Raw genomic sequence first — 46417 nt, forward strand, 5'->3', positions numbered from 1 at the left:
GGTGTTGCGTTCGTCTCTCGCAATACCTGCGTCCACCGCATCTCACCGCAACGTTCGTGACGATCGCGACCCGCCCCTCATCCGCCGTGAGACGCGCGGAGTCATAGTGCTGATTTGCCCGACGACGAAAGCGGAATGTTTTTTACGCCAGGACTGGACGGGGCAAATCACGTTGATTGGATTAAGGAAAATCGTGCGAATGACACGACGCCGTCATGCCCGGGCTTGTCCCGGGCATCCACGTCCTTTGGCTCCGTGCGCGGAGAGAACGTGGATGGCCGGGTCAAGCCCGGCCATGACGGAGGAGAGGATTGCGCGATGCGTCCCACTGTCATTCCGGGGCGTCCGAAGGACGAGCCCGGAATGACGGAGCGGATGGAGGGCGTCCCGGAATGATGGAGCGGGCGAGTGGCGAAATAACTCGTGGCTTGTGCGCAACGATGGGTTACTGGCAAGCTCCTTAAGAAAATGAAGCTGACATGAACGAAACGGACGTCGTCATCATCGGTGCCGGGCATAATGGCCTCACCTGCGCGGCCTATCTCGCGATGGCGGGGTTGCGCGTGAAAGTGGTCGAGCGCCGCAAGGTGGTGGGCGGTGCGGCGGTGACGGAAGAATTCCATCCCGGATTCCGCAACTCGGTCGCCGCCTATACGGTGAGCCTGCTCAATCCGAAGGTCATTGCCGATCTCAGGCTCGCCGAGCACGGCCTGCGGATCGTCGAACGACGCGCGCAAAACTTTCTTCCGTCCTCCGACGGCAGCCATCTCCTCACCGGCGAAGGCCGCACCAAGGAAGCCGTCGCCAGGCTCAGCGCGCATGATGCGGAGGAGATCGGCATCTTCTCGCGCCAGCTCGAGGCAATCGCCGACGTGCTGCGCCAGTTCGTGTTGCGCGCACCGCCGAACCTCGTCGAGGGGTTTGGCGCGGACGCGCTCCGCGAGGCCTTCAACGCGCTCGGCTCCGCCAACCTCTTGCGCAAGCTTTCGCTGGAACAGCAGCGCGACCTGCTCGACCTATTCACCCGCTCGGCCGGCGAGATGCTGGACGAGCGGTTCGAGAACGACCTGGTAAAAGCGCTGTTCGGCTTCGATGCCATCGTCGGCAATTATGCGAGCCCCTATGCCGCCGGCTCGGCTTACGTGATGCTGCATCACGCCTTCGGCGAGGTGAACGGCAAGAAAGGCGTCTGGGGCCACGCGATCGGCGGCATGGGCGCGATCACGCAGGCGATGGCGGCCGCGGCACGCGCGCATGGCGCCGAGATCGAAGTGGATAGCGGCGTGCGCGAAGTGATGGTTGAGAACGGCCGCGCCGCCGGTGTCGTGCTCGACAACGGCACCACCATTCGCGCCAAGTACGTTGCCGCCAACGTCAATCCGAAACTGCTCTACACGCAGCTGCTGCCGGCGGGCGCGCTGGCGCCGGAATTCCTGCAGCGCATGTCGCGCTGGCGCAACGCCTCCGGCACCTTTCGCATGAATGTCGCGCTAGCCGCCCTGCCCTCCTTCACCGCATTGCCGGGCGCAGGCGATCACCTCACCGCCGGCATCATCATCGCGCCGAGCCTTGGCTACATGGACCGCGCATGGCTTGATGCGCGCAGCTTTGGCTGGAGCCGCGAGCCCATCGTCGAAATGCTGATCCCCTCGACGCTGGACGACAAGCTGGCGCCGGCGGGACAGCATGTCGCGAGCCTGTTCTGCCAGCACGTCGCGCCGGAACTGCCGGGCGACAAATCCTGGGACGATCATCGCGATGAGGTTGCCGACCTCATGATCGCGACGGTCGACAGATACGCGCCCGGCTTTGCGGCAAGCGTCATCGGCCGGCAGGTGCTCTCTCCGCTCGACCTGGAGCGGCAATTCGGCCTATTGGGCGGCGATATCTTCCACGGCGCGCTGACGCTGAACCAGCTCTTCTCCGCCCGCCCGATGCTCGGCCATGCCGACTACCGCGGCCCGCTCAAGGGGCTCTATCACTGCGGTTCCGGCGCTCATCCCGGCGGCGGCGTCACCGGCGCGCCCGGTCACAACGCCGCGCAGGTGATCCTGGGCGATCATCGCTCCCTGTTCGCAAGGCGTTGAAAAGCCTGTGGACAGGGTGTGGATATCAGGTGGATGCGGATGTGCATCCATCTCCCGGTCAAGCCGCCGCGGGCCGCGACACGTCGCGATCGCCGGCAAACAGCGTTTCGAGCAGCTTCACAAGCTGCTCCCGCCCCTGGCTCGGCTGGCTCAGGAATTCCGCGAGCTCGATCTCGTCGGTCTCGATGGCATACCCGGCACCGCGGAAGTCACCCCGCTTCTTTTCGTGCTCGACGAACAGCCGGCTGGCTTCGGTATCGAACGCCAGGCGCCAGCGGTCCTCGTCGGCACCTTCCGAGCGCTGATAGAGCGGCCGTCTTAACAGGGACATGGGACTCTCCTTGTTTTGTCAGCCAGCCTATCACGACTTCGCTTGCTTCACCCCGCCCGCTTGCGGGAGAGGAGCGCAGCATCCATCGCGGCGGCATTTCAACCTGATCGGATCACACTCTAGTCAGGTGGAGAACCCTGTTGAAAACCCCGGCATTCTCGGCTGGCAACTTCTCCATGACGGCCCGTGCACGCGCCGGAAGACAATCGCGTCGCGAACTACGGTGATCGATCTGGTTTAGCGCCGCTTGCGGCGGCCGGGGCGATCGATGAGAAAATCGTCCAGCTTGGAGCCGGTACCAAGTCGCTTTGCCAGCCATAGAGGCTGTTTGCCGCGACCCGACCACGTCTCGCCAGGGTTTTTCGGGTTCCGATACTTCGGGAGAACCTTTGGATAAGGGCGGCGGCTACGATCTGGTTTCGCGGCTTCGCCGGGCGACTGAAGCTTGCTCAGCCGGTCCTCGAGCGTGGCTTTCTCGGTGATTATGCGTTGCGTCAGCTCGGCCGCTACTCGTTCATGAAGCGCCCACAGTTGGTCTGTGGACATGGATCGGAAGCCGTTATTTTTCATCGAGTCGCGCCCAGGAATAAAAACAGAGCGCACTTACCAACGACGCCGGACACAAACAAGCGTCCAGATACCACTTGGCGCATCCCTCACAGGGAGAAGTTCCGCTTCCTGTCGTCAAGACATCAGACTCGCGCATTCAGGCGGCCGCGATGACGTCCTGTCCTCTCCCTTCGAGGCCGCCTGGAAGATGTTTGCCGTCGCCTGGCAAGCGCCCTCGCTTCCGCCTCCCGCACCTGTCGTCGAAGGTCGTGAAGTTCAGCAACGCGTTGGGCTATCAGCTTCACGCTCCTGCGAAGAATTCTGGCCGAGAACCTTTTACAACCACTCATTATTACTCCTAAATAAAACAACTGTAAATTTAATAAAAGCAACTGGTTACCATCATGCATTGTTCATATGAACTTTCAATTGTAGGAAAACCACCGGCTTTTGGCACGCACGCGTACCCGCTCCGAGAGCCCGATCAAAGAGTTACTCGAAGTTTCGGCTCCCTACTGCCTCGCCGGAATCCAAGATGATAATGCAATCGTGGTTAATGCTGACGTTCCGGATGAAGTCGAAACGGTTACCCTAAATGCTACCGAAACCTACCCATCGTGCCAGCCTCGCGCTTCCCGACGAGCAGACCGCCAGGCGGCTGGTCGACACGCTGACCGAGATATTCTTCGAGGGCGAGACGGCGATTGCCGCGTTCGAGCGGCCGGACGGGCGCTGGGAAGTCACCGCGCATTTTGCCGATGCGCCGGACCAGGCGCTGATGCGCGAGCTCGTCGCCAATGCGGCCGGCGGAGACCTCGCCAAGACCATTGCCTTCGACACCGTCGAGGCCAAGGACTGGGTCAAGGCCAGCCTCGAGGACCTCGTCCCCGTCCCCGCCGGGCGCTTCGTCGTGCACGGCCAGCACGACCGCACCCGCGTGCCGCCGAACAAGCTCGGCATCGAGATCGAGGCCGCGCTGGCCTTCGGCACCGGCCACCACGGCACCACGCGCGGCTGCCTCTTACTGCTCGATCACGTGCTGAAGGCGCATCATCCGCGCCGCGTGCTCGACCTCGGCACCGGCACCGGTGTGCTGGCGATCGCCGCGGTGAAGGCGCTGCACGGCACAGTGCTGGCAAGCGACATCGATCCGCCATCGGTCAACGTGGCGCGACAGAACGCCGAACTGAACGAGACCGGCCACCTCGTGACGACGATCCGCGCCACCGGCTTCTCCGCGCCGCAATTTTCCCAGCATGGCCCCTTCGACCTCGTGCTGGCCAACATCCTCGCCAATCCGCTGCGGCAATTGGCTGCTACGATGGCGCGCCATCTCGCGCCTTCCGCGCACGTGATCTTGTCGGGGCTCCTGACGCATCAGGCGCCAAGCGTAATCGCCGCGTACCGCGCGCGCGGGCTGGTGCCGTTACGGCATCTGAAAATCGAGGGATGGAGCAGCCTGCTGCTGCGCTCGGTTAAGTGAGCCCTCTGGCAAGGGAATGCGGCGATTGCACGCTTTGCTGCAAGGTCATGACGATCGAGACGCTCGCGAAGCCGGCAGGAGCGTGGTGCCCGGAATGCAAGCCTGGGCGGGGATGCCAGAGTTATGAGAACCGACCGGCTGAGTGCCGATCGTTCAATTGCCTGTGGCTGACCGATCAGCGATTTGGACCACACTGGAAGCCGAGCAAGTCGAAACTCGTGCTGACGACGTCTCAGGACGGGATCGAAATCCGGTGCGATCCTGGCTTTCCGGACGCTTGGCGACGGGAGCCGATCCGAAGCGAGATCACAAAGCTCGCTGTTTCCGGCGAGGAGCATGACGTCACCGTGCTCGTCATCATCGGAGCAAAGATGATGCTCGTAACGCCCGATCGCGAGTTCGATCTGGGTGTTGTCGGGCCCTATCAGAGGATCGTTCGGGAGCTGGAAGGAAACCGGGTGATCGGCGCAAGCGTAGTGAAGGTTTCCGATCTGGACGAACGGATGTGAAATGTACCCCGCAGGCGGTCGCAAGAAAGGCCTATTCGGCCGCCTTGTTTTTGCCGAGCGCGGTTTCGCCCTTCTCCGCCTTCAGCCGGCGCCTGACGCGCCGTTCCACAAAGCGATCCAGGATCTGGACGATGACACCGCGCTGCTTCTGTTCGATCGGAGCAATCGGGCCGCGGCGAACTGGCGGCGAAATCTTCTCAAAGCTGAAAGCAGGCATTGTGTATCCCCTCGCCGTTGAGTTGAGACACTCCTGGAAGCCTCCCCGGGCATTCGTTATCGAACGGCCTGCCTTGAAAACCGTTCTGTCTTTTCTAAACCTGCATGACGGTATTGAAGCACAACTTATGCCAAATTGTGGCGATATCCGCTGACATTGCGGACCTGTCCACGCAGCCATAAAGTGACTGGCATGTTCGAAGCCCATTTCCAGACGTTCGAAGAACCCGAAGGCGGCGTGGCGCTGACGGCGCGATTGGCCACGTTCCGCGAGGAATTGGCGCGGCGGAAGCTGACCGGATTCGTCATTCCCCGTGCCGACCAGCAGCAGAATGAATATGTTGCGCCGTCCGAGGAGCGGCTGGCGTGGCTGACCGGCTTCACCGGATCGGCGGGGCTTGCGATCGTGCTGATGCAGGAAGCCGCCTTGTTCGTGGACGGGCGCTACACGCTGCAGGCGGGCAAGCAGGTCGACCAGAAGGCCTGGCAAATCCAGCCGCTGGTCGATCCGCCGCCGGAACAGTGGCTGACGAAACATCTTTCCGCCGGCGACCGCCTAGGATTTGACCCGTGGCTGCACACTTCTGCGGCAGCCGAGCGTCTCGCGGCGGCGTGCGCCAAAGCCGGAGCCGAGTTGGTTGCGGTCGACAGCAATCCCGTCGACGCGATCTGGACCGAGCGCCCGCGCCCGCCGCTCGGGCCGGTCTCCATCCACGGGCTGCCATTTGCCGGCGAGGCGGAGGCTGCAAAGGTCGAGCGGATCAGGGACGAGATCAACAAGCTCGGCGTCGATGCGCTGGTGCTGTCGGACAGCCACGCAGTGGCCTGGACGTTCAATATCCGCGGCGCCGACGTCTCGCATACGCCGCTGCCGCTCTCCTATGCGCTGGTGCCGAGAGAGGGCCGGCCGACGGTGTTCATCGATCACCGAAAACTTTCGAATCTGACGCGCGACCATCTCGAGCAATCCGCCGATGTCGAGGAGCCGGACCGGCTGACGTTGAAGCTGACGGAACTCGCGCAGCGCGGTGGCTCGATCGCGCTCGACAATGCGACCGCCGCCGACGCACTGAACCGCCTGATCACCAGTGCCGGCGGCACGCCTGTGCGCGGCAACGATCCGGTGAGCCTGTTGAAAGCCGTGAAGAACGCCGCGGAGATCCAGGGCACGCGAACTGCGCATCAGCGCGACGCGGTGGCGCTGGCGCGATTCCTGGCCTGGATCGACCGCGAGGCGCCCGCCGGCGGGCTTACCGAGATCGACACCGTCGAGGCGCTGGAGACGTTCCGCCGCGATACCGGGGCGCTGAAGGATGTCTCATTCCCGACCATCGCCGGCACCGGGCCGAATGGCGCCATCGTGCACTACCGCGTCACCCGCAAGAGCAACCGCCGGATCGCACCCGGCGATCTGCTCTTGATCGATTCCGGCGCGCAATACGAGGACGGCACCACCGATGTCACCCGCACCATCGCGATCGGCCAGCCGACAGACGAGATGCGCGACCGCTTCACCCGGGTGCTGCGCGGCCATATCGCGATTGCGCGCGCGGTGTTCCCCGACGGCACCACGGGCGCGCAGCTCGACACGCTGGCGCGGCAATATCTCTGGCAGGCCGGCATCGATTTCGAGCACGGCACCGGCCATGGCGTCGGCAGCTATCTTTCCGTGCATGAGGGGCCGGCGCGAATCTCAAAGCTCGGCACCACGCCGCTGAAGCGCGGCATGATCCTCTCCAACGAGCCCGGCTACTACAAGACCGATGCTTACGGCATCCGGATCGAGAACCTCGAGCTCGTGATCGGCATCGACATATCAGGCGCCGAAAAGCCGATGAACGGATTCGACACGCTGACGCTGGCACCGATCGATCGCCGGCTGATCGACGTGACGATGCTCAGCGAGGCCGAGCTGAAGTGGCTCAACGACTACCATGCCCGCGTCAGGGCCGAGGTGCGCCCGCGGCTCGACGATGACGCCACGAAGCTGTGGCTCGATGAGGCGACGGCGGCGCTGAAGTAGTTGCTGTCATTCCGGGGCGCGTCGAAGACGCGAACCCGGAATCTCGAGATTCTCAGGTGCGCAAGTGCGCACCATAGTTCGATGCTTCGCATCGCCCCGGAATGACTCCGTGTTTTCTCGGCCTCCCGGAATCGGCATAGCCGCATGCCGAAACATCCGTATTCGCATCTGCGCATCTCGTTACATTCGCCGCCATGAAAGGATGCGAAGCTGAATGCATGGCGTGATGGGCAAGCCGCCCGACGCGGCAACGAAGGACATCGCGACATCGAAGCTCATGCTGCTGTTGCTCGTCGCCATGACGGGCGTGGCGCCGATCTCGCTCTATATGCTGGTGCCGGCGCTGCCGGTGCTGGCGACAACGTTCGGCCGCGACATCTCGATCGCGCAGATGACGGTGTCGCTGTTCATGGTCGGCATCGCCTGCTCGCAGCTCATCATGGGGCCGCTGTCGGACAAGTTCGGACGGCGGCCGGTGCTGCTGGCCGGCCTCGGCCTGATGGTGGTGGCTGGTATCGGCAGCATTTTTGCGGAAACCCTGCCGCAACTGATCGCGGCGCGCTTCTTCCAGGCGCTCGGCGGCGCCAGCGGCATGGTGGTGAGCCGCGCCATCATCCGCGATCTCTACAGCCGCGACCGCGTCGGCGCCATGATCAGCCTGGTGATCGCCGTGATGATGATCGCGCAGATGCTGAGCCCGCTCACCGGCGGCCTGCTCGAGACCGCGTTCGGCTGGCGCGCGATCTTCTATGCCATTACCGCCGGCTCGCTCGCGGTGGCCGTCGGCATCGCGCTGGCACTGCCGGAGACGCGCCGCGTCCGCAGCGAAGACAGCAACTTCCGCCGCGATGTCGGCAGCCTGATCAGGAGCCGCGCCTTCATCGGCTATGTGCTGTGCCAGGTGCTGGCCTCGCAGATCATCTTCACCTTCGCCGGCGGCGGACCCTACATCGTGGTCACCCAGATGGGACGCACCAGCGCCGAATATGGCGCGTGGTTCGCGACCACGGGCTTTGCCTATCTGGTCGGCAATCTGCTCTGCGTGCGCTTCGCACCGCGCCATTCGCTGGAACGGCTGATCTGGTTCGGGCTCGCGCTGCAACTCGGCGGCAGCCTGTTGAACCTCGTCTTGAGCCTCACCGGGGTCAACCAGGCCCCGCTCTGGCTGTTCGGCATCCAGATGATCGTGATGGCCGGCAACGCCTTCGTGATGGCGAACTCGGCGGCCGGCGCGATCAGCGTCCGCCCCGAAGCCGCCGGCACCGCCTCCGGCGCGATGGGATTCCTGCAGCAGGGCATCGGCTCGCTGGTGTCGCAGTTCGGCGCCTATCTCGGCGGCCATTCCACCACCACGCTGCCGCTGACGACCGCGATCCTCATCATCTCGATCGCCTGCGCCTCGAGCATGATTTTTCTCGTGCCGAAGCGGAACACGGTGGTGAGCGAGGAGATGATCGAGCAGGCGGAAGAGGACGAAGCGGGGATGATGTAGGTGCTGACCTCCAGCGCCGCAACAAACTCGTCATGCCCCGGCTTGTCCCGGGCATCCACGCAGCACAGATGCCCGAGACGAAAGACGTGGATGGCCGGGACAAGCCCGGCCATGACGGAGGAATGGGCTCACTCCCCGATCAGCTTCAGCCATTCGTCCTCGGTCAGCACCGCCACGCCGTGCTTCTGCGCTTCGGCGAGCTTCGATCCTGCACCGGGACCTGCAACCACATAGTCCGTCTTCTTCGACACCGAGCTGGCCGCCTTTGCGCCCAATCGCTCGGCGGTCGCCTTGGCCTCGTCGCGCGTCATCTTCTCCAGCGAGCCGGTGAACACGACGGTCTTGCCGGCGATCGCTGAATTGCTCTTCGGCTTTTCGGTATCGATGATCTCGTCGAGCTCCTTGACCAGACGCTCGACGATGCCGCGGTTGTGGCTCTCGCCGAAATAGGCGGCAACGCTCTTAATCACGGTGTCGCCGATCTGGTCGAGCGCATCCATCTCGGCAATCGCCTCCTCGTCACCCTTGGCGACGCGCAGGCAGGCATCGTGGAACGCCTCCCACGAGCCATAGCCGCGCGCGAGCGCCAGCGCCGTGGTCTCGCCGACATGGCGCATGCCGAGCGCGTAGATGAAGCGCTCGAGCGCGATCCGGCGCCGGTGCTCGATCGCGGCGAACAGGTTGCGCACCGAGGTCTCGCCGTAACCCTCGATCGCCTCGAGCTTGAGCTTCTGGTTGCGCTTGGGCAGCGTGAAGATATCGGCGGGCTCTCGCACCCATTCCTTCTCGAAGAAAAATTCGAGCTGCTTCTCGCCGAGGCCGTCGATGTCGAAGGCGCGGCGCGAGACGAACAGCTTCAGGTGCTCGATCTTCTGGAACGGACAGGCGAACTCTCCGGTGCAGCGGGCGCGCGCGCCCTCCTCGCCCGTCGCGGTCTCCTCGCGGACCACGTCAGTATGCAGCGGGCACGGGCACTTCTTCGGGAAATGAAACTCTTTGGCGTTCTTTGGCCGCTTGTCGATGACGACATCGACCACCTGCGGGATCACGTCCCCGGCGCGCTGGACCACGACCGTATCGCCGATCCGGATATCGCGCCCTTCGCGAAGCTGCTCGCCGTGACCGCCGATGCCCTTGATATAATCCTCGTTGTGCAGCGTGACGTTCTGCACGATGACGCCGCCGACGCCGACCGGCTCGAGCTTCCCGACCGGCGTGAACGAGCCGGTGCGCCCGACCTGGATCTCGATGTCGCGCAGCACGGTCATCGCGCGCTCGGCCGGGAATTTATGCGCGATCGCCCAGCGCGGCGTGCGTGACACGAAGCCGAGCCGCTCCTGCCAGTCGATCCGGTCGACCTTGTAGACAACGCCGTCGATATCGTAGTCGAGCTCGGCGCGCTGCTCCTCGATCTTGCGATGGAATGCGAGCAGTTCGTCGACGGAGTGGCAGAGCTTGGTCAGCGGATTGGTCTTGAAGCCGCAGCGCTCGAACCAATGGATCATGCCGCTCTGCGTGTGCTCCGGCATCGCGCTCATCTGGCCCCAGGCATAGGCGAAGAAGCCGAGCGGCCGCGAGGCGGTGATGGTCGGATCCTTCTGACGCAGCGAGCCCGCGGCCGAATTGCGCGGATTGGCGAAGACGGTGTCGCCGGCAGCCTTCTGGCGTTCGTTGAGCGCGAGGAAGGCCCTCTTGGTCATGTAGACTTCGCCGCGCACCTCGCAGATGTCAGGCACGTTGCGGCCCTTCAGCTTTTGCGGGACATCCTCGAGCGTTCGGATGTTGGCGGTGACGTCCTCGCCCTCGGCGCCATCGCCGCGGGTCGCGGCGGTGACGAGCTCGCCGCCCTCATAGCGCAGCGACATCGACAATCCGTCGATCTTCGGCTCGGCGGAGAAATCGATCTTGTCGTCACTGAGCCTGAGGAAGCGCACGATGCGGTCGACGAAGTCGCGCACGTCGCTTTCGGCAAAGGCGTTGTCGAGGGAGAGCATCGGCAACGAATGCCGCACCTTCTTGAATCGTCCCGACGGCGCAGCGCCGACCTTCTGTGACGGCGAATCAGGAGTGACGAAGTCGGGAAAGCGCTTCTCGATCGCGTTGTAGCGCTGACGCAGCGCGTCGTATTCGGCGTCGGTGACGGTCGGCGCGTCTTCCTGGTAATAGCGCCGGTCGTGCGCCTCCAGTTCGAGCGCGAGCCGCGTATGCTCGACCTTGGCCTGCGCCTTGGTGAGCTTGTCGACGTCGGGGAGCGCGCGCGCTTTTGCTGCCTTGGCCATGGCGCACGATCACGCGGTTGCCGCGCGCAACAGGCGCTCCGCCGCCGCCCTTGCTTCGGCGGTGATCTCGGCGCCGGCGAGCATGCGGGCGATTTCCTCGCGGCGGTGGTCGGCGGCAAGCGCGTTGACGCGGGTGGCGACGCGCTTGCCCTTGTCGAGCGCGTCCTTGGAAATCAGCAAGTGCTGGCTGGCGCGGGCTGCGACCTGCGGCGCATGCGTCACCGCCATCACCTGCACCTTGTCGGCGAGCCGCGACAGCCGCGCGCCGATCGCGTCCGCCACAGCGCCACCAACGCCGGTGTCGATCTCGTCGAAGACCAGCGTCGGCGCCGAGCCGCGGTCGGACAGCACGACCTTCAGCGCCAGTAAAAAGCGCGACAGCTCGCCGCCGGAAGCGACCTTCATCAGCGGTCCCGGTTTTGTCCCCGGATTGGTCTGGACCCAGAACTCGACGCGATCGATGCCTTCCGGCCCGGGCGAGGCCGCATCGGTCTCGACCTGCGTCATGAATTTCGCGCGCTCGAGCTTCAGCGGCGCCAGTTCGGCGTTGACGGCCTTATTGAGCTTTTCGGCGGATTTGGTCCGCGCCGCCGACAATCTTGTTGCCGCCGCGCCGTAGCGCTTGTCGGCTTCCGCTGCCGCGGCTTCGAGCTTCTTCAGCTGGTCGGCGCCGGCATCGATCAGCGCGACGTCGGCGGCATATTTGCTGGCGAGCGCGGCCAGTCCATCGACCGGCGTCGCATATTTGCGCGAAGCGGCGCGCAGCGCGAACAGGCGCTCCTCGATGCGCTCGAGCTCGGCCGGATCGAAATCGGCCGCCGCAAGCGCGGCGTTGAGGTGCTGATCGGCCTCTTCGAGCGCGTTGATGGCGGCATCGATCGCCTTCACCGCCGGTTCAACCAGCGCCGGCGAGCTGGCGGCGCGGCGCTCCAGGCGGCGCACGGCGGCCGACAGCGCCGCCACCGGCGAATGCGGGCCCGAGATCGCCTCCTGCGCCTCGCGCAGGTCGGTGGCGATCTTCTCGCCCTGCATCATGGTGGTGCGGCGGCCCGCCAGCTCGGTCTCCTCGCCGTCCTTTGGCGCCAGCGTCTTCAGTTCCTGCGAGGCGTGGCGCAGGTAATCGGCCTCTCGCGCGGCGCGTTCCATGCCGGCGCGATGCTCCTCCAGCGCGGCGTTGGCGCTGCGCCGCGCCTCCCACAGCAATTCCAGCGCCGCCACGTCCTTCTCGAGCCCGGCAAAGGCGTCAAGCAGCCGCCGATGGGTCGAGGCATCGACCAGGGCGCGCTCGTCATGCTGGCCGTGGATTTCGACCAGTGCGGCGCCCACTGCCCTCAGGGTCTGCACAGAGATCGCCTGGTCGTTGATGAAGGCCCGGGTGCGGCCGTCAGCGAGCTGCACGCGGCGCAGGATCATCTCGCCGTTGTCGTCGAGCCCGTTATCGGCCAGCAGCTTTGCCGCCGGGTGATTTTTGGGCACGTCGAAGGTCGCCGTCACCTGCCCCTGCTCGGCGCCGTGCCGCACCAGCCCGGCATCGCCGCGGCCGCCGAGGGCCAGCGCGAACGCATCGAGCAGGATCGATTTGCCCGCGCCGGTTTCGCCGGTCAGCACCGCAAGGCCACGGGAGAATTCGATATCGAGCCGTTCGATCAGGACGATGTCACGGATCGACAGACGCGCCAGCATGTGAGGACTATTCCAGGCCTATAATATCTTCTTGAAGGTCCTGCTGATCCAGGAACCCTGATTCTCGCTCGGCTCGAGACCGCCGGACCTTACTAGATTATAGGCGTCCTTGTACCAGCGGCTGTCAGGAAAATTGTGCCCAAGCACGGCGGCTGCGGTCTGGGCCTCGCTCGGGATGCCGATCGCCATATAGGCCTCGGTGAGCCGCGCCAGGGCCTCCTCGACATGCCGGGTGGTCTGATACTGCGTAACCACGGTCTTGAAGCGGTTGATTGCGGCGGTGAAGTCGCGCCGCTCCATGTAGTAGCGGCCGACATTCATCTCGCGGCCGGCGAGCTGGTCGCGCGCGCCTTCGAGCTTGGCCTTGGCGGAGGTCGCATATTCCGAGGTCGGATATTTGCGAATCACCTCTTCCAGAGCCGCGATCGCCTTTTCGGTGCGCGTCTGGTCGCGGGTGATGTCCGGGATCTGGTCGTAATGCGAGGCTGCGATCAGGTATTGCGCGTAGGCAGCATCCGGACTGCCGGGATGCAAGGTGACGTAACGTGTCGCCGAGCCGATGCAGGTATCGTAGTCGCCTTGCTGGTAGGAGGAATAGGCCGACATCAGGAGCGATTTGCGCGCCCAATCGGAATAGGGATGCTGCCGGTCCACCTCCTCGAACTTCTTCGAGGCCGCACGAGGATCCTTGCGCTGGTTCATCAGGTACAAGCCCTCATTGTAGAGCTTGTCCGCGGGCTCCTCGACGAAGGTGTCGTCCTTGGCCAGGAACTTGTCCCACAGCGGACCGGTACCGCAACCACCCAACGGCAGCGCCAGCACGATCAGGCCCGCGGCCAGCCGCAACAATGACGCCCATCCGGCGCGGCCGGCCGATGAGGTGCATGATTCGTGCGTGCTACGCGATAAGGGCATGAATGTGAGAACCCGGCGGCTTGGAAGTGATTGATGGCGATCTGTCCACGAACGAGGCCATGGACGGAAATTTTCCCCGCGCCTGTGCTGCCCCGTGCAACCGCAGGCCTGTCTAGCCGAAAAACGACCCTCGACCAACCGAATACGGAGCCATTTCGCCCGGATTAAGGCGGCCCCAAGACGGTCATGATCGGCTGTGGTTACTGCGGAAATTGCGGAAAAACGCTAACAGAAAGCGTGTTTAGGACACGTCCGGGCCGTAGGCCGGCGCGATCAGGCCGCCGACGGTGGCACTGCCGGCTTCGGCGACGGTGCGCGAACGACGTGCGGTCTCCGATTCGACCACCCGCCAGGCGCTGCGATCGGAAAGCAGCGCGGCCAGCGCCGCGTGGTTCAGCTTGTGACCACCGCGAACCGAGCGATAGGCGCCGAGGATCGGGAGGCCGGCCAGCGCGAGATCGCCGACCACATCCAGCACCTTGTGGCGGACGCATTCATCACGGAACCGCAGACCTTCGGTGTTGAGCAGACGAGTCTCGTCGAACACCACCGAGTTTTCGAAGGAGGCGCCAAGCGCGAAACCTGCGCTCCACAGCCGCGCCACGTCGTTCATGCAGCCGAAGGTGCGGGCACGCGAAATCTCGCGGCGGAAGCTCTCGGCGGAGAGATCGAAGCAGTAGCTCTGGCGGCCGATCAAGGGATTGGCGAAGTCAATCTCGACTTCGGCGCGGAAGCCGCCGGCAAAGGGACGGAACTCACCGAAGCAGTCGCCGATCGCGACCTGCACCGGCTTCAGGACCTGGAGAACGCGGCGGGCGGCGGATTGGGTGACGATACCAGCCTGGTCGACCGCGGCGACGAAGGCCGCGGCGCTGCCGTCCATGATCGGCACTTCCGGACCGTCGATTTCGATGGTGGCGTTGTCGACCCCCATGCCGCGCAGCGTAGCCAGCACATGTTCGGCGGTCGATACCAGCGGCCCCTCGCGGTCGCCCAGGACGGTCGCGAATTCAGTCGCGATCACGGCGTCGGCGGTAGCCTGAACTTCGCGGTCGGCCCCGTCGAGACCCGTCCGGATAAAAGTGTAGCCGGTATCAACGGGAGCAGGTCCAATGGTCAGGCTGACCGGTAAACCGGAGTGAACGCCGACGCCCGTCACGGTGGCCTGCGACCGAAGCGTTGTTTGACGGCTCAATTTCATCCGATATGCGCCCACTACCCGACGTAACCTAAGACGAGGCGGCCTTACTTCCCCAACCGACTCGCTTAGGCATCCCCAAAGTTGGACAGACCATAGTCACCGCCCGAAAGCGTACAACTCACGCTTCTTTACCGATTGTTACCCCATCTCCGCCGCAATCGCGCCAAGGCTTAACCAAATTGCGGAGCGGCCGGACACCCTTTCGGTACCATGACCAAGTCATGGAATACCTGATTAATCATTTAATTTCAGTTACTTGTTTGCCGATCTACGACTGCGGAGACGGTAAAAGAAAAGAGCCCCGGCGGGTTCCGCCGGGGCTCTTTGGATGGTCAGGACTGTAACAAAGCTTAGTTTGCCTGCCGGCGCAGGAAGGCCGGGATATCAAGATGATCGTCTCCCTGTGGCGTCGGCGCAACAGGTGCCGGCCGTCCATGGGCATCCAATCCTTGGGGCGCCGGACGCTTCGCATACTCTGATACCGGATCGTGCGCCGCCATTTGCTGCGCCACGCTGCGTTGCGGCTTGCGCTCGGGCAGCGGCGGCATGGCCGGTCCGGAGGCGCGGGCCGCCACCGGCGGTTCGCTCTCCTCCTCCCGGCGGCCGAGGCCGACATTGGCGAGCCGCTGCAACAGCGACAGCCGGGTCTTCTGCGGATGCTCCTCCTCGGCCTCGCCACGGGCGTGGCGAATCTCGGCCTGGGCCGGCATCGGCAGATCCTCGAACTTCGGCATCCGCGGCGTGCGCACCGGCGGCCGCTCGGCGGTCGGCGGGATGAAGGTTTCCGGCGTCGCCGGCTCATGGTGCTCGACCTTGGTCGCTTCCGGATCGGGGAACAGGGTCGGCTTCTGCGCGATCGGACGGACGGTGACGTCGCCATAGGACGCCGGCTGCATCGGCGCGGCCTGCTGTTCCGGCGACACGGCGGCGGCGATGGCGGCGAGCGCGGCGCGCTCGACGCTGCCCTGCTGGCGCAGCGGCGGCGGGGCGGCAGGCGCCGGCGCGGCGGGCGCAGCCATCGGGGCGCCGCCGGCTTCCAGCTTATGGGCACGCTCGGCCAGGCGCTGGTTGTCGGCGCGCAGCCGCGCGGTCAGGTCGGCGAGCCGGCTCTCGGGCGAACCGTTGCCGGTCGGCGCAGGCGCAGCGGGGGCCGCGGCGGCGGCGTTGCGGGCGATCGCGGCCTGCTCGATGCCGGTCGCAACCACGGAGACGCGGATGATGCCGTCGAGCGTCTCGTCGAAGGTGGCGCCGACGATGATGTTGGCGTCGGGGTCGACCTCCTCGCGGATGCGGGTAGCGGCCTCGTCGACCTCGAACAGGGTGAGATCCTTGCCGCCGGTGATCGAGATCAGGAGGCCCCTGGCACCCTTCATCGAGGAGTCGTCGATCAGCGGATTGGCAATCGCAGCCTCGGCGGCGGTGAGCGCGCGCTTCTCACCGGTCGCCTCGCCCGTGCCCATCATCGCCTTGCCCATCTCGCGCATGACGGCGCGGACGTCGGCGAAGTCGAGGTTGATCAGGCCTTCCTTGACCATCAGGTCGGTGATGCAGGCAACGCCCGAATAGAGCACCTGGTCGGCCATCGCAAAAGCGTCGGCGAAGGTGGTCTTCTCGTTGGCGACCCGGAACAGGTTCTGGTTCGGGATGATCAGTAGCGTGTCGACCACCTTGTGCAGCTCGGAGATGCCGTTCTCGGCGGTGCGCATGCGGCGCTGGCCTTCGAAGTGGAACGGCTTGGTCACCACACCGACGGTGAGGATGCCCATCTCGCGCGCGGTCTTGGCGATCACGGGAGCAGCGCCGGTGCCGGTGCCGCCGCCCATGCCGGCGGTGACGAACACCATGTTGGCGCCGGTGAGGTGATCACGGAGCTCGTCGATGACCTCCTGCGCGGCGGCCGCGCCGACATCCGGCTGCGAGCCGGCGCCGAGGCCCTGGGTCACCTGCGTGCCCATCTGGATGATGCGCTGCGCCTTCGACATGGTCAGGGCCTGCGCGTCTGTATTGGCGACGACGAAATCAACGCCCTGCAGCCCGGCGGTGATCATGTTGTTGACGGCGTTGCCGCCGGCGCCACCGACGCCGAAGACGGTGATCCGCGGTTTCAGCTCGCTGATGTCAGGAGGGGTCAGATTGAGTGCCATGGTTGCCTCTCGATTACGCGCGCGCGTAGGTTCGCCCCGGCCTGCGGCCGCGGGAGCTGGTGAAAATCCTGTGGGCCTTATGAGTGGTCATCAGAAGCCCTCGCGAAGCCATCGTCCGACCTTTCCGAAATAACCGTCAGTCCCTGTCTTGAGCTGCCGCGTGTGCCGCGGTTCAACATGTTCGAGGTGAGCGTATTGCGGATAGACCAGAAGCCCGGTGGGCACCGCGAACGACGGCCCCTTGGCCTCGTTGGGCAGACGGCCGAAGCCGAGCGGACGGCCGATCCGCACCGGCCGATTGAGAATGCGGGTGGCGAGTTCGATCATGCCGGTGAGCTGCGCGGCGCCGCCGCTGAGCACGACCCGCGCCCTCGGCTCTGCCGCAAACGGGGAGGCCTTGAGCCGGTCCCGGACCATCTCAAAAATCTCCTCGGCGCGATGCCGGACGATGTTCGCAATCGTGGCGCGGGAGACGATCTGCGGCGTATCGCGTTCGTCGCCGGCGGTCGGGACCGACATCAGCTCGCGCGCATCCGAGCCGCCAGTCAGCACGGTGCCATATAACGTCTTGATTCGCTCGGCATCCGCAATGCACGCGCCGATGCCACGCGCGAGATCCATCGTGATGTGCTGCCCGCCGAGCGCAAATCCCGACGCATGCACGAAGCGTCCGCCCGAATAGGTCGCGATCGTGGTCGAGCCGGCGCCCATCTCGACCACGGCGGCGCCGAGATCGGCTTCGTCATCGGTGAGCACCGAAAGGCCGGCGACATAGGAGCTCGCCGCCATCGCCTCGACATTGAGGTGGCAACGCTCGACCACGAGCATCAGGTTCTTGGCGACGGTGGCGTCGGCCGTGACCACGTTCATGTCGACGCCGAACTGGCGCGCCACCATGCCGCGCGGATCGCGGATTCCCTTGACCCCATCGAGCGCGTAGCCGACCGGCAGCGCGTGCAGCACGGTCCGCCCATGGGCGGTCGCGTGGATCATGCCGGCTGTGGTGACGCGGCTGATGTCGGCTTCCGTCACCGAGCCGCCGCGAATGTCGGCGGCAGCCTCGACGAGCTGGCCCGCGGGCCGGCCGCCGGCAACCGGCAGCAGCACGGATTCGACACGGACCTTGGCCATGCGCTCGGCAAGCGCCACCGCATGACGCACCGCCTTTTCGCATTCGGCGAGATCGACCACCGCGCCGGCCTTGACGCCGCGCGACTGGATCTGGCTGTAGCCGATCAATTCCACCGCATGGGTGCGGCCGCGCAGGGCTTCGCTCGGCGGCGACGGCTTCAGCCGCGCGATCATGCAGGCGATCTTGCTGGTGCCGATATCGAGCGAAGCCACAAGCGCGGTGCGCTTGTGGGCCATCGGGCGTGTCTTCGGCGTCAGATTGCGATCTAGGACGGTCATGCGTCACCGCCCTTCTTCTTGGACTTCTTGTCCTTGAACAGCTCCTCGCGCGCCTTTGCCGCGTCCTCGGACAGTTGCACCGTCAACCGGTCGGGCAGGCGCATGTCGACGGCGACGATGTCGCGCGAGAACAGCCGGTCTTCCTTGTCGAGCTTGGAGAGCGCGGCGAGCGCATTGCCGACGTCGTTCTCGGGCAGGCGGATGTCGAGGCCATCCTTGAGCCGCAGGTTCCAGCGCCGTTCGCCGACGAAGATCGCGGCCTTGGTCACCGAGCGCACCTGCGGATAGCGATCGAGCAGCGCCAGGAAATCCTTGGCCCTGGTCTCGGCCCCCTTGCCGACCACGAGCGGCAACGTGAGGAAGCGGCGCGACACGTAGGGCTCGAGGACCGCGCCATCATCCGCGACCACGGACAGGCGCCCATCCTGCTGCCACAGCGCGAACGCCTTGCGCTCGACGATGTCGATCTGGAGCTGGCCCGGATAAAGCTTCAGGATCGTCGCATCGGCGATCCAGGGATTGGCCTTCAGCCGATCACGCACGGTCGCGGCATCCAGGAACAACAGCGAGGAGCGGCCATTGACGCCGCCGATCGCCAGCACCTCGTCCTGGCTCAACTGCTTGCGGCCGTTGATGGCCACGGTGGTGATTCGGAAGCCTGCCGAGTTGGCGAGCGCGTTGCGCGCATCCGAAAGTCCCGTGACGAATTCGTCGACATGGCCGCCCTTGACGATGCCGAGGCCGGCGCTGCCGAGCAGGATGAAGACGGTGGCGGCAAGACCGACGCGGCGCGGCAGATAGCGCTCGATCAGAAGGATGAAGCGGCTGGGCGGATCGCGATCGATCACGGGCGGGGCGCGGCGGGCACGACGACTGGCACGACGGCGGGCAAAATACTCGCGCAGCAGCACCGCCGCTCCAATAGCGGCTGCTTTCAGGTCAGCTTCGGGCCTCAGCGATCGCAGTGATCGAGTGAGGCGGCCTGCACCATCCATTGCACGAGCTCGTCAAATCCTGTGCCCGCAACACGTTTGCGGGTCCTGGCGCACGCGACGTCTCGGTGATGCCGGCCTGGGTGTCGAAGCCAGTAAGAAAGGCCCCCTGTCCCTCGTTACGCGTGTCGAAGTGAAAGTTCCCGCGACAGCTCACGCCCGGCAGCCAAGCGCTACATGCGCCGCCGGCGTTAACCTTCGGACTTCCTGGTAAACAAAAGGTAAAAGCGGTTAACGCAGAACAGCTTTTGATGAGCAATGTGCGTAGTTTGCCACGCAATCCTTAGGATTTTAGCAATCCCGGGGCCCGATTCGGGATGGAACCCGGTTCCTGGCACTTCTGCACACTCCCCGTCATTCCGGGGCGATGCGAAGCATCGAGCCCGGAATCCATCGGGCTGCGGGCGCAAGTGGTGAAATGGATTCCGGGTTCGCGCTACGGGCGCCCCGGAATGACGGAAAGGGCCCATGGGCGTGGGTTACTAACTAACCACCCTACCCGCCCGCCGCTTGGCCAATTCGATCTGCTCGTGCAGGAAATCGACGAATTCGATGCCCTGCGCCTTGAGCGCCTTCGGATAGAGCGAGGCCTTGGTCAGCCCGGGCAGCGTGTTGGTCTCCAGATAGATCGGTCCTTTCGCGGAGACGATGAAGTCGGTGCGGGAATAACCGGTGCAGGACAGCGCCCGGTGGGCGCGGAGCGCGAGGTCCATGATCGCGGCGCTGACATCAGGCGAAAAGCGCCCGGGGCAGATCTCCTGGGTCGATTTGAGCAGGTATTTTGCGGTGTAGTCGAACGCGCCCTCCGCCGGCACGATCTCGATCGGCGGCAGCGAGAAGATTGCGCCGTCGGAGCGCTCCAGCACGCCGCAGGTTGCCTCCACGCCCGCAACGAACGGCTCGATCAGATAGTCCTCCGTCCTGGCGGCGTTGCGGACGGCAACGATGTCCTGCTTCGCATTGACGAAGATCAGGCCGTAGCTCGATCCGTCGCGCGCAGGCTTGGCGATCAGCCTGCCATATTCGGCGAAGGCAGCGTCAATCTCGTCCAGCGCGATGCCGCCCGGCGCCGGCACGCCCGCAATCGCCGCGAATCGCTTCGCCGCGACCTTGTCGAAGGCAAGATGCGAGGACGCCGAACCCGAACCGGTGAAGGGGATGCCGCGCATCTCGCACATCGCCTGCAATTCGCCGTTCTCGGCGCTGCCGCCGTGCAGGCCAAGCACCAGCACGCGATCCTCGCGGGCAGCCTGGTCAAGCGCTTGCGCGAGCGGGACGCCGCGGGTGCCGGGCCTGAACTCGTCCTGGAAGGGCCTCGCATGTTCGAGAAGCTGCTCGGACCGCACGACATGGACATTGTCGGCCACGTCCCAGAACCAGAGATCGGCTTCCGGCAAAGCCTGGTGCAGCGCCTGCGCGCTTGCCACCGAGACGAGGCGTTCCTTGTTGCTGCCGCCGAAGAGAATGGTCGTTCGCATCAGCTTCGCTCGATCCCGATTCGCTTGATTTCCCAGTGTAGCTCGATTCCCGACGTCTCTTTCACCCGCTGCCGTACGGTTTCGCCGAGCGTCTCGATATCGTGTCCGGTGGCATTGCCGGTGTTGATCAGGAAATTGCAGTGCATCTCCGAGACCTGGGCGCCGCCGACGCGCAGGCCGCGGCAGCCGGCGGCATCGATCAATTTCCAGGCGCTGCTGCCCGGCGGGTTCTTGAACGTCGAGCCGCCGGTCTTCTCGCGAATCGGCTGCGCTGTCTCGCGGTGGACCTGCACCTCGTTCATGCGCGCGCGGATCGCCTCGGGCGCGGTGATCCTGCCGCGAAAGCGCGCGGAGGTGAAGATGATCGAGGGATCGACGCCGCTGCTGCGATAGACGAATTTCATGTCGGCATTCGTGAACACATGCCTCGTGCCGTCGCGGCCGATGCCGGTCGCATCCAAGAGCACATCCTTGGTCACGCCGCCGTTGGCACCCGCATTCATGCGCAGCGCACCGCCGACAGTGCCGGGGATGCCGAAGAAGAACTCCATGCCGCCGATATTTGCAGCCGCCGCCGTCTCGGCCACGCGCTTGTCGAGCGCAGCAGTGCCGGCGCTGACGATGTCGCCTTCGGCCCTGGTCTCGCCGAATGCGCGCGGCGCGAGGCGGATCACGACGCCCGGCATCCCGCCATCGCGCACGATCAGGTTCGAGCCGACGCCGACGACATAAACCGGCAAATCCTGCGGCAGGCGCGCCAGGAAATAAGCGAGGTCGTCCTCGTCCGCCGGCGTGAACAGCACCTGCGCCGGTCCGCCGACGCGAAACCACGTCAGTTCCGCCAGCGACTGGTTCGCCAAGAGGCGCCCGCGCAAGTCCGGCATCGCGGCTTTCAGTTCGAGGGTGATGTCGGGGAAACCGGCCACGCTAGCCCAGCGCCTTCAATTCGCCGGGCAATGCGTAAGCCCATTGCGTGATGTTGCCGGCGCCGAGACACACGACGAGATCGCCGGGCCTCGCAAGGCCGCGAACGATCTTCGCAAGCTCGCCGGCATTCGGCAGCGGGATCACGTCGCGATGGCCGTGCGCGCGCAGGCCGAGCACGAAATGATCGCGGTCGATGCCCGGGATCGGCGCCTCGCCGGCCGGATAGACCTCGGCGACGACAACCGCGTCGGCATCGTTGAAGCAGGTGCAGAATTCCTCGAACAGCGACTGCAGGCGGGTGAAACGATGCGGCTGCACCACGGCGATGATCTTTCCGCTGTAGGACTCGCGCGCAGCTTTCAGCACCGCGGCGATCTCGACGGGATGGTGACCGTAATCGTCGATCACGATGACGCCGTTCCACTCGCCGGTCCGGGTGAAGCGCCGCTTCACGCCGCCGAAGCCTGCGATGGCCTTGCGGATCGCTTCGTCGGAAATGCCGAGCTCATGCGCGACCGCGATCGCCGCGGTGACGTTTGACGCATTGTGGCGACCCGGCATCGGCAGCACGATGTCCGATATCTCGTGCGTCACGTCGGTCTTGCGGTTGCGGAAGGCGACCTTGAACTTGGAGCCGCCGGGTATCGGCTGCAGGTCGACCAGTCGCGCATCGGCCTGCGGATTCTCACCATAGGTGATGATGCGGCGATCCTCGATGCGGCCGACGATCGTCTGCACCACGGGATGGTCGATGCACATCACCGCGAAGCCATAGAACGGCACGTTCTCGACGAAGGCGCGGAATGCGTCCTGCACCGCCTCGAAGGTCCCGAAGTGATCGAGATGCTCGGGGTCGACATTGGTGACGATGGCGACGTCCGTCGGCAGCTTCAGGAACGTGCCGTCGCTTTCGTCGGCTTCCACCACCATCCAGTCGCCGGCGCCGAGCCGCGCATTGGTGCCGTAGGCATTGATGATGCCGCCATTGATCACGGTCGGATCGAAATCGCCGGCATCGAGCAGGGCTGCAACCATCGAGGTGGTCGTGGTCTTGCCATGGGTGCCGGCGATCGCAACGCAGCTCTTCAGCCGCATCAATTCCGCGAGCATCTCGGCACGGCGCACCACCGGAATGCGCTGCGCCCGGGCGGCCATCAATTCCGGATTATCGCGCTTGATCGCGGTCGAGACCACGACGACGTCGGCGCCGTTGACGTTCTCGGCCTTGTGCCCAACCGAAACCTTGACGCCCTTCTCGCGCAACCGCGCGACATTGCCGCTCTCGGAAGCATCAGAGCCCTGCACGGTGTAGCCGAGATTGCAGAGCACCTCGGCAATGCCGCTCATGCCGATGCCGCCGATCCCGATGAAGTGGATAGGTCCGATCTCGCGCGGCAGTCTCATGAGACAATCCTTCGATATTCTGCGCAGCCCGAGAGATTCAAATCGGCTCTGCAAATTACTGGATGCCCCGCTTTCGCGGGGCATGACAAGGGCAATTTCTGCAGAATCGCCTAAATTCCAGCCACTTTCACCACCAGATCGGCCAGTCGCTCCGCCGCGTCGAGCCGACCGGCGCCGCGCGCGGCGGACGCCATTGCCGTCAATTTCGCCGGTTCGGCCGCCAAAGCAGAGATTTCGGCCGCCACCCGATCCGGGGTGAACTCGGCCTGCGGAATCCGCAATGCGCCGCCGGCCTGCGACAGCACGCCGGCATTGGCGAACTGGTCCTGGTCGATCGCGCCGGGCAGCGGCACCAGGATCGAGGGCCGGCCGATCGCGGCGAGTTCGGCGACGGTGCCGGCACCGGAGCGCGAGATCACGAGATGGCTGGCGGCTAACCTTGCCGGCAGGTCGGTGAAGAACGGCGCGAGCTCGACATTGATCTTGAGGCGGTCATAGACCGCACGCACCCGCGCCATGTCCTCCTCCCGCACCTGCTGCGTGAGGATCAGGCGGCTCCACAGCGCCGGCTCGAGCTTTTCGATCGCACCGGGCACGATGTCGCTCATCACCCGCGCACCCTGGCTGCCGCCGACCACAAGCAGGCGCAGCGGGCCGTTCGGTTCCGGCGAGGCAAACGGCACCGCGGCGGCTGCGAGGACGGTGGGCCGCATCGGCGTGCCGACGGTGGTGGTCTTAGCGGCCAGTGCCGGATCGCGGTCGAGCACGCCGGGCAGCGATGTCGCGATCGCATTGACGCGGCTGGAGAGGAAGCGATTGGCGCGGCCGAGCACCGCGTTGGCGTCATGGATAATGCCGGGCACGCCGAGCAGGCGCGCGGCGAGCAGCGGCGGCACCGTGGGATAGCCGCCGAAGCCGACCACCGCGGCCGGCTTCAATCGGCGCACCAGATTGGCGGCAACCACGATGCCATAGCCCAGCGTGAACGCGGTGCGGGCGAGCGAGATCGGATTGCGCCCGCGCACCGTCTCGCTCGGCACCACATCGATATTGTCCTTGGAGAACAGTCCGCTGTAGCGCAGCGCGCGTGCGTCGGTCGCGAGCCGCACGCGCAGGCCACGTCTGTTCAGTTCCACGCCGAGCGCCTCGGCGGGGAACAAATGGCCGCCGGTGCCGCCGGCCGCAAGCAGGATGAGGGGCGCGTTGTCCATATCGGAGCTTCTACCGGCATTTAGCCGTCATTGCGAGCGAAGCGAAGCAATCCATTTCGTCACTTGCGACACTATGGATTGCTTCGTCGCTTCGCTCCTCGCAATGACGGCGGAATGAGCTACGCGTAGCCCGGCGCTGCGCTGGCCGCGTTGGTCGATTCGATCTCGGTGCGTGGGCGCTGCCGGGTCAAGGCCAGCATCATGCCGACGCCGTAGGCGAGCGAGACGATCGACGAGCCGCCATAGGAGATGAACGGCAGCGTCATGCCCTTGGCCGGGATCAATTGCAGGTTGACCGCCATGTTGATCGCAGCCTGCACGCCGAACAGAATTGCGAGCCCCGACGCCGCAAAGCGAGCGAACATGTCCTCGGTCGTGTAAGCGCGCGAGAGCGTGCGGATCACGACGAAGGCGAACAGCGCCAGCAGCGCAAGGCAAAGGATGATGCCGAACTCTTCCGCGGCGACCGCGAAGACGAAGTCGGTGTGGCTGTCCGGCAGGCTGCGCTTTGCAATCCCCTCGCCCGGACCGAGCCCGAACCAGCCGCCGTTCCAGAACGCCTCCATCGCCATGTCGACCTGGAACGTGTCGCCCGAGGCCGGATTCATGAAGCGCTTGATGCGGCCGGCAACGTGCGGGACGAACAGATAGGCGCTGAACAGGCCGAGGCCCGCCGCGCCCGCAAGCCCGGCGACCCAGATCATCCGCATGCCTGCGATGAAGAACAGCGCGCCCCACACCATCAGGATCAGCATGGTCTGGCCGAAATCGGGCTCCATCACCAAAAGCGAGACCAGCATCAACAGCAGCACCAGCGCCATCGAGGTCGCCGGCATCTCGGGGCGCCTGGTCGATTCCGCGAACAGCCAGGCCGCGAGGATGACGAAGGCCGGCTTGGCCGATTCGGAAGCCTGGATATTGACGCCGACCAGCGTGATCCAGCGCCGCGAGCCCTTCACTTCCGGGCCGATCAGGAGGGTCATCACGATCAGCGCGATGCTGACAAAGAACACCACCATCGCGGCGCGCCGGATCTGGCGCGGCGACAGGAAAGAGACCGTGATCAGCACGATGAAGGATGGCAGCAGGAACATCACGTGCCGGCTGAAGAAATGGAACGGGTCGAGCCCGATCCGGGTCGCGACCGGCGGGCTCGCCGCGAGCGACAGGATGACACCGCCGAACATCAGCGCGATGACCGCAGCCAGCAGCGGCTTGTCGATGGTCCACCACCAGTCGGAGAACGGGGTGCGTTGATCACGGGCGAGCATGGGCGTCCCCAGAATGCCGAGGTAACGGCCATTGGTGGACGAGGATGGTTTCCGAAGGGTTAATGGATTGAGCAACTTTGGAGATAGAGCGAACCTCTCTCCCGTCGTCATGCCCGGCCTTGTGCCGAGCATCCACGTCTTTGCCGCCGCAACGAAGGGAAGACGTGGATGGCCGGGACAAGCCCGGCCATGACGGGCTACATCACCACCGGCTTGACGCCGGGCAGTGCCGTGACGAGGTCGCGGAAGGCGGCGCCGCGGATTTCGAAATTGCGGTACTGGTCGAAGGAGGCGCAGGCCGGCGACAGCAGGACGACCGCGTCAGTGAGGCCGGAGGCTTCCGCATCGCGCGCGGCGTTGGCGACTGCGACATCGAGCGTCTGCGAAATCTCGTGCGGCACGGCCTCGCCGAGCGTGCCGGCAAATTCCTGCGCTGCCTCGCCGATCAGATAGGCTTTGCGGATGCGCGGGAAATAACCGGTCAGGCTGGTGATGCCGCCGGCCTTCGGCTTTCCGCCGGCGATCCAGAAAATGTCAGTGAAAGACGACAGCGCATGCGCTGCCGCATCCGCGTTGGTGCCCTTGGAGTCATTGACGAACAGCACATTGCCGCGTCGGCCGACCTGCTCCATGCGATGGGCGAGGCCAGGGAAGCTGCGCAAGCCGTTCTGCAGCACATCCGTCGAGATGCCCATCGCCAGCGTGCAGGCCGACGCGCACGCCGCGTTCTGCGCGTTGTGCAGGCCGCGGAGCGAACCGATGCCGCCCAGCCGCGCGATCTCGCTGCGCGCGGCGCCGGACGCCAGCACGATGGTCTCGTGCTCGACATAGATGCCGTCGGGCAGCGGGTTCTTCACGGACACACGCACCACACGCTTGCCCGCCCGATCGAGGCGATCGGCGATGTTGCGGCAGAAGATGTCGTCAACACCGACGATCGAGGTGCCACCCGGCTGCACGCCCGCGACCAGCCGCTCCTTCACCGCGGCGTAATTCTCCAGGGTGCCGTGGCGATCGATGTGGTCCTCGCTGACATTGAGCAGGATACCGACGGACGGATCGAGCGAGGGCGTGAGGTCGATCTGGTAGGACGACATCTCGATCACATGCACGCGCCCCATCCGCGGCGGTTCCAGCGACAGGATCGCAGTGCCGATATTGCCGCCCATCTGGGTGTCGTAGCCGGCGACCTTCATCAGATGGGCGATCAGCGCTGTCGTGGTCGACTTGCCGTTGGTGCCGGTGATGGCGACGAACGGCGCTTGCGGCGCGTGACGTTGGCGCTCGCGGCAGAACAGTTCGACATCGCCGATCACCTCGACGCCGGCCTGGCGCGCCAGCAGCACGCTCCAATGCGGCGCCGGATGGGTCAGCGGCGCGCCGGGGGTCAGGATCAGCGCGGCGAAATTCGCCCAGGAGACCGAGCGCAGGTCGGCGGTGACGAAGCCGGCCTGCGCGGCTTTGGTGACGTTGTCGGCATTGTCGTCGCCGGCAATCACCTCCGCGCCACCCGCCTTCAGCGCATGGCAGCTCGCAAGCCCCGAACCGCCGAGCCCGAACACGGCGACCGTCTTGCCCGCGAAGGAGGTGACAGGGATCATCGCAGCTTCAGCGTGGACAGGCCGGCGAGCGCCAGCATCACGGCGATGATCCAGAAGCGGATCACGATCTGCGGCTCGGTCCAGCCCTTCTGCTCGAAATGATGGTGCAGCGGCGCCATCCGGAACACGCGCTTGCCGGTGAGCTTGAACGAGGCTACCTGCACGATCACCGAAACCGCCTCCAGCACGAACAGGCCGCCGATCACCGCCAGCACGATCTCGTGCTTCACGGCGACCGCCGTTGCCCCGAGCATGCCGCCAAGCGCAAGCGAGCCGGTGTCACCCATGAAGATCGAGGCCGGCGGCGCGTTGAACCACAAAAACCCGAGACCTGCGCCCAGCACGGCGCCGCAGAGCACCGCGAGCTCGCCGGTGCCGGCGACATAGTTGATCTGCAGGTAGTCGGAGAACACCGCGTTGCCGGTGAGATAGGAAATCATGCCGAAGCTGGCGGCCGCGATCATCACCGGAACGATGGCGAGACCGTCGAGGCCGTCGGTCAGGTTCACCGCGTTGCCCGCCCCGACCATGACGAACGCGCCGAAGATCACGAAGAACCAGCCGAAATTGAACACCACATCCTTGAAGAAGGGAATCGCGAGCGAGGTCGAGGACACGTCGCGCCCGAGCCGCACCAGCGCGTAACAGGCGGCGAGCGCGATGATCGCCTCGATCGCAAGGCGCAGCTTGCCGGCAAAGCCGCTGTGGCTCTGCTTGGTGACCTTCAGATAGTCGTCATAGAAGCCGACAAAGCCGAAGCCCAGCGTCACCGCCAGCACGATCCAGACATAGGGATTGATCGGGTTGGCCCAGAGCAGCGTCGCCACCACCACGCCGGACAGGATCATCAGCCCGCCCATCGTCGGCGTGCCCTTCTTCGTAATCAGGTGGGATTGCGGACCGTCGGTGCGGATCGGCTGGCCCTTGCCCTGGCGCAACCGCAAATGATCGATGATCCAGGGCCCGAACAGGAACACGAACAGCGCACCCGTCACCATCGCCCCGCCGGTGCGGAACGTGATGTAGCGGAACACGTTGAGCGCCCCCCGGAACACCCCGAAGCCGGGGACCGTGTTGGAAAGATCGATCAGCCAATAAAACATTCAATATGCCTATACCGCTTCTTCGCGCGCGGCTTTGCCGGGAAAGCGCTTCTCCAGCGCGTTGACGATCCGCTTCATCTTCGAACCCAGCGATCCCTTGACCATGACGGCGTCGCCGGGGCGGATGGCCGCGACCGCCTGGATCTCCAGACTCACCGAGTTATCGGCATAGCCTCCCCGCCTTCCCGTGGAAAGAGCGTCCCAGAGGTTGCGCATCAGCGGACCACAACAATAAACGAGGTCGATATTGTTGGCGTTGACAGCCTCGGCCAGACCGCGATGCAGCGCAGGGCCGGTCGGCCCGAGCTCGAGCATGTCGCCGAGCACTGCGATGCGGCGGCCCTGCGGGCCGATATGCGCCTGCCCGAGCACGTTCAGCGCGGCCGCCATCGACGCCGGATTGGCATTGTAGCTCTCATCGATCAGCGTCGCCTCGCCGGCCCCGACCTCGAGCATGCGCCGCGCACCACGACCCGCCGGAGCCTCGAGCTGCGACAGCGACAAGGCTGCACGCGCAAGATCCGCCCCGATCAGCGATGCGCCGGCGAGTACGGCGAGCGAGTTCATCGCCATATGGCGGCCGGGCATGCTGATCTTGTAGGTGACGTCGTGGCCGAGGATGTTGGCATGTACGACGGAACAGGTCGCGTGCAGCGAGACGTCGAGGAGCTGCGCCTCGGATTGCGTGTCCGTGCCGAAGGCGACGATGCGTGAAATGCCGAGTTCCTTCGCGCGGGCTTCCAGCCTTCCAAATTGCGCATTGTCGCGGTTGAGCACGACGGCGCCATCGGGCTCAAGACCCAGAAAGATCTCCGCCTTGGCGTCCGCGATCTCTTCGATGCCGGAGAAGAACTCCAGATGCACCGGCTCCACGGTGGTGACGACGGCAACATGCGGCCGCACCAGCTTGACCAGCGGCGTGATCTCCCCGACATGGTTCATGCCGATCTCGAACACCGCAAACCGCGCCGACGCCGGACAGCGCGCCAGCGACAGCGGCACGCCCCAATGATTGTTGAAGGAAGCAACCGAGGCATGGGTCTCGCCTTGCGCCGAGAGCACGTACCGCAGCGCTTCCTTGGTCGAGGTCTTGCCGACCGAGCCGGTGACCGCGATGATCCTCGCGTTGAGCCGCGCGCGAGAGGCATGGGCAAGATCGACGAGACCGGCGAGCACGTCGTCGACGATCAAGAGCGGCGCATCGGCAGGGAACTTGTCGCGCTGTGCGCTTTCGACCACCGCGAGGGCGGCGCCCGCCTTCAATGCGGCCTCGACAAAATCGTGGCCATCATGCACGTCGCCCTTGATGGCGAAATAGGCCTCGCCCGGCCGCAGCGTGCGGCTGTCGATGGAAAGGCCGGTGACCCCGGAGGGCAAGGTCCCTTGCGTTGCGGCGCGCATCGCATCCGCCATTGCCGCCGACGTCCACAGTAATGTACTCATGCGCCCCTCGCTTCCAGCGCCGCGGCCACGGCCTCATGATCGCTGAACGGCAGCGTCTTGTCGCCGATGATCTGTCCGACTTCATGTCCCTTGCCGGCGATCAGGAGCGCATCGCCCGGCTGCAACGCAGCAATGCCGGCCCTGATCGCTTCCGCGCGATCGCCGATTTCGCTCGCGCCCTTCGCGGCGGCGAGGATGGCAGCACGGATCGCCGCCGGATTCTCGCTGCGCGGGTTGTCGTCGGTGACGATGACGATGTCGGCATTATCAGCGGCAATCGCGCCCATCAGTGGACGCTTGCCCGCGTCACGGTCGCCGCCGGCGCCAAAGACGACGATCAGCTTGCGCTTCGCATAGGGCCGCAGCGCCTGCAGCGCCTTGGCGAGCGCGTCCGGCTTATGCGCATAGTCGACGAAAATCGGCGCGCCGTTGCGCTCGCCGACGCGTTCGAGCCGGCCCTTGGCGCCCTCGAGATGTTCGAGGCTGGCGAAGACCGCATCGGCGTCGCTGCCGGTGCCGATCGCAAGGCCGGCGGCCACCAGCGCATTCTCGATCTGGAACTCGCCGACCAGCGGCAGATGGATGGCGTGCTTCCGGCCGCGGTGTTCGACCATCAGCTTCTGCGCAAAACCTTCAATCGAAGCGTCGACCAGGCGAATGCCATCTCCGCCGGCGGCCTCGCGGCCAACCGTGAAGATCCTGAGCTTGCGCGTGCGCGCCGCATCGATCACCTCAGGCGAGCAATCATGATCGGCCGAAATCACGGCTGCCCCGTCGGGCATCACCAGATCGCGGAACAGCCGCAGTTTTGCGTTGAGATAGTGCGCCACGTCAGGGTGATAATCCATGTGGTCGCGCGACAGGTTGGTGAAGCCGCCGGCGGCAATGCGCACGCCGTCAAGCCGATATTGGTCGAGCCCGTGCGAGGACGCCTCGAATGCCAGATGCGTGACGCCATCGCGGGCGATCTCGTCGAGCTGGCGATGCAGCGCGATCGGATCAGGCGTGGTCAGCGAGCCGTAGACCGTGCGTTTCGGCGACACCAGGCCGATGGTGCCGATGCTCGCGGCATCGTGCCCCAGTCGCTGCCAGATCTGCCGCGTGAAAGCCGCCACCGATGTCTTGCCGCTGGTACCGGTCACAGCCGCGATCGTCTCGGGCTGGCGCGGGAAGAACTTCGCCGCGGCCAGCGCCAATGCGCGGCGCGGATTTGGCGTCACGACAAAAGGCACGCGCGGAGCGCCTTGCGGCCGATGATCGACCGCGACCGCGGCCGCGCCTGCGGCAATCGCGGCATCGATGAAGCGCGCGCCGTCGGTCTTGTAACCCGCGAGTGCGAAGAACACATCGCCCTGCTTCACCGCGCGGCTATCAGCCGTCACCCCTCCGATCTCGATGGCTTCCGCCTGCGGATCGATCGTGGCATCAGCGCTGAAAAGGTCGCGAAGTCTCATGATCTTCCAGTCCGGCCGGCTACTCACACGCTTAGATCATGATCCTCGCGGAAACCCGTATCCGCGCTTCCGGATCATGCCCTGCCCCCACGCCTTACTGGGTTGTCCTCGATGCCGCAAGAATAAGGCGGTCGGACGGCGGCAGGTCGAACCGCGGCTCGAGCCCCAAAAGCGGCGCAATACGGGCGATGACCTTGCCGCCGGTCGGCACCGCGTTCCAACCCGAGGTGATGAAACCATGGGTCTCCGGCAGCGCCTTCGGCTCGTCCAGCATCACCAGCAGCTGGTACATCGGTTTATCGGCCGGCAGGACGGCGGTGAACGAGTTCAGCACCTGTTTCTTGGAATAGCGGCCGCCCACCACCTTTTCCGCGGTGCCGGTCTTGCCGCCGATGTAATAGCCCTTGACGTCGGCCGACTTGGCGGTCCCGATCTCGGCATTGAGCCGCATCAGATAACGGATCTTGTCCGACGTCTCGGGCTTGATCACCCGCTTGGCCATCGCCTTGGCGTCCTCCTCCGACCGTTTGAGGAAGGTCGGCGGAATCAGATAGCCGCCATTGACCATCGCATTGATGCCCATCACCGCCTGCAGCGGCGCAACCGCGATGCCATGGCCGAAGGAGATGGTGATCGTGTTCAGTTCACCCCAGCGCTTCGGCACGATCGGCGATGCGCTCTCCGGCAATTCGGTGCGGAGACGGTCGAGCTGGCCGACCTTCTTCAGGAATGCCTTGTGCGCCTCGACTCCTTGCGCAAGCGCAATGCGCGCCGCGCCGATATTGGAGGAGAAGGTGAACACTTCCGACAGCGAGATCGCCCGGCCCAGCGAATGGGCGTCGTGGATCGCGAACTTGCCATAGTGCAGCGCGCTGCGCGCATCATACATGGTGTTGAGCGTAGCCTTGCCGGAATCCAGCGCCATCGCCAGCGTCAGCGTCTTGAACGTCGAGCCCATCTCGAATACGCCCGTGGTCAGGCGGTTGATGCGATCGGGATCGTGCGCTTCCTTCGGATTGTTCGGATCGAAATCGGGCAGTGAGACCAGCGCGACGATCTCGCCGGTCCGGACATTGGAGACGAGGCCCGATGCCGCCTTGGCCTTGTACTTCTCCTTGGCCTTCAGGAGCTCGTCGCGCAGCGCATGCTCGACGCGCAGATCGATCGACAGTTCCACCGGCTTCTGCAAGCGGTCGGTGGCAAAGCCCGCGCGATGCAGATCGGCCAGACCGTTATTGTCCAGCCACTTCTCCATGCCGGCGATGCCCTGGTTGTCGATGTTCACAAGGCCGATCAAATGGGCAACGGTGGGGCCGGTCGGATAGATGCGCCTGTTCTCGCGCAGGAAGCCGACGCCGGGAACGCCGAGGCGATGGATATCCTGCTGCTGTTGCGGCGTGATCTCGCGCTTCAGCCAGACGAAACCTTTTCGCGACGACAGACGGTCGCGCACTTCGGCGGTGTCGAGATCAGGCAGCGTCGCGGTCAGAAGCTCGATCGCCTCGTCCTTGTCGATGATGCGGCGCGGTTCGCCAAACAGGCTCGGCGCTTTGACGTCGGTCGCGAGGATTGCGCCATTGCGGTCGATGATATCAGGGCGCGCGGTGGCGATCGCATCCTGCGAGGCGGTGCGGCGCGCGCCGTGGCTGTCGGCGCCCATCGCGAACATCACGAGCCGCCCGGCAATGATGGCGTAGACGGCGGCAAACGCGATGATCGCGAGACCGACCCGGGCGCGCGCCTTCGCGCTGCGGTCGACATTCCGCCCGTAGAGCAGGCCGCGGATCAGCCGCTGCCGCCACGGCTCGGCCGGCTTTGTACTTGGCGCGCGGTCGGTCATTGCTGATCTCCCTGCTGCGCGGGGTCTGGTACCGACCCGGTCACGCTCTCCTGGTCGGCGGCGGCCTCGATGGTGTTGATCATCGCGCCGATCGGGTCAGGCGCGCCCGGCCGCGCGAGGTTCGGCGGACGTTCGGGCAAGTTCTTCAACGAGTCATATTGATTGGCGATGAGCGGCTTCAACGCGAGATGACGCTCGGCCAATCCCTGCAGCCGAAGCGGCGAGTCGAGCTTGGCCCATTCGGCGCGCAGGGTCGCGATCGCATCGCGCTGCTCGCGGATTTCCGCATTCAGCCGCAGCACGCGCTCGGTACGGGCCGTCGATTCCATCTTGATGCGGTAGACATAGGCCGCACAGGCCACGAGGAAACCGATCACGAGGAAATGGAGGATGCGCATGCGCTAGCCTCCCCTCATCACGCGTTCGAGCGTCGGCCATGACGGCGGCTCACCCTCGGCATGCACTGGTGCTTCGGTGCGCTCGGCGGCGCGCAGTTTGGCCGACCGCGCGCGAGGATTGGCCGCGATCTCGTCCTCGGACGGCGTCAGCGGGCGCTTGGTCAAAATCTTCAAGCTCGGCGCCATCTGCGCCACTTCGGGCAGATGCCGCGAACCGCTGGAAACCTTGCCGCGCTCGCCGAAGAAATTCTTGACGATGCGGTCTTCCAGCGAATGGAACGAAACAACCACGAGCCGTCCGCCCGGCTTCAGCACACGCTCGGCGGCGGTGAGCGCACGCAGCAACTCATCGAGCTCTTCGTTGACGAAGATGCGCAGCGCCTGGAACGTCCGCGTCGCCGGATGGATCTCGTTCGGCTTGGAGCGGACGACCCTGGCGACGATGTCGGCCAGCGCTTGCGTCGTCTCGATCGGCGCTTCCTTGCGCGCGGCCACGATGGCGCGCGCTACGCCGCGCGAGTGCCGCTCCTCGCCGAAGAGATAGATGATGTCGGCAAGTTCGCGCTCGGACGCGGCTGCGATCACATCCGCCGCGGTCGGCCCCGCATGCCCCATCCGCATGTCGAGCGGGCCCGCCAGACGGAACGAGAAGCCGCGCGCAGCCTGGTCGAGTTGCATCGAGGAGACGCCGATGTCCATCACCACGCCGTCGACGGCCTCCACACCTTGGGCGGCACAGATGTCGGCGAGATTGGAGAAGCGGTCCTCGACCAGCGTCAGCCGGCCTTCGGAGCGATCAACCAGATCGAAGCCGCCCGCGATCGCCGACCGGTCGCGATCGAGGCCGATGACGCGGGTTCCAGCCACGTCGAGAATCATGCGGCTGTAGCCACCGGCGCCGAAGGTGGCATCGATATAGATGCCGCCGGTGCGCGGATTCAGCATGTCGACCGCCTCGCGGCCGAGCACGGAAATGTGCGGCGCAGCAGGCGTCATGCGCCGGCTCCGAATGTTGTCCGGCGTAGGGGATCGAAACTGGACACGGACCAGCCCATGGCGCCTCGAATAGTTACGCGTCACGCCGCGGTTCCGTCCGAGCAGCCGCGGCACGGAGCACGCGCCGGTTCCCATATCAGGCCGCAAATCCTGATTCCCGACCGGAGTTTGCTGGGCTGCCATGGGATTTCGCGCGCAAGCGGGCCTCGGCCGCCCCTCAAAAACCGGTTCGGCTATTCACCACTTAGTAACGGCACTTAGCGTTAAGAAAGCGTTGCCGAATCCTTCACGGTTTATTTTGCTTTTTAGTCACACGCGGAACTCGCTGATGCGCGCCATCCACAGGCGGACCTAAAATTCGCGGGATGGCGCCGATGTGATTGCACCCGCGGCAGGGTAAAGGAATAGTAAATTGAAGGCTGTCCGGAAATTGCAGGACTGCCGTTTTGAATTTGAGATTTGGGATGTCGTCTGGTTCGTTCGCGTCTGCTGATTCGAAGCGTCAACGCGCCCTTCCCGTTCCGAGGGCCATCGCCGACATGAAGACCTTTACTCCGGACTCCTCGATCGTCTCCGACGTCATCCCTTCGGTGAATTTCGGCGAACGCGCCAACGACCGGCAGCCCGACATGATCGTGCTGCATTACACCGGCATGCCCGACGTCGAGGGCGCCATCGCCCAGCTCTGCACCGCCGGCACCGAGGTCTCAGCACATTACATCGTGCTGGAGGATGGCCGCATCGTGCAGTGCGTGCCGGAGAGCAAGCGCGCCTGGCATGCCGGCGTCTCCTGCTGGGCCGGCGAAGAGGACATCAATTCCTGCTCGATCGGCATCGAGATCATCAACCGCGGCCATGACTGGGGCTATCCGGATTATCCGCTGCGCCAGATCGCAGCGGTGATCGCGCTGTGCCGCGGCATCATGCTCCGCCGCAACGTGCCTTCGTATCGCGTGCTCGCTCATTCCGACGTGGCGCCGGCGCGCAAGAAGGACCCCGGCGAAAAATTCCCGTGGCATTCGCTGGCCAATTCCGGCGTCGGGCATTGGGTTCAGCCGGCGCCGATCGTACGCGGGGAGACGCTCCAGCTCGGCGCGATCAACGATAACGTCACCAACATGCAGCAGGCATTCGCCCGCTACGGCTACAACATCCCGACCAACGGCAAGTTCGACGGCCCCACCATGGAAGTCGTCACCGCCTTCCAGCGCCATTTCCGCCAGGAGCGCGTCGACGGCATCGTCGATCGCTCGACCATGACCACATTGCATGCGCTGCTGGAGAGCCTGCCGCCGGAAGCGACCGCGACAGTGGTTGCGGAGAAGTAGGCGAGTCTTTTTCGTCGCCGTCATGCCCGGGCTTCTTCTGGGCATCCACGCGTTCTTCGCGCGTAAGGACGTAGATGGCCGGGACAAGCCCGGCCATGACGACTACTGCTCCATCTCCGCGATGCGCCGCGCATAGAGCCGGCGCAGCGGCTCCAGTTGCGTCGCGGCGGTTGCCGCCCGATACGCTTGGCGCGCGGCGTCGGTGCGCCCGAGGCGGCGCAGCAGATCGGCGCGGACAGCCGGCAGCAATTCGTAACCCTTGAGGCTGCCGCGCGCTTCCAGCGCGTCGATCAAATCGAGCGCACGCGCCGGGCCGTCGACCATCGACACCGCCGCGGCATGGTTCAGCTCGATCACCGGTGACGGGCTGATGCGGAGCAGCACTTCATAGAGGCCGGCGATCTGCGGCCAGTCGGTGTCATTATAACTCGGCGCACGGGCATGCAGCGCCGCGATTGCGGCCTGCACTGTGTAGGATTGCGGCCGGCCGGGCATGCGCAGCGCTTCCTCCACCAATCGCAGGCCTTCGGCGATCTGGCTGATGTCCCACAGCGAGCGATCCTGCTCCTCCAACAGCACGATGTCGCCGCCTGCGGTTTCGCGGCCGGCGCGGCGCGCGTCGTGCAGCAGCATCAATGCCAAGAGCCCCTTGATCTCGCCGCGGGCAGGCATCAGTGCATCGATCAGCCGCGCCAGCCGGATCGCCTCGCGCGCCAGATCCGGGCGCATCAGGTCCTCGCCGGAGGTCGCCACATAGCCTTCGGTGAAGACGAGATAGATCACCGCCAGCACGCCGCGCAGCCTCGGCTCCAGCGCCTCGCGCGCCGGCACCTCATAGGGAATGCCGGCGAGGCGAATCTTCTGCTTCGCGCGCAAGAGCCGCTGCGCCATCGCGTCCTCGCTGACGAGGAACGCGCGCGCGACCTGGGCCGCCGAGAGGCCGCAAACCGTGCGCAGCGTCAGCGCGACCTGCACCTCGTCGGCAAACGACGGATGACAGCAGGTGAAGATCAACCGCAGCATGTCGTCGTCGAGCGTGGCATCGACGAGCTCGGAGGGAGCGGACGCGTTGAGCAGAAGTTCGTGCGTCAGCTCCTGCTGCTTGCCGCGGAAGACGGCGTTGCGGCGGATGCGATCGATCGCCTTGTTGCGGCCGACATTGACCAGCCAGGCCCGCGGGTTCTGCGGCAGTTCGCCCGCATACCAACGCTCCAGCGCCACCGCGAACGCCTCCTGCAGCGCGTCCTCCGCAAGATCGAAATCGCCGACGAGGCGGATCAGCGTCGCCAGCGCCCGGCTCGCCTCGTCGCGGAAGATCTTTTCGATCTGGGTTGGAGTCATATGGTCGTGCCACCTGCTCCGCTGTCATTCCGGGGCATCGCGAAGCGATGAGCCCGGAATCCATTGCACCTCCGCGCTGGCGGGGCGATGGATTCCGGGCCTGCGCCTTACGGCGCATCCCGGAATGACGCTACTGAAAGACCGTCAATCATACACCCAGATCGGCCTCACCTCGATCGCGCCGAGCCTCGCACTCGGGATGCGCGCGGCGATCGCGAGCGCCGTGTCGAGGTCCTTGGCTTCGATCAGATAGTAGCCGCCGAGTTGCTCGCGCGTCTCCGCGAACGGGCCATCCGTCGTCAGCGTCTTGCCGTCGCGCACGCGCACCGTGGTCGCGGTCGTCGTCGGCCGCAGCCGGTCGCCGGCCTTGAAATTGCCGCTCTGGATGATGGACTGGGTGAACTTGCCGTATTCCTCCATCATCTTCTGACTCGTTGCCGCGTCGAGTTTCGCGTACTCGACCTCATTCTGGTAGATCATCAACAGATACTGCATCGCGAAGTCTCCTTTTCATCGGCTGGATCGCCGACATCCAGTCGAGCGGGGCCGACGCAAAACGACATCTTCAGGATAGTTTATTTTAGTGAGGTTCCGCAGGCCGCTTTCGCCTTGACCTTGCGGCCACAAACCCCCATGCCTACTGGCGTCAGTCGGCCGGACGGCCGCTCCCGCAAGCGCCGAAAGGCCGCGGGGGAGGAAAGTCCGGGCTCCATCGACATGCGGTGCCGGATAACGTCCGGCGGGGGCAACCCCAGGGAAAGTGCCACAGAGAACGAACCGCCCGCCTTCGCCCTTCGGGGCCGGCGCGGCAAGGGTGAAAAGGTGCGGTAAGAGCGCACCGCGTTTCCGGCAACGGAGACGGCATGGCAAACCCCACCGGGAGCAAAACCGAATAGGGACGGCACCGCAGGCTGTTCGCGCAAGCGATAACGCTGCAGGGCGATGTCAGGCCCGCCGTCCGGGTAGGTTGCTCGAGGCCGTCTGCAAAGGCGGTCCCAGAGGAATGGCCGTCACGTACCATTCGCGAGAATGGTGCCCTACAGAACCCGGCTTACAGGCCGGCTGATGTTCTAAAGCGTTTTCAAGCGAAGTGGGTTTCCGGTTCGCGTGAAGAAAACGCCTCTTGGTGGACCAAATGAGGGGTTCGGCGCAACACGCCGGACCCCTCGCCATTTTTGGGGCGCCGTGAAATGACGTCGCGAGTTACGGCCATGGTACCTACCGGGCTCGTCGTATAAACGTCGGGCCAATGACAATGAGAACAAGACGATGATGGGCGGATTCGCCCTGGCGGTGCTGTTTGGCGGCGCGTTGGCCGGGGGCTTCGTATCCGGCCTTGCCGGCTTCGGCACCGCGCTGATGGCGCTGGGGATCTGGCTTTACGTAGCGCCGCCTGCGGTTGCCGTGCCTTTGGTCCTGATCTGCTCGGTCGTCGGCCAGCTCACGACCCTGCCCTCGATCTGGCGCTCGATCGATTTCAAGCTGGTCTGGCCGTTTGTGGTCGGCGGGCTCGCCGGCGTGCCGCTCGGCACGCTGCTGATCGCCCATGCCGATCCCAACACCTTCAAGCTGACGATCGGCGTGTTTCTGCTGGTCTTTCCCACCGCGCTCTATTTTCAGCGCAGGCCAATGGCGATCAAGTTTGGCGGCAAGCCGTTCGACGGCGCCATCGGATTTGCCGGCGGCATCCTTGGCGGCCTGGCCGGCCTCTCCGGCCCGCTACCGATTCTCTGGGCCAGCGTGCGTGGCTGGACCAAGGAGCAGCGGCGCGGGATTTTCCAGAGCTTCAACTTCACGGTGCTGGCGACGGCGCTGGTGCTTCAGGCATTCGCCGGCTTCGTCACCAGGGAAGTCCTCGGGCTCGCTGTCGTGACCTTTCCGGCGACGGTGGCCGGCGCATGGCTCGGCGCGCGAATCTATCACGCGCTGAGCGACCGGAATTTCACAAACATCGTGCTCGGGCTTTTGTTTCTCTCCGGCATCGGGCTGGTGTGGAGCGGAATTGCTCCGAGATAGCGTGCGCATGGCTGCCATATGCACCGAGTAGATTGCTGTACGCGGGGCAGTGAACCCGCTATCCACGCCTATCATGTCGTCATCCTCCTCGCGCGAACGTTTCGGCCTGTTGCTGGGCTTCATCGGCATGGCGATCTTCGGCGGCACGCTGCCGGCGACGCGGCTTGCCGTCGCGGAAATTGATCCGATTGCCCTGACCGCGATCCGCACCGCAATCGCCGGTCTATGCTCGCTCGCGCTCCTGCTCGTGTTGCGGCGGCCGCTGCCGCGGCGGGCGCTATGGCCGCAGCTTGCGCTGGTGATGCTGTGCGTCGCCATCCTGTTTCCACTGCTGATGGCCGAGGGCATGCAGCGGGTTGACGCCTCCCATGGCGGCGTCGTGCTCGGCGTGCTGCCGATCGCGACCGCGCTGGTGGCGGTCGCCATCACCCACGAGCGGCCGCGGCCCTTGTTCTGGGTCGCCGCTGTCGTCGGCGCCGCGCTCGTGATCGCCTTTGCGCTGCGTGACGGCGGCGGCACGCTGTCGACGGGCGACCTCTTCCTGTTCGCCTCCGTTGCGGTTTCCGCCGTTGGCTATGCCTTCTCCGGACGGCTCACCGCGGAGATGCCGGGCTGGGAAGTCATCAGTTGGGTGCTGGTGATTGCGTTGCCGTTCGCGCTGCCGGCGGCGGCGCTGACGATGCCGGCCGATCCGATGCACATTTCGCTGAAGCCCTGGCTTGGCCTGCTCTACGTCGCGCTGTTCTCGCAATGGATCGGCTTCTTCGCCTGGAATGCCGGCATGGCGATGGGCGGGATCGCGCGGGTCTCGCAGGTGCAATTGTTGCAGCCCTTCGTCACCTTCGTGCTCGCCTCGCTGTTCAATGGCGAGACGATCACTTGGCAGGTCGTGCTGTTCGCCGCCGCCGTGGTGGCGACGGTCGCGATCAGCGCGCGCACGCGGGGGCGAAAGGCTGTCGTTCCGGGGCGGCGCAAAGCGCCGAACTATGGTGCGCACTTGCGCACCTGAGAACCTCGAGATTCTCAGATGCGCAATTGCGCATCGTAGTTCGCGCTCACGCGCGCCACGGAATGACGGCGACTACTCCGCCGCGGAGACCTCGTCGAACTCCATCGCCTGCCGCTCGAACAGGCTGCGATAGATGCCGCCCGGCCGCGCGGTCAGCGCGGCATGGGTGCCCTGCTCGACGATCTCGCCGCGATCGAACACCAGGATGCGGTCGAGGCCGCGCACCGTCGACAGCCGGTGCGCGATCACGATCGAGGTGCGGCCCTTCATCAGTCGTTCCATCGCCTCCTGAATCAGCGCCTCTGATTCCGAATCCAGGCTCGAGGTCGCCTCGTCCAGGATCAGGATCGGCGCATCGGCGAGGAACGCGCGCGCCAACGCGACGCGCTGCCGCTCGCCGCCGGACAGTTTGACGCCGCGCTCGCCGACCAGCGTGCCGTAGCCCTTCGGCAATCGCATGATGAAGTCGTGCGCATTGGCAAGCCGCGCCGCCTGCTCGTTCGCCGCCATGCTGGCGCCGGGCCGGCCATAGGCGATGTTCTCGGCCAACGAACGGTGGAACAGGATCGGCTCCTGCTGCACGATCGCGATCTGGCTGCGCAGCGATTGCTGCGTCGCGTGAGCGATATCCTGGCCGTCGATCAGGATCCGTCCGCCCGAGACGTCGTAGAGCCGCTGCACCAGTTTCACGAACGTGGTCTTGCCCGAGCCGGACCTGCCGACCAGGCCGACCCGCTCGCCGGCGCGGATATCGATCGACAGCGCATCATAGAGCGGCGTGCGATGGCCGCCGTAGAGGAAGGTAACGTTGTCGAAGGTGATCCTTCCGCCCTGGACGTCGATCGTCTTTGCGTCAGGCGCATCGACGATGCCGAGCGGCTCGCCATGGATGGTGACGAGCTCCTCCATGTCGTTGACCGAACGCTGCAGGTTGTTGATGTGCATGCCGACGTCGCGCAAGTAGGCGTGGATGACGTAGTAGCTCGTCAGCACATAGGTGACGTCGCCCGGCGAGGCGCGGCCGGCAAGCCACAGCAGGATGGCGCCGCCGATCACCGACGCGCGGAAGCACAAGAGCACGACGAGCTGCGCCATATTGGTCGCATTGTAGCGCAGCCAGGTGCGCAGCACCCGCCTGCGCCAGCGGGCGATGACACCGGCAAGCCGCACATCCTCGCGCGCTTCCGCGCCGAACGATTTCACCACCGCGTTGCAGGTGAGCGCGTCCGCCAGCGTGCCGCCGACCTTGGTGTCCCAGGCGTTGGAGACGCGCGCGGCCGGAGCAATATAGTTCACCGAGAGCACGATGGTCATCGCGACATAGACCACCGCGCCGACACCGATCACGGCGCCGAGCACGGGCCAGTGCAATCCGAGCAGGATCATCGAGCCGACCAGCACCATCAGCGACGGCAACAGCGCCATCAGGACGGTATCGTTGAGCAGGTCGATCGCCCACATGCCGCGGGTGATCTTGCGCACGGTCGAGCCGGCGAACGAATTGGCGTGCCAGTCGGTCGAGAACCGCTGCACCCGCGCGAACGCCTCGCGCGCCACATCCGACATCGTCGTCAGCGTGAACGGCACGATCGCCTGCAACCCCATAAACCGCAGGATAATCGACAACAGGCCGAGCGCGACGATACCGCCGAACGCGATCAGCGCCGCATGTCGCGCCGCCTGGTCCGAAGTGCCAAGCGTAAGCGCATCGACCAGATGGCCGGAATAGACCGGCATGAAAAGGTCGGCCACAGTGGCGCCGAGAAAGCCGACCAAGACGGTCGTGGCGCGATAGGGCTGCCTCAGCCAGTGGCGGAATACAAACGGGATCACGACGCGGATCGCGGCGGGACGTTTGCTAGTCGAAAGAGTCATGGCGCAATCCAGCCGCGCTCGCGCGCAGGCCGGCTCCATCTGAATTGACGCGCGACGGCGCAAAAGCGCGCGAGGCGGATGTCGTTGAAAGATCGGTAAGTTGTTGGAAGGCTTGGAGGACCGGGACGTCAGCCCCGGTCAGAACTGGTGGTCAATGGCGCGACCGAATATCCAGCACAAGCATCGAACGGGGGCGTGCGATCTGCGAATAAGCCAAAATCATGCAAATCTCCCCGGTTCGAGCGACGATGTGTTGCTTATAAATGCGTCACGCCTGATTTGCAAGATGACAAAGCCGTGAGCGCATCTCTTCGCGGCTTAATGTCCGCCACCCGTAGGTGCGGCCGCCGACGGCTTGTTCAGCAGCAGGACGAGAAGACTGAGGCCGACATAGAACACGGTCAACATGAAGAAGGCGTCGCCATAACCCATCACCGCGGCCTGGCGGTGCACGATCTGCGACAATTGCTTCAGCGCCATCATCGCGGAATCGCCCATGCCCTGCATGCGCTGGGTGAACATGTTGAGCGTCTCGACCGCCGTCGCATTGCCCCAATGCACCCGATCGTGCAGACGCGAAATGTGCAGGTCGGTGCGCTCGTTCAGCACCTGGTTGATGATGGCCAGTCCCACCGCGCCGCCGAGATTGCGCATCAGGTTGAACAGGCCGGAGGCATTCTTGACCAGATGTGGTGCCAGCGTGCCCAGCGCAATGTTGTTGGTCGGCACCATCGCGCACATCATGCCGATGCCGCGCAGGATCTGCGGCACCAAGAGTTCGTAGAAGTCATAGTCGCGCGTGATCCAGGTCATCTGCCAGGAGCCAAGCGCGAAGGTGACGAGGCCGAAGGCGATGATGTAGCGCAGATCGACCTTCTGCATCAGCTTCCCGACGACCGGCGCCATCAGGAACATCGTGATGCCGGAGACGAACATGGTCTCGCCGATCATCAGCGCGCTGTAGCCGCGAACCTCCGCGAGATAGCGCGGATAGATGTAGGTCAGGCCGTAGAGGCCGATGCCGATGCAGAACTGCAGCACGCAGCCGATCGCGAAATTGCGGTTGCCGAACGTCCTGAGATCGACGATCGGCTCTTCCACCGCGAATACGCGCCAGAAGAAGGCAATCGCGGAGATAAGGCAGACCGCGGCGAAGAACGCGACCGAGGTGTCCTGCAGCCACTCGTATTGCGGCCCCTCCTCCAGCACATATTCCAGCGAGCCGAGGAAGCCCGCCATGAACAAGAGGCCCCACCAGTCGAAGCGCTCGAGCAGCGAGAAATTCGGCTGGTCGAAATCGATCAGCGCGAGCACGCCGATGGTGATGCCGATGCCGGGCACGATGTTGATGAAAAACAGCCAGTGCCACGACAGCAGGTCCGTGATGTAGCCGCCCACCGTGGGACCGACGGTCGGTGCCAGCGTCGCGACCAGTCCGATGATCGGCGCGACGATGTGGAACTTCGAGCGCGGAAAGATCGTGTAGGCCGAGGCGAACACCGTCGGGATCATGCCGGCGCCGAGAAATCCCTGCAGCGCGCGCCAGAGGATCATCTGCTCGATCGAGGTGGCAAAGCCGCACAGGAAGCTCGAGACGGTGAAGCCGAAGGCGGAGATCGCGAACAGCAGCCGCGTGCCGAGCGCGCGCGACAGGAAGCCGGACAAGGGAATGGCGATGACCTCAGCGATCAGATAGGCGGTCTGCACCCAGGAGACTTCGCTCGAGCTCGCCGAGAGGCCGGCCTGGATGTCCGAGAGCGATGCCGAGACGATCTGGATGTCCAGGATCGACATGAACATCCCGAACACCATGATGATGAAGGCGACCACCCGCTTCGGCTCGATACGCTCGGTGGCGGCCGCAGCGTTCATCATGTTCGGCGAAGCGGTGGTGGCGTCGGCCATATCTGCTCACCTGCGCCCGGGATTTTCTTTCGGACTCAAACTATCACTGCGGATGAATCATCATCGGTGCATCGAGATCGGCATCATCGTCGGCGTCGTGTGCACCCTCGCTTGTATCCACGGTGGTGTAGACCGACATGCCGGCGCGCAGCAGGTTCTGCCGCGCGACGCTCTTCGGCACGCGGATTCGAACCGGCAGCCGCTGCACGATCTTGGTGAAATTGCCGGTGGCGTTGTCCGGCGGCAGCAGCGTGAACACCGAACCTGCGGCCGGTGAAATGCTGTCAACCACGCCCTTGAACTTGCGGTGGCCGTAGGCGTCGACCGAGATCGTCACCGGCTGGCCCGGGCGGACACGCTTGAGCTGCGTCTCTTTATAATTGGCGTCGATGAAGACATCGTCGAGCGGCACCACATTGCCGAGCCGCTGGCCGACCTGGATGAAGTCGCCGACATTGACGAGACGGTTGGAGAAGGTGCCGTCGACCGGCGCGCGCACCGTGGCGAAATCGAGATCGCGCTCGGCCTTGGCGAGCTGGGTCTGCAGTTCGGCGAGCGTGGCGCGGGCCTCGTTCTGCTGCGCCTTGGTCACCTCGACATTGTCGCGCGCGGCGTCATAGGCGGCCTGCGCCGACTTCACCGCGGCAACGCCCTGGTCACGGTTTGCCTCCGAGACTTCGAAGGTGGCGCGCGAGGCAAAGCCCTTGGTGCTCAGCGCCTGCTGGCGGTCGAAATCGAGGCCGAAGCGCTTCAGGTTCGCTTCGGCGGAGACGAGTTGTGCCTGCGCCTGCTCGACTGCGCTTTCCAACGCGGTGACCTGGCGGCCGATGCGCTCGATGGTCGCCTGCTGGGTGGCGATCCTGCTGCGCGCCGCGTCGACCGCGATCCGGTAGTCGCCGTCGTCGATCCGGAAGATCACTTCGCCGGCGCGAACGATCGCGTTGTCGGCAGGCAGGATCGCCGCCAGATGGCCGGAGACACGCGCGCCGAGCATGGAGTTGTTGGCGCGCACATAGGCGTCGTCGGTCGAGATGTAGAAGCGTCCGGCAACGAACCAGTAGACGCCGTAGCCGACGGCGGCGAGTGCGAGCAGGCCGAGCACACCCATCATGACGAATCTGCGCTTGGCGGGTTTTGGCGCGGCGGCGGCCTGTGCTGGCGCTGCCGGCTGCTCCGGTGCAGGCGCGGCCGGCGTTTCGGCAGGCCGGCGCTTGGCTTCTTCGGGAGCGGGGCCACGAAGCTGCTCTGCCGGCTGAGCTGATGTGTTGCGCACGGACTCGCCCTCGACCTCCGGCTCGGAGCGAACGACGCGTGCAGCCTGATCTCTCGCCGCGGCCATGGCCGGACTCCTCATTTACCCCGTCACGACGCAAGCGAGGCCCTGCGGCTGGTGCGGCATCGTGTCTTTACATCTATCATTGACCGAACGGTTCGGTCAAGTTACATTACTTTGGAGGAACCCTAAGGAGAAAATCGCTTCCGGACAGTAGCCCGGACGGAAATGTTCTCCGAGAGACTAAACCAATGGTTGCAGGCCGGACATCCCCGCTTCAGATCGTTGCCGAGGAGGACTCCTCGAAGCGGCGGCAAATTCTCGACGGTGCCCGCAAGGTGTTCCTGGAATTGGGTTTCGACGGAGCCAGTATGGGCGAGATCGCCCGCGCCGCCGGCGTCTCCAAGGGCACGCTCTACGTCTACTTCGACGACAAGTGCCGGCTGTTCGAGGCGATCGTCGAGGAAGAGAAGATCGAGCAGAGCAAGGCGGCTTTCAATTTCGATCCGCAGCGCGACGTCGATACCACCCTGCCCGAATTCGGGCGGGCCTACATCGCCCTGCTGTGCCGGCCTGGCGGCGGCTCGGCGATCCGCACGGTGATGGCGATCGCCGAGCGGATGCCGGAGGTCGGCAGCCGATTTTACGAACAGGTGATCGCGAGCAACGTCAAACGCTTCGCGACCTATCTCGAAGCTCGCGCCGCGCACGGCGAGCTTGCGATCGACAATTTCGAGCTCGCTGCCTGGCAATTCATGCAGATGTGCCAGGCGACGCTGTTCCAGGCCTTCATCTTCCAGGCCAAGCCCTCGCCATCGCCCGAGCAGATCGCCACCGTCGTCGACAGCGCAACGCGGGTGTTCCTGGCGGCGTATCGGCCGAAGCCGGCGTAGCGGCGACGCCGGTTTTGCCCCTCATGGTGAGGAGCGCGTAGCGCGTCTCGAACCATTTGGCCCCGCTAGAGCGATTCATGGCTAGGCTGAATCGGTAGGGATTCCCCTGCGGGCCGGTTTGTGATTCAAGATGTTGGCTGGGTCTGGGGGCCAGCATCTGATGAGCCGACCTCTTTCCAATGATCTGCGTGAACGTGTCGTTGCAGCTGTAAGTGGGGGCGAGAGCTGCCGGGCGGTTGCGACGCGATTTGGCGTGGCGGTGTCCTCGGTGGTGAAGTGGTCACAGCGCTATCGTGCGACGGGCTCAGTGGCGCCCGGCAAGATAGGCGGATACCGC

At 65.0% G+C, this 46417-nt stretch carries 37 protein-coding genes and 1 other RNA gene; 11 read left to right on the forward strand and 27 right to left on the reverse strand.

The annotated features are described in order from the left end of the window. Positions 1 to 479: 479 nt before the first annotated feature. Entirely contained in the window at positions 480 to 2087 is a 1608-nt protein-coding gene (locus YY7_RS0136255) for a phytoene desaturase family protein (RefSeq protein ID WP_028167481.1), read from the forward strand. 58 nt (positions 2088 to 2145) lie between these two features. Here the strand turns inward: YY7_RS0136255 and YY7_RS0136260 are convergent, their stop codons facing one another. After that, positions 2146 to 2418 carry a hypothetical protein gene (locus YY7_RS0136260; protein WP_028167482.1) on the reverse strand — a complete coding sequence of 91 codons (273 nt, stop codon included), beginning with the start codon at positions 2416 to 2418 and terminating at the stop codon, positions 2146 to 2148. 237 nt (positions 2419 to 2655) lie between these two features. Continuing rightward, positions 2656 to 2988, reverse strand: a complete 333-nt coding sequence (locus YY7_RS0136265) for an H-NS family nucleoid-associated regulatory protein (RefSeq protein ID WP_028167483.1) — start codon at positions 2986 to 2988, stop codon at positions 2656 to 2658. Between the two features lie 574 nt (positions 2989 to 3562). Here YY7_RS0136265 and YY7_RS0136270 point away from each other — a divergent pair. Then, positions 3563 to 4450 carry a 50S ribosomal protein L11 methyltransferase gene (locus YY7_RS0136270; protein ID WP_028167484.1) on the forward strand — a complete coding sequence of 296 codons (888 nt, stop codon included), beginning with the start codon at positions 3563 to 3565 and terminating at the stop codon, positions 4448 to 4450. 218 nt (positions 4451 to 4668) lie between these two features. Further along, positions 4669 to 4959, forward strand: a complete 291-nt coding sequence (locus YY7_RS63720; RefSeq protein WP_245287524.1) for a hypothetical protein — start codon at positions 4669 to 4671, stop codon at positions 4957 to 4959. Positions 4960 to 4990: 31 nt separating this feature from the next. On the opposite strand, the gene YY7_RS0136280 is transcribed toward YY7_RS63720, so the two are convergent. Beyond that, positions 4991 to 5176, reverse strand: coding sequence for a hypothetical protein (locus tag YY7_RS0136280; protein WP_028167486.1), 186 nt, complete (start codon positions 5174 to 5176; stop codon positions 4991 to 4993). A 192-nt stretch (positions 5177 to 5368) separates the two neighbouring features. Between YY7_RS0136280 and YY7_RS0136285 the strand changes: the two genes are divergently transcribed. Both YY7_RS0136285 and YY7_RS0136290 read left to right on the forward strand, forming a co-directional pair. Continuing rightward, entirely contained in the window at positions 5369 to 7198 is a 1830-nt protein-coding gene (locus YY7_RS0136285) for an aminopeptidase P family protein (protein WP_028167487.1), read from the forward strand. 214 nt (positions 7199 to 7412) lie between these two features. After that, positions 7413 to 8690, forward strand: a complete 1278-nt coding sequence (locus tag YY7_RS0136290; RefSeq protein ID WP_028167488.1) for a multidrug effflux MFS transporter — start codon at positions 7413 to 7415, stop codon at positions 8688 to 8690. Between the two features lie 128 nt (positions 8691 to 8818). On the opposite strand, the gene ligA is transcribed toward YY7_RS0136290, so the two are convergent. The 19 genes from ligA to rsmH all read right to left on the reverse strand — a co-directional run bounded on the left by ligA (position 8819) and on the right by rsmH (position 34440). Further along, positions 8819 to 10969, reverse strand: coding sequence for an NAD-dependent DNA ligase LigA (gene ligA / locus YY7_RS0136295; protein ID WP_028167489.1), 2151 nt, complete (start codon positions 10967 to 10969; stop codon positions 8819 to 8821). A 9-nt stretch (positions 10970 to 10978) separates the two neighbouring features. Next, on the reverse strand, positions 10979 to 12652 hold the full coding sequence (gene recN / locus YY7_RS0136300) for a DNA repair protein RecN (RefSeq protein ID WP_028167490.1): 1674 nt from the start codon (positions 12650 to 12652) through the stop codon (positions 10979 to 10981). An 18-nt stretch (positions 12653 to 12670) separates the two neighbouring features. Further along, positions 12671 to 13567, reverse strand: a complete 897-nt coding sequence (locus tag YY7_RS0136305) for an outer membrane protein assembly factor BamD (protein WP_028167491.1) — start codon at positions 13565 to 13567, stop codon at positions 12671 to 12673. Positions 13568 to 13808: 241 nt separating this feature from the next. After that, positions 13809 to 14768, reverse strand: a complete 960-nt coding sequence (lpxC, locus tag YY7_RS0136310) for a UDP-3-O-acyl-N-acetylglucosamine deacetylase (RefSeq protein ID WP_028167492.1) — start codon at positions 14766 to 14768, stop codon at positions 13809 to 13811. A gap of 350 nt (positions 14769 to 15118) precedes the next feature. Further along, positions 15119 to 16912, reverse strand: coding sequence for a cell division protein FtsZ (ftsZ, locus tag YY7_RS0136315; protein ID WP_028167493.1), 1794 nt, complete (start codon positions 16910 to 16912; stop codon positions 15119 to 15121). A gap of 90 nt (positions 16913 to 17002) precedes the next feature. Continuing rightward, positions 17003 to 18322, reverse strand: coding sequence for a cell division protein FtsA (ftsA, locus tag YY7_RS0136320; protein WP_028167494.1), 1320 nt, complete (start codon positions 18320 to 18322; stop codon positions 17003 to 17005). Next, complete coding sequence (locus tag YY7_RS0136325) at positions 18319 to 19317, reverse strand: cell division protein FtsQ/DivIB (protein WP_028167495.1); 999 nt, start codon at positions 19315 to 19317, stop codon at positions 18319 to 18321. Before YY7_RS0136325 ends, ftsA begins: the two co-directional genes overlap by 4 nt. A gap of 479 nt (positions 19318 to 19796) precedes the next feature. Beyond that, entirely contained in the window at positions 19797 to 20792 is a 996-nt protein-coding gene (locus YY7_RS0136330) for a D-alanine--D-alanine ligase family protein (protein WP_028167496.1), read from the reverse strand. Then, on the reverse strand, positions 20792 to 21676 hold the full coding sequence (gene murB, locus YY7_RS0136335; RefSeq protein WP_051397102.1) for a UDP-N-acetylmuramate dehydrogenase: 885 nt from the start codon (positions 21674 to 21676) through the stop codon (positions 20792 to 20794). Before murB ends, YY7_RS0136330 begins: the two co-directional genes overlap by 1 nt. A gap of 43 nt (positions 21677 to 21719) precedes the next feature. Then, positions 21720 to 23123: a UDP-N-acetylmuramate--L-alanine ligase gene (gene murC, locus YY7_RS0136340; RefSeq protein WP_028167498.1), complete on the reverse strand. Its 1404-nt coding sequence runs from the start codon at positions 23121 to 23123 to the stop codon at positions 21720 to 21722. Between the two features lie 110 nt (positions 23124 to 23233). Then, positions 23234 to 24334, reverse strand: a complete 1101-nt coding sequence (murG, locus tag YY7_RS0136345) for an undecaprenyldiphospho-muramoylpentapeptide beta-N-acetylglucosaminyltransferase (RefSeq protein ID WP_028167499.1) — start codon at positions 24332 to 24334, stop codon at positions 23234 to 23236. Positions 24335 to 24453: 119 nt separating this feature from the next. Continuing rightward, the gene (gene ftsW / locus YY7_RS0136350) at positions 24454 to 25605 is read right to left on the reverse strand and encodes a putative lipid II flippase FtsW (protein WP_028167500.1); all 1152 of its coding nucleotides are present in this window, start codon (positions 25603 to 25605) and stop codon (positions 24454 to 24456) included. Between the two features lie 197 nt (positions 25606 to 25802). Then, on the reverse strand, positions 25803 to 27206 hold the full coding sequence (gene murD / locus YY7_RS0136355; RefSeq protein WP_028167501.1) for a UDP-N-acetylmuramoyl-L-alanine--D-glutamate ligase: 1404 nt from the start codon (positions 27204 to 27206) through the stop codon (positions 25803 to 25805). After that, positions 27203 to 28309 (reverse strand): phospho-N-acetylmuramoyl-pentapeptide-transferase, encoded by a 1107-nt coding sequence (gene mraY / locus YY7_RS0136360; protein ID WP_028167502.1) that lies wholly within the window; start codon positions 28307 to 28309, stop codon positions 27203 to 27205. Before mraY ends, murD begins: the two co-directional genes overlap by 4 nt. Before the next feature lie 9 nt (positions 28310 to 28318). Beyond that, the gene (locus YY7_RS0136365) at positions 28319 to 29752 is read right to left on the reverse strand and encodes a UDP-N-acetylmuramoylalanyl-D-glutamyl-2,6-diaminopimelate--D-alanyl-D-alanine ligase (RefSeq protein ID WP_028167503.1); all 1434 of its coding nucleotides are present in this window, start codon (positions 29750 to 29752) and stop codon (positions 28319 to 28321) included. Further along, positions 29749 to 31206: a UDP-N-acetylmuramoyl-L-alanyl-D-glutamate--2,6-diaminopimelate ligase gene (locus YY7_RS0136370; RefSeq protein ID WP_028167504.1), complete on the reverse strand. Its 1458-nt coding sequence runs from the start codon at positions 31204 to 31206 to the stop codon at positions 29749 to 29751. The genes YY7_RS0136365 and YY7_RS0136370 overlap by 4 nt, the downstream gene beginning before the upstream one ends. Positions 31207 to 31300: 94 nt before the next feature. Further along, a complete protein-coding gene (locus YY7_RS0136375) occupies positions 31301 to 33046 on the reverse strand; it encodes a peptidoglycan D,D-transpeptidase FtsI family protein (protein WP_028167505.1) in 1746 nt (581 codons plus the stop codon). Then, complete coding sequence (gene ftsL / locus YY7_RS0136380) at positions 33043 to 33444, reverse strand: cell division protein FtsL (RefSeq protein WP_028167506.1); 402 nt, start codon at positions 33442 to 33444, stop codon at positions 33043 to 33045. Before ftsL ends, YY7_RS0136375 begins: the two co-directional genes overlap by 4 nt. A 3-nt stretch (positions 33445 to 33447) precedes the next feature. Further along, a complete protein-coding gene (rsmH, locus tag YY7_RS0136385) occupies positions 33448 to 34440 on the reverse strand; it encodes a 16S rRNA (cytosine(1402)-N(4))-methyltransferase RsmH (RefSeq protein WP_245287526.1) in 993 nt (330 codons plus the stop codon). Positions 34441 to 34904: 464 nt separating this feature from the next. Here rsmH and YY7_RS0136390 point away from each other — a divergent pair, with 464 nt between their 5' ends. After that, a complete protein-coding gene (locus tag YY7_RS0136390) occupies positions 34905 to 35768 on the forward strand; it encodes an N-acetylmuramoyl-L-alanine amidase (protein WP_028167508.1) in 864 nt (287 codons plus the stop codon). A 102-nt stretch (positions 35769 to 35870) separates the two neighbouring features. On the opposite strand, the gene YY7_RS0136395 is transcribed toward YY7_RS0136390, so the two are convergent. Together YY7_RS0136395 and YY7_RS0136400 are read right to left on the reverse strand one after the other, a co-directional pair. After that, on the reverse strand, positions 35871 to 37109 hold the full coding sequence (locus YY7_RS0136395; protein WP_028167509.1) for an RNA polymerase sigma factor: 1239 nt from the start codon (positions 37107 to 37109) through the stop codon (positions 35871 to 35873). Positions 37110 to 37253: 144 nt separating this feature from the next. Then, complete coding sequence (locus tag YY7_RS0136400) at positions 37254 to 37604, reverse strand: YciI family protein (RefSeq protein ID WP_028167510.1); 351 nt, start codon at positions 37602 to 37604, stop codon at positions 37254 to 37256. 151 nt (positions 37605 to 37755) lie between these two features. Here YY7_RS0136400 and rnpB point away from each other — a divergent pair. The 3 genes from rnpB to YY7_RS0136410 all read left to right on the forward strand — a co-directional run bounded on the left by rnpB (position 37756) and on the right by YY7_RS0136410 (position 40134). Further along, positions 37756 to 38179, forward strand: an RNA gene (rnpB, locus tag YY7_RS56995) — RNase P RNA component class A. A 202-nt stretch (positions 38180 to 38381) separates the two neighbouring features. Further along, entirely contained in the window at positions 38382 to 39125 is a 744-nt protein-coding gene (locus YY7_RS0136405; RefSeq protein ID WP_028167511.1) for a sulfite exporter TauE/SafE family protein, read from the forward strand. A 73-nt stretch (positions 39126 to 39198) separates the two neighbouring features. Beyond that, on the forward strand, positions 39199 to 40134 hold the full coding sequence (locus tag YY7_RS0136410) for a DMT family transporter (RefSeq protein WP_035691796.1): 936 nt from the start codon (positions 39199 to 39201) through the stop codon (positions 40132 to 40134). Between the two features lie 72 nt (positions 40135 to 40206). On the opposite strand, the gene YY7_RS0136415 is transcribed toward YY7_RS0136410, so the two are convergent. The 3 genes from YY7_RS0136415 to YY7_RS0136425 all read right to left on the reverse strand — a co-directional run bounded on the left by YY7_RS0136415 (position 40207) and on the right by YY7_RS0136425 (position 45253). Further along, positions 40207 to 42009 carry an ABC transporter ATP-binding protein gene (locus tag YY7_RS0136415; RefSeq protein WP_028167513.1) on the reverse strand — a complete coding sequence of 601 codons (1803 nt, stop codon included), beginning with the start codon at positions 42007 to 42009 and terminating at the stop codon, positions 40207 to 40209. A gap of 318 nt (positions 42010 to 42327) precedes the next feature. After that, positions 42328 to 43914: a DHA2 family efflux MFS transporter permease subunit gene (locus YY7_RS0136420; RefSeq protein WP_028167514.1), complete on the reverse strand. Its 1587-nt coding sequence runs from the start codon at positions 43912 to 43914 to the stop codon at positions 42328 to 42330. Positions 43915 to 43957: 43 nt separating this feature from the next. Continuing rightward, positions 43958 to 45253, reverse strand: a complete 1296-nt coding sequence (locus tag YY7_RS0136425) for an HlyD family secretion protein (protein WP_028167515.1) — start codon at positions 45251 to 45253, stop codon at positions 43958 to 43960. A gap of 185 nt (positions 45254 to 45438) precedes the next feature. Here YY7_RS0136425 and YY7_RS0136430 point away from each other — a divergent pair, with 185 nt between their 5' ends. Further along, positions 45439 to 46080: a TetR/AcrR family transcriptional regulator gene (locus YY7_RS0136430; protein ID WP_028167516.1), complete on the forward strand. Its 642-nt coding sequence runs from the start codon at positions 45439 to 45441 to the stop codon at positions 46078 to 46080. A gap of 130 nt (positions 46081 to 46210) precedes the next feature. Beyond that, the coding region (locus YY7_RS58915; protein WP_283807016.1) for a helix-turn-helix domain-containing protein at positions 46211 to 46417 on the forward strand (207 nt) is incomplete at its 3' end.

It is taken from the genome of Bradyrhizobium elkanii WSM2783, from assembly GCF_000472865.1.
Taxonomy (GTDB): Bacteria; Pseudomonadota; Alphaproteobacteria; order Rhizobiales; family Xanthobacteraceae; genus Bradyrhizobium; species Bradyrhizobium elkanii_A.

Coding starts and splice junctions, on each gene's coding strand:
- YY7_RS0136255 (WP_028167481.1), top strand. CDS start 480: ATGAACGAAACGGACGTCGTCATCATCGGTGCCGGGCATAATGGCCTC.
- YY7_RS0136260 (WP_028167482.1), bottom strand. CDS start 2,418: ATGTCCCTGTTAAGACGGCCGCTCTATCAGCGCTCGGAAGGTGCCGAC.
- YY7_RS0136265 (WP_028167483.1), bottom strand. CDS start 2,988: ATGAAAAATAACGGCTTCCGATCCATGTCCACAGACCAACTGTGGGCG.
- YY7_RS0136270 (WP_028167484.1), top strand. CDS start 3,563: ATGCTACCGAAACCTACCCATCGTGCCAGCCTCGCGCTTCCCGACGAG.
- YY7_RS0136280 (WP_028167486.1), bottom strand. CDS start 5,176: ATGCCTGCTTTCAGCTTTGAGAAGATTTCGCCGCCAGTTCGCCGCGGC.
- YY7_RS0136285 (WP_028167487.1), top strand. CDS start 5,369: ATGTTCGAAGCCCATTTCCAGACGTTCGAAGAACCCGAAGGCGGCGTG.
- YY7_RS0136290 (WP_028167488.1), top strand. CDS start 7,413: ATGCATGGCGTGATGGGCAAGCCGCCCGACGCGGCAACGAAGGACATC.
- ligA (WP_028167489.1), bottom strand. CDS start 10,969: ATGGCCAAGGCAGCAAAAGCGCGCGCGCTCCCCGACGTCGACAAGCTC.
- recN (WP_028167490.1), bottom strand. CDS start 12,652: ATGCTGGCGCGTCTGTCGATCCGTGACATCGTCCTGATCGAACGGCTC.
- YY7_RS0136305 (WP_028167491.1), bottom strand. CDS start 13,567: ATGCCCTTATCGCGTAGCACGCACGAATCATGCACCTCATCGGCCGGC.
- lpxC (WP_028167492.1), bottom strand. CDS start 14,768: ATGAAATTGAGCCGTCAAACAACGCTTCGGTCGCAGGCCACCGTGACG.
- ftsZ (WP_028167493.1), bottom strand. CDS start 16,912: ATGGCACTCAATCTGACCCCTCCTGACATCAGCGAGCTGAAACCGCGG.
- ftsA (WP_028167494.1), bottom strand. CDS start 18,322: ATGACCGTCCTAGATCGCAATCTGACGCCGAAGACACGCCCGATGGCC.
- YY7_RS0136325 (WP_028167495.1), bottom strand. CDS start 19,317: ATGGATGGTGCAGGCCGCCTCACTCGATCACTGCGATCGCTGAGGCCC.
- YY7_RS0136330 (WP_028167496.1), bottom strand. CDS start 20,792: ATGCGAACGACCATTCTCTTCGGCGGCAGCAACAAGGAACGCCTCGTC.
- murB (WP_051397102.1), bottom strand. CDS start 21,676: ATGCCGGACTTGCGCGGGCGCCTCTTGGCGAACCAGTCGCTGGCGGAA.
- murC (WP_028167498.1), bottom strand. CDS start 23,123: ATGAGACTGCCGCGCGAGATCGGACCTATCCACTTCATCGGGATCGGC.
- murG (WP_028167499.1), bottom strand. CDS start 24,334: ATGGACAACGCGCCCCTCATCCTGCTTGCGGCCGGCGGCACCGGCGGC.
- ftsW (WP_028167500.1), bottom strand. CDS start 25,605: ATGCTCGCCCGTGATCAACGCACCCCGTTCTCCGACTGGTGGTGGACC.
- murD (WP_028167501.1), bottom strand. CDS start 27,206: ATGATCCCTGTCACCTCCTTCGCGGGCAAGACGGTCGCCGTGTTCGGG.
- mraY (WP_028167502.1), bottom strand. CDS start 28,309: ATGTTTTATTGGCTGATCGATCTTTCCAACACGGTCCCCGGCTTCGGG.
- YY7_RS0136365 (WP_028167503.1), bottom strand. CDS start 29,752: ATGAGTACATTACTGTGGACGTCGGCGGCAATGGCGGATGCGATGCGC.
- YY7_RS0136370 (WP_028167504.1), bottom strand. CDS start 31,206: ATGAGACTTCGCGACCTTTTCAGCGCTGATGCCACGATCGATCCGCAG.
- YY7_RS0136375 (WP_028167505.1), bottom strand. CDS start 33,046: ATGACCGACCGCGCGCCAAGTACAAAGCCGGCCGAGCCGTGGCGGCAG.
- ftsL (WP_028167506.1), bottom strand. CDS start 33,444: ATGCGCATCCTCCATTTCCTCGTGATCGGTTTCCTCGTGGCCTGTGCG.
- rsmH (WP_245287526.1), bottom strand. CDS start 34,440: ATGACGCCTGCTGCGCCGCACATTTCCGTGCTCGGCCGCGAGGCGGTC.
- YY7_RS0136390 (WP_028167508.1), top strand. CDS start 34,905: ATGTCGTCTGGTTCGTTCGCGTCTGCTGATTCGAAGCGTCAACGCGCC.
- YY7_RS0136395 (WP_028167509.1), bottom strand. CDS start 37,109: ATGACTCCAACCCAGATCGAAAAGATCTTCCGCGACGAGGCGAGCCGG.
- YY7_RS0136400 (WP_028167510.1), bottom strand. CDS start 37,604: ATGCAGTATCTGTTGATGATCTACCAGAATGAGGTCGAGTACGCGAAA.
- YY7_RS0136405 (WP_028167511.1), top strand. CDS start 38,382: ATGGGCGGATTCGCCCTGGCGGTGCTGTTTGGCGGCGCGTTGGCCGGG.
- YY7_RS0136410 (WP_035691796.1), top strand. CDS start 39,199: ATGTCGTCATCCTCCTCGCGCGAACGTTTCGGCCTGTTGCTGGGCTTC.
- YY7_RS0136415 (WP_028167513.1), bottom strand. CDS start 42,009: ATGACTCTTTCGACTAGCAAACGTCCCGCCGCGATCCGCGTCGTGATC.
- YY7_RS0136420 (WP_028167514.1), bottom strand. CDS start 43,914: ATGGCCGACGCCACCACCGCTTCGCCGAACATGATGAACGCTGCGGCC.
- YY7_RS0136425 (WP_028167515.1), bottom strand. CDS start 45,253: ATGGCCGCGGCGAGAGATCAGGCTGCACGCGTCGTTCGCTCCGAGCCG.
- YY7_RS0136430 (WP_028167516.1), top strand. CDS start 45,439: ATGGTTGCAGGCCGGACATCCCCGCTTCAGATCGTTGCCGAGGAGGAC.